Genomic DNA, 54170 nt, shown 5'->3' with positions numbered 1-54170 from the left:
GAGACGACTTGAATCTCCCTGGGAGAAAAAAGAAAAACGGGCTACAGCCGCTTGCTGTAGCCCGTCTTGTCTTAAACCCAGCTCCCTATGAGACTACATGGGACGCTATGGGACGATCTGGCGGAGTGGACGGGACTCGAACCCGCGACCCCCGGCGTGACAGGCCGGTATTCTAACCAACTGAACTACCACTCCGCGTGGCGCCGCTTTCTGCCCTCGCGGGCACAAGTGCGGCCACTTGTTCCTGCCAATTTCTTGGCGACCCTACGGGGATTCGAACCCCGGTACTCACCGTGAAAGGGTGATGTCCTAGGCCTCTAGACGATAGGGTCGTGTCCTGGACTTACTCGACTTCCCTGGTGGAGGTAAGCGGGATCGAACCGCTGACCTCTTGCATGCCATGCAAGCGCTCTCCCAGCTGAGCTATACCCCCGTCGGTGTCGAGCCTCGAATTATAGCCCGAAATTTTTCAAGCTCTTCAGCCGATCTTCAGGCGATCCAGCACCTGCTCGCGCGTGCAAAGCGCCAGCACCGCATCCAGCGACGGCGTCTGCGCCGTCCCCATCACCAGCACCCGCACCGGCATCGCAAGCTGCGGCATCTTCAGGCCCGTCGCGCGCAACGTCTCCTTGATCGACTCGTTGATCGCTTCCCTCGTCCAGGGCGAACCCTCCAGCATCTTCGCGAGCATCCCAATCGCGGGCCACACATGCTCGGTCAGGTGCTTCGCCGCATCCTCCGCATTGCGCTCGGGCACCGCATAGAACTTCCGCGCCCATTCAGCCAACATCACCGTCGTCTCGCAACGGTCCTTGAAAAGGCCGCAGATCGCCGCCAGCCGCGCATCGGGCTTGATGCCGCGAGCGAGGAGTAGCGGCTCCACCAGCAGCGCAAGCGCCTCGTCGGCCGTGCGCTTCATGTGCTGCGAATTCACCCACCGCAGTTTCGCCTCGTCGAACTGCGCGGCGCTTCGGCCCAGATGATCCAGGTCGAACCACTGCAGGAACTGCTCGCGCGAAAAAATTTCGTCGTCGCCGTGCGACCACCCGAGGCGCGCGAGGTAGTTCACCATCGCATCCGGCAGATAACCCGCGTCGCGATACCACGTCACGGCCTTCGCGCCGTGACGCTTGCTCATCTTCTCGCCCGCCTCGTTGAGCACCGTGGGCAGATGCGCATACACCGGCGGCTCCTTGCCGAGCGCGCGAAAGATGTTGATCTGCCGCGGCGTGTTGTTCACGTGATCGTCGCCGCGGATCACGTGCGTGATCGCCATGTCGATGTCGTCCACCACCACGCAGAAGTTGTACGTGGGCGTGCCGTCCGGCCGCGCGATGACGAGGTCGTCGAGTTCGTCGTTGCCGATCTCGATTCGCCCCTTCACCTTGTCGTCCCACGCGACCACGCCACCGATCGGATTGCGAAAGCGATACACCGGCTGCACGCCTTCGGGCACGGCCGGCAAGGTCTTGCCCGGCTCGGGACGCCACGTGCCGTCATAACGCGGCTTTTCCTTGTTCAGCATCTGCCGCTCGCGCAAGGCATCGAGCTCGGCCACGCTCATGTAGCACGGGTAGACGAGGCCCGCGGACTTCATCTGCTCGATCACCGCGCGATAGCGGTCCATGCGCTGCATCTGGTAGATCGGGCCCTCGTCGGCGTCGAGGCCGAGCCACTGCATGCTCTCGAGGATCACGTCCACCGCGGCCTGCGTCGAGCGTTCGAGGTCGGTGTCTTCGATGCGCAGGATGAAGTCGCCGCCCTGCGAACGCGCGAACGCCCACGGGTAAAGCGCCGAGCGGATGTTGCCGAGATGGATGAAGCCGGTCGGCGAAGGAGCGAAACGGGTGCGGACTTTCATCGGCCGGATTTTACCGCTACACTGCGCCCCTGTCTTACTTGGTAAGAAATGCCTCGCCCATGAGCATCGTCACCGTATCCGACAAGGGTCAGGTCGTGATCCCGGCAGCGATCCGGCGCGACCTCGGCATCAAGCCCGGCACCGAGCTCGAATTCGAACTCGAAGGTTCGTCCATCCGCGTGAGTCTGAAGCACAGCGTGGAAGCCGCTCAGCTCGAAAGCGGATACGGGATGCTCAAGGCAAAGCCTGCTCGAAGAAAACCGCGGCGCCTGTCTTCTTTCGATGCGGCAGCCGAGCTGCGCAAGAGCGCCAAGGAATGATCGCCCTCGACACGAACGTCGTTGCGCGGTTCTATGTCGACGATCCCGCCGATCCCGATGCCGAGAAGCAACGCCCCGCGGCAAGGCGAGTCTTCGAGGAATCCAAGGCACTCTTCATTCCACTCACTGTCGTGATCGAACTGGAGTGGGTCATGCGCGCGTTCTACGAATTCACGCCCGCTCAGTTCGCGAAAGTGATTCGGCATCTCGCGGGTTTGCCGCATTTGACGATGGAAGGCGCAACTGTCGTGCTGGCGGCGCTGCAGGATCACCTCGATGGTCTGGATTTCACCGACGCGCTCCACCTGAGATCGAGCGCGCGATGCGAATCGCTGGCGAGCTTCGACGAACGGAAGTTCGCGCGGCGCGCGAAGCGGAAGGGGTTGAAGCCGCCTGTTGTGACTCCATGATGCGGATGGGCGGGAGGGCGACCTTCGGGCTCAGATCTCCTGCGCATTCGGCAACGCAAGCCGCGAAGACGACTCCTCCAGCGGATCCTCCTGGCCGATCCGCGCTTCGTTGATCTTCGCGATGTCGTCGGCGTTCACGTCGCCCGTCACGTACACGCCGTCGAAGCACGACGCATCGAAGCCGTCCAGCTTCGGATTGAGCGACCCGATCGCCCGCTTCATGCCGTCCACGTCCTGATAGATCAACGCATCGGCGCCGATTAGCTCGCGCACTTCATCGACCGTGCGACCCGCGGCGACGAGTTCCGAAGCCGTGGGCATGTCGATCCCGTAGACGTTGGGAAACCGCACGGGCGGCGCCGCGCTCGCCATGTAGACCTTGCGCGCGCCCGCCTCGCGAGCCATCTGCACGATCTCGCGGCTCGTCGTGCCGCGCACGATCGAATCGTCCACGAGCAGCACGTTGCGACCCTTGAATTCGCTTCCGATCACATTCAGCTTCTGCCGCACCGACTTCTTGCGCACGGCCTGCCCCGGCATGATGAAGGTGCGGCCCACGTAGCGGTTCTTCACGAAGCCCTCGCGATACGGCAGCCCCAGCAGCTGCGCGAGCTGCATCGCGCTCGGCCGGCTCGACTCCGGAATCGGGATCACGACGTCGATCTGGTTCGGCGGCACGGTGGAGATCACGCGCTTGGCCAGCGTCTCGCCCAGGTTCAGCCGCGCCTGATACACCGAGATCTCGTCGAGCACGGAGTCGGGCCGCGCGAGATACACGTATTCGAAGATGCAGGGATAGAGCTTCGGATTGTCCGCGCACTGCTTCGCGCTCACCGCGCCTTGCAGGTCGACGAACACGGCCTCGCCGGGCTGCAGATTGCGCTCGAGATGATGGCCCGTGCCTTCGAGCGTCACCGATTCGCTCGCGACCATCACGGTGCCGTCCGCGCCGCGCCCGATGGAGAGCGGCCGGATGCCGTAGGGATCACGGAATGCGAGCAGCCCGTACCCGGCGATCAGCGCGACCACGGCATAGGAGCCGCGCACCCGCCTGTGCACGCTCGCCACGGCGGCAAACACGGTCTCGGGGCCGAGCGTTCCTCCGCGCGTCGCGCGTTCCAGCTCGTGCGCAAGCACGTTCAGCAGCACCTCCGTGTCGCTCTCGGTGTTGATGTGCCGATGGTCGGTGGAAAAAAGCTCGGCCTTCAGCGCCTGCGCGTTCGTGAGGTTGCCGTTGTGCGCGAGCGTGATGCCGAAGGGCGCGTTCACGTAGAACGGCTGCGCCTCCTCTTCGCTGTACGCGTTGCCCGCCGTCGGATAGCGCACCTGGCCCATGCCGACATTGCCCGGCAGCGCGCGCATGTTGCGCGTGCGAAAGACGTCGCGCACCATGCCCTTCGCCTTGTGCATGTAGACCTTGCGGCCCTGCTGGGTCACGATGCCCGCGGCGTCCTGCCCGCGATGCTGCAGGAGCAGCAGCGCGTCGTAGATCAGCTGGTTGACCGGCCCCTGCCCGACGACGCCGACGATTCCACACATGTTTCAGACCTCAGATTGAATCCGGAATGTACCTGCCGAACTGCTCCGGCAGGACGGGCTGCAATCCGCGCAAGGCCGCCTGCGCGACCTCCGCCGATTTCGATTCGTTCCACCACTCGCCGTCCTTCAGCGGCGTGAGGCTCACGACCACCGCGAACACGAGCACCAGCACCACGCCGCGCGCAAGCCCGAAGATCGCACCCAGCGCGCGGTCGATGGGCTTCAGCCCCACGGCCTCGACCATCTTCTTCACGAGCCAGGCGACGAGCCCGCCCGCGAAGAGGGCCAGCACGAACACGAGCACGAACGCGGCCGCATACCGGATCGACGCGCCGGAACTGCCCATCGGCAGCATCTGCGACACGTCCGGCGCGAGCCACTGCGCGAGCACGAAAGCGGCGATCCAGCTCAGCACCGAGATCACTTCGTAGACGAGCCCGCGCAGCAAGCCCAGCAGGACGGAAACCGCCAGCACCCCGACGATCACCCAGTCGAGCGCAGCCATTGCCTACAAGGTGAGGATCTTGGCCTGCAAATCCAGGCCCTTGATCTTCTCGGCCGCCTTGTCCGCCTCGGCGCGCGTCGCGAACGGCCCCACGCGCACCCGGATCAATTTTCCTTCTTTCGTCTCGGCCACGTGCGTGTAGGTCTTCAGGCCCGCGCGTTCCACCTTCAGGCGCGTCTCGCGGGCTTTCGCGGCGTCGGCGAAGGCGCCGATCTGCACAATGAAGCGGCCCGCCTCGCTCGCGGCCGCCGCGGCGCCCGGCAGGGGCCTGCCTTCGAGCAGCGCCCGCGCCCGCGCGCCGTCGTCGGGCATCGGTGCCTCCACGGCTTTGGGCTGCGGCTTCGCTTCGGCCGCGGGTTGCGGCTTCGGCGGCTGCGCCTTCGCGACCGCCGACGGGGCGGGCGGCTCGGCGGGAGCGGCGGCGGCCTGCGGCTTCTCTTCGGCCCGGGACGCAGTCGCCGTGGCCGACGAAGCCGCGCCGATCGACCCCGTCACCGCGGCGCCCGAAGACGGCACGGGCTGCAGCTCGCGCTGCATAGCGGTCGCGGCCGCGGGCGCGGTGGCGGCCGAGGACGCGGTGGCGCCCGAGGGCGCGGGCATGGGCAGCGGCTTGACCTTGTTGCGGTCGGGGATCTCGATGGGGATGTCCACCGGGATGGGTCTTGGCTGCGTGTCGAAGAGCAGCGGGAACCCGACGATGCCGATCAGCACCAGCACGCTCGCGCCGATCAGGCGGTGTCGCGCGCGGCGGCGCATCGCATCGATGCTTTCGGGCTGCGGTGCGCGAGCCTCGCGGTCGGGTGCGGCTTTGCGCAACTTGAACAGGGCCATGAAGTCTCAGGCGGCCAGATGCCTGCCGCGAAGCCGGGGCACTCCGTCTTTCAGGACACCCCCCACCGTGTAGAACGATCCGAAGACGAGGATTCTATCAGCGGGGTCCGCCGCGGCCACCGCCGCGCGCAGCGCCTCCTCGGGGGACGCATGCTTGCTCGCGGTGGCTTCGCGGCGCGTCGATGTCGCCTGCCACGTCGCGTGCAATGCTTCGGCCGTCGCGGCGCGCGGCGTCGGCAGGTCCGTGAAGTACCAGCGGTCCACGAGCGGCATCAGCTTCGCGAACATCGGGGCCACGTCCTTGTCCGCCATCGCGCCGAAGACGGCATGCGTGACGGGATGAAAGCCCATCGCGTCGAGGTTCAGCGCGAGCGCCGCCACCGCGTGCGGGTTGTGCGCGACGTCCAGCACCAGCGTCGGCTCGCCCGGCACGATCTGGAAGCGGCCGGGCAGTTCCACGAGCGCGAGCCCGTTGCGCACGGCCTGCGCCGTCACGGGAACGCGGTCGCGCAGCGCTTCGAGCGCGGCAAGCACGCCGGAGGCGTTCACGAGCTGATTCGCCCCGCGCAGCGCCGGATACGCGAGTCCTGTGTAGCGCCGCCCCCGCCCGGCCCAGGCCCACTGCTGCTTGTCGCCGCTGAAGTTGAAGTCGCGCCCCTGCAGCCACAAGTCGGCGCCGAGCGCGGCCGCGTACTGGACGACGCTGTGAGGCGGCATCGGATCGCTCACGATCGCGGGCTTGCCTTCGCGCATGATGCCGGCCTTCTCGCGCCCGATGCTTTCGCGGTCCGGCCCGAGGAACTCCATGTGGTCGAGGTCGATGCTCGTGATGACGGCGCAGTCGGTGTCGATCGCGTTCACGGCATCGAGCCGACCGCCCAGGCCCACTTCGAGGATCGCGACGTCGGGGCGGCGCGCGTCGATCGCGATCAGTGCGGCGAGCGTGTCGAGCTCGAAGAGCGTGAGGTCGTGCGCCTGCGCGAGCGAATGCGCGACGGCGTACGCGCGATCCAGCTCCGCGTCCGACACTTCCTCGCCGCCGAACCGCACACGCTCGCGATAGGTGACGAGGTGCGGTGAGGTGTACAGAGCCGTTCGCCAGCCCGCGTGGCGCAGGATGCACTCGGCCATCGCGCAGGTCGAGCCCTTGCCGTTGGTGCCGGCCACGGTGATGACCACGCTCTCCTCGAGCGGCCTTGCGGGCAGATCGGCCAGCGCGCGGGCGAGTCGTTCCAGCCCCGGCTTGATCAGCCGCGGGTCATAGCCCGCGCGAATGCGTTCCCACGCATGTTCTTCAGGTTCGTTCACGCCGGCTTCTCCACTCGCGCCATAGATATCTGCCTCTGTAGCCCTGGCTCATGAGCAGCCAGGTCGCGATGCCGGCCCCCACGACCACGCCGATCACCCACCAGAAGACGGGCCGTGCGAGCGCGTTCGTTGCCGCGGAATCGTAGAAGGGCGGCATCTGTATCGCATTCAGGGCCACCGCGAGGCCGAGCACCGTGCTCGCGAAGACGATGACCTGGATGCCGCGCAGCGTGCGCGCCGCCACGAAGAGACTTTGCGCTTCCAGCACCTTCGCGGTTTCTTCGGCGAGGTGGCCGAGGTGTTCGATCTGCTCCTGCAGCCGAAACGCGCCGAACGCGATGCGAAACGTCTCGATCAACGCGGAGCCGGGATAGGCGCGGTTTTTCAGCAGCGCGCATTTTCTGAGCGCCACGAGTTTCTTGCGCACCAGCAGCAGCTTGCGAAACTCCTCGTCCCATTCACCATTGACGCGCACGTCGAGCATGAGCCTTTCCGACCGCTGGCACGCGAGATAGCACCGGAAGAGGTATGCGACCGCCCCGCTCTCAGCCGCCCACGCGAGCCCGTTGGCGGGCGCATCGACCAGGTAGAAGCCGCACCGGTACCGCTCGCTCACGGCATGCTCGCCTTCGATCACGCCCGAGGAACGCAGCAGCATCAAGGCCGAGCCCACGGAAGTTGGGCGCTCCAGCAGCGCGGGTTCGTCCGGCGCCTCGTCGCAAGCCGCCTCGAGTTCGATCACGACGATCAGGTCGTCGCCTTCGGTGCCTTCGAGCGAGCCCGGCGCACTGCGCCACGCGGCCCAGCGTCCCATGCGAAAGACGCCTTGCAGGCCGTCGGCGCTCGCCCGCCAATGGGCGGGCTGCGCGGCGCGGCCAGTCACGAGCCAGGAGAACATGTCCGCCACCTGCTTGCCGAACACACCGGTGGCGCGACTGCCGGCCAACTGCTTTTCGAGCTCCGAGGGGCCGATCGCTCCGGGGCTCGCCTGGATGCGCCGGCAAAGATGCTCGAACCCCTCGTCGAGCGGCGACAGCCTGTCCAGCGCCGTGCCATGCAGCGTGGGCTCGCACGCACAGCCGCGCAGCGAGATGCAGACGAGCTTGCGGCTTGCCGGACTGTCCGCCGCGGCCCGCGCTTCAACATCGTGCTCGTGGGTGCGACCCGACATCTCATGAGACTCCATCGTCCTGCCCGATCTCCAATGCGCCCCGGGCACGAAACGCCTGGCGGACGCTGCGCACGAACACCTGGATGCCCGCCACGTAGAGTCCGGGTGCCCGGTCGGCCTGGGCTTCCAGGCAAGCGGCCAGCCAACGCAGGTCCGGCCGCACCACGTCGAGCGTGCCCAAGTCCGCCACCGGCGGATGGTGCCGAATCCAGTTGGACGTGACGTGGCCCGCGGGGCTGTGCAGCGCGATGGCGGCATGCCGCTCCAAGCCGCTGCGCGCAAGCCGCCCGAGGATCGCCGCGCAATCCTTCTCGTCGCTCAGGCCCAGCACGCAAAGCGAATCTCGCGGCAGCCGCGCGCGCAGGATCGCGCCATCGATCGACTCGTGACTCACGAGCGCCTCGCACACGACGGGCTTGCCCGCGAGCCGCGCGCCAAAGAACGACGGCGTGGGGATCGCCTGCAGATCGGCGTGCGGCTGCACGACGCCGAGCGCCCCGCGCGCCACCGCAAGCAGTTCGCCGTACCAGCGCGGCATGGCTGCGTGCTCGGCGTGCTCGGCGTGCTCAGCGTGCTCGGCGTGCTCGGCGTGCTCGATGGCGGGCGAAGCGACCACGCGCACGTTGGCCGCGAGGGGCCAGGCGGCCGCGCTCGGGCCGGCCACGACGATGTCCGCCTGCGACGCGATGGAAAGCTTGTCCTGCGCGACAGCCTCGAACGAGCCGCCGAGCGCGCGAACGTGCTCCGGAAGCACCGATGTGACGACCCCCAGCGCCGCGCGCAACTGCCCGATCTCGTCCGCGCGCACGCCGCGCCCGCCTTCGATCACGATCCAGCCGGGCGAACGCTCGGCGAACCACTGCAGCGCCACCGTGAGAAAGATGCCGGTGGGAGAGAGATAGCGCTCGGGCGCGAGTTCCCGCAGCGCATCCTCCAGCAGCGGCAACGAGCGCGAGAGGAGACGTTCGAAGTCCGCCGGTGAAATCGCGACACCGTCCACGCGAATGCGGTCGTAGTGGTCGAATTCCTCCGGCGACACCAGCAGGCCGATGCGCGCGCCGCTTCGCCCGAGGTTCCACGCGAGAAGGCGCGCCACCGTTCCCTTGCCCTTGCTGCCGGTGACGAGGATCGTGCGCGCGGGGTCGGGCCGGCAGCCGAGCGCGTCCCACACCTTCGAGAAGACCCAGGGCGCGCGCGCATCGCGGTCGGTGCGGCCCGCAAGGCGCGCGCGCGACTGCACGTACGAAGCAAATACCGGGTCGAAGGGGTCGGCCGCCACCATCGGTCTATCATGCCTCATGGCCATCACCCTCTACGGCATCACCAATTGCGACACCGTGAAGAAGGCTCGCGCCTTCCTGTCGGACAATGGCGTCGAGTACGCCTTCCACGACTTCAGGAAGCAGGGCCTGCCCGAAAAACACCTCGACGCGTGGTTGAAGGCGATCGGCTGGGAAAAGCTTCTGAACCGCAAGGGCACCATGTGGCGCAAGCTGGACCCCGCCGAGCAGGCGTCCGTCGGCGATGCCGCGAGCGCGCGCAAGGTCATGCTCGCCGAGCCGCGCGTGATCAAGCGGCCCGTGGTGGAATGGGGGCCGGAGACGACCGTGGGATTCGACGCCGACGCATGGGCGAAACGCCTGCGGTTGTGACCGAAGCTTGCATTGCGGCGATTTTTACCGCATCTTTACGGCAGGTCAGCAAAAAGCGGCTCGGCCGTGCCTACCATTTCAGCATCCACATAGCAGTTCGGGGGATGAACATGAGAAAGCTCCTTCTCACCACGCTGGCGCTCGCATCGGTCGGTGCATACGCCCAGGAAACCGGCCGAGTGATCTCGAGCACGCCGGTCGTTCAACAAGTCGCAGTGCAGCGCCAGGTGTGCAGTCAGCAGCCGGTTGCGGTGCAGCAGCAGCCTTCCGGCGCGGGCGCCCTGCTCGGCGCGATCGCCGGTGCGGGCCTCGGCAACGTGATCGGCGCGGGCAGCGGCCATGCGGTCGCCATCGGCCTCGGCACGGTGCTCGGCGCGGCGGTGGGCAACAGCGTCGAATCGCGCGGCGCGTCGATGCAGAACGTGCAAAGCTGCGCGCCCCAGACGTCCTACGAAAACCGGACGGTCGGCTACAACGTCACGTACGAGTACAACGGAAAGCAGTACACGGTGCAGATGCCCAACGACCCGGGCCCGACCGTGCGCCTGCAGGTCACGCCCGTGGGCAGCGCCGCGGCCGCGCAGCAGCCGCTCGTCACCGCGCCGCCGATCGCGGCCGACGGCACGGCAACTACGACGACCGCTCCGGCCGTTGTCGTCCAGGAATCCGTGCCGAGCGTCGTGTACCCGAGCTACACGGTGTACCAGCCGTACTATTCGTATTACCCGTACTACGGATACGCGCCCATTTCCCTCAGTTTCGGCTACGTGTGGCACGGCGGCGGCCGCCACGGCCACTGGAGATAACCCCTTCAGATCGGCGAGCGCGGCACCGCGCCCTTGACGAGCACCGGCCCCGTGGGGCCGGTTTCGCTTGGCGGCGTGGATTCAGCGAAGTGAAAGGTCACGGGCGACGGTGGCGGCATCGGCGGTGCGTCACGCGTGACCGAAGGGCGACGCGGCGCGGTGGGCCGCATCACCTGCCGCGCGAGCGTCGCGAGCATCGGGCCTTGCGTCGTGCCGCCGGCGAACGTGCCGCCCACGACGAGCCGCTCGGGCGACGTGCGTTCGAAAAGGGATATGCCGTCGGTCGTCGCGGGACGCGCGCATTCGATCAGGTCGAGCGCGCCTTCCACCGCCGCGAACGACCTCGGGAAATGCGTTTGCACCGCGCGCAGGAATCGCGCGAGGATCTCCTGCTTCTGTTCGGCAGTCGCGTTCGGCGGCACCTGGCCGCCCGAGATCACGATCAGGTCGCCGTCGCGGCTGCAGTTCATCACGCCCACCGGCAGGTCGTGCAGGAGTTTCAGCCCCTGGAGACCGTCCCCTTCCCCTTCGGTGGCCGGGAATTTCACGAACCAGCCCGACACGGGCACGACGCCCGGCTCCTCGACGCCTCGGGCCGAGACCTCGATCACCCCATCACCCTGCGGCAGAGTCGCCGCATCGGAGCCGAGAAGCTCCTCGACGAATTCGACGCCTTCGTCCTGCAGCATCCTCGTGAGCTGCGCCATGAATGCGCGAAACTGGATCGCGTACCCGGGCACGACCAGGGCGCACTCGACGTTGCGCACGCCGAACTGTTGCTCCGCCGCGCTGCCAGTCATTGCCTCCACATCTTCGGAAGCCTCGGGCCAAAGCCGTCGCAACGCGTCGCGCTGGAAGTCGAACGCCTTCTGCGCGCTCCCGTGGTCCCGTGGAAATGCGCGAACGAGCGGCGCCTGCACGAACGGGCGAAGTTCCGGGTTGTCTTCGAGCAGTCGCGCAAAGAGCGCGATGCTGCCGACGTTCATCGCCATCACGAAGTCGTTCGCGATGGGGTAGAGCGACCGATTCGCGTACACCGGTTTGGCCGTGGTCTCCGTGAGGGACAGATGCCGCATGTCCACGGGCTTGTGGCTCGCGCCTGCGCCCGCGTCGCTGCGGCCCCACACGGTCACGCGGTCGCCTGCGAGAAGGAACTGCAAAGCATTCATGACGCCATTGATCCCGCAGCCCGCGACGTGCGTTTGCGGAGCATCCTCTCCATCGCGTCTCGTTCGCGACCCGCAGCCACGAATGGCGAACGAGGCCCCGGCGTGCGACTCGGTCAACCGCGTCGATTGCCGCGTCGCAAGCCGCATCGTGTACGCGAAGTCGAGGTCGCGCAGACATTCCTCGCTTGCGGCGGCCCGCGTGGTGAGCTGCGGCGGCGTGCGCCACGTGTCCAGCGGAATGCCCAGGCGCACGGCGCGAGCACGAAACTCCGCGAGCGTGCTCGGGCCGTAGTCGATGAGCAGGGTTCTCCTCCCCGTGGCCAGTTCGCGCAGCGCGTCGTCGCTGAAGACGTCGGGTTTGGAAACGCACACGATGTCGGCAAAGTCACGCATGCTCATGATGTGCCGGCGTGTGATCCGCCCGGTCGTCTCCTCGTTCAGCGCGACGCACACGACGAGGGACTGCGCGCGGTGGCAAGCGAGGTCCCAGCAGTCGGTGACCCTGACGCGTTGCGCAGGCGCGCCTTGTCCAAGAGCGTCGCGGGATGCGCCCGCACGCGCGAGGACCAGGGGCCGGGCGTCGGGGCGCGCGGCCTGCGCGGCATCCAGGAACCGGCGTCCCACCTCGCCCGCGCCAAGCACGCGCACGTCGTCGAGCACACCGTCGCCTCCGCGGCACACCTCGTCCAGCATGAATCTCGCGACGTGGTGCGCATTGACGCCGGGCGTGCTGATGAGTTCGATGCCGAGCGATTCGCAGACGTCCAGGCGAATCCTGTCGAGACTCGTGCCCCGCCGCACGAGGACCAGTTCGCCTTCCGGGCAGACGCGGCGCCATGCCTCGAGCACTTCCCTGGTCACCGGATGATCGGCGACGACGAGAACGCGCGGTTTCTCGCGCTCGATCGCCTCGATGAGTTCGCCCGCGGTCCTGGCGGCGCCGAACGTCACGTTGTCCGGCGCCTGCGACTCCCACCGTGACGAGCGAGGCGCGACGTGCAGGATGCGCCCGCATTGGCCGAGCATCTGGCCGGCGATGGGCGGCACTGGCGGCCCCGAGACGGTTTCGCCCCAGGAAGGCCGCCGCTCGGGCGGCGGCGTCGAGCTACGCTCTGGGACTCGCGGCTGGGCGGCGCCGCCCGAGTGAAAATGAAAGCGAGGGACGAAGACCAGCGGCAAGGCACGCTGAAGCAGCGCGCAAGTGCGTGTCGAGACGGAAGGATTCATGCGCCTGTCGCGGATGGAAAACCTTGCAGTATCGAAGCGGCCTTCGTCGCCCGGCAATAGACGAACGTCTCTCGGCTCCGGCTCACGACAAAGCGGCCCGGTAAAATCTTCGCCACGCCCTCTTCGCCTATTCATGACCACCATCCTCGAACATCTGCCGCTGCACGAGAAAGTCGGCATCGCCTTCTCCGGCGGCCTCGATACGTCGGCCGCGCTGCACTGGATGCGCAAGAAAGGCGCCGTCCCCTACGCCTACACCGCCAACCTCGGCCAGCCCGACGAGCCCGATTACGACGCGATCCCGCGCAAGGCGCTCGAATACGGCGCGGAGAAGGCGCGCCTCGTCGACTGCAGGAAGCAGCTCGCGCACGAGGGGCTCGCCGCATTGCAGTGCGGCGCCTTCCACATCACCACGGCCGGTGCGACGTACTTCAACACCACGCCGCTCGGCCGCGCGGTGACGGGCACGATGCTCGTGGCCGCGATGAAGGAAGACGACGTCCACATCTGGGGCGACGGCAGCACCTTCAAGGGCAACGACATCGAACGCTTCTACCGCTACGGTCTCCTCACCAATCCGTCGCTGAAGATCTACAAGCCCTGGCTCGACCAGCAGTTCATCGACGAGCTCGGCGGCCGCGCGGAGATGTCGGCCTTCATGAGCGCTTCGGGCTTCGCTTACAAGATGTCCGCCGAGAAAGCGTATTCGACCGACTCCAACATGCTCGGCGCGACGCACGAGGCGAAGGACCTGGAGCATCTGAGTTCCGGCATCCGCATCGTGAACCCGATCATGGGCGTGGCATTCTGGAAGGACGACGTCGCCGTGAAGGCCGAGGAAGTGCGCGTGCGTTTCGAGGAAGGGCGGCCCGTCGCGTTGAACGGCAGGACCTTCGACGATGCGGTGGAACTGTTCCTCGAAGCCAACCGCATCGGCGGCCGCCACGGCCTGGGCATGAGCGACCAGATCGAAAACCGCATCATCGAAGCGAAGAGCCGCGGCATCTACGAAGCCCCGGGGATGGCCCTTCTTTTCATCGCGTACGAGCGACTCGTGACGGGCATCCACAACGAGGACACGATCGAGCAGTACCGCGACAACGGCCGCAGGCTCGGGCGGCTGCTCTATCAGGGCCGCTGGTTCGATCCGCAGGCGATCATGCTGCGCGAGACGGCGCAGCGCTGGGTCGCGCGGGCGATCACGGGCGAAGTGACGGTCGAACTGCGGCGCGGCAACGACTATTCGATCCTCAACACCGAGTCGCCCAACCTCACCTACGCGCCCGAGCGCCTCAGCATGGAGAAGGTGGAAAACGCGCCCTTCACGCCGAAGGATCGCATCGGGCAATTGACGATGCGCAATCTCGACATCACGGACACGCGAGGCAAGCTCGCCGTGTATTCGAGTGCCGGGCTGCTCGCGAAGCGCGGGGACGATCCGCTGCCGTCGCTCGAGTGATCACTGCGCGGGCGGGTGCTTCCTGAACCACTCGCCCATCGAAGCCGCCATGCGCTGCAGCACGTCGTTCGCGGCCGCCGCATACGCCTGATCGTTCACGACCGCCACGGCCGTCGTGCTGCTCTGCGCGGCGCCACCCGCATTGAGCATGCCCATGCTCTTGCCGAGCAGGTCGAAGGCCGATTTCGTGGCGGCATTGTCCTGGTGAGCGGTCTCCCGCATCGTGCCGAAGTCGCTGCCGCCGAGGATGGGAGCCTCGAGACGGAAGCTCCCCTGGTCGCCGCCCATCTGCATGCCGTTGCGAAACTCCGTTCCGCGCGTGTAGAAGACTTGCATGTACGGCACCGACATCGTGAGCTCGGCTCCCGTTTCGGCCGCGCCCGCGGTGAGCGCCGAGCGATTGCCGCTCGAACGCATCTTCGCGAAATTCACGAGGATCACGGGCGCGATCACGGCCGCGCCCGTCTTCACCGAAATTTCCTCCAGCTTGCGGTAGTTCGTGAGGTCGAAGCCGCCGCTGCCCCACGGGCCATCGTGCAGCATGAAGACGAGCGGCATGCCGCTCGGCGAGAAGAACGCCACCTTCTGTCCGCCGTTTTCCTTCAGCATGCCCTGCGGCGACACCTGAAAGCCCGCGAAGAGTTCCTTCAATTCCGACAGCGGCACGACTTCGCGCCCCGAAGCCGCCAGCTCCTTCAGGAACGCCGCGTACGCCTGGTCGGTGATGGCGCGAAGCGTGGGCTCGGTCACGCCCTGCAGCGTGAGGTGGAACGACGAACGCGCGCCGCTGTGGTCGATGCCACCGGGCAGGTACACCCCGCGAACCTGGGCGGACACGTGGTTTTCGGTCACGAACGCGACGCGGAACGCCGGCACCGCGACGCGCTTCGCATTGGGCATGACGTCGACGATGTCCTTGCCGAAGCTGCCGCCCATGCGGCCCTTGAACATCTTGTCGACGTCGGCGTCGCCCTGGGCGAAGGCGAGATGCGCGAAGCAGGCGAGCGCGGCTGCGGCGAGGAAACGCGGAAGACTCATGAGGCTACTCCGTCAGGTGTCGATCTCCAGCAGCACGGGTTGATGATCCGAATACTGCGTGGCCGGATTCACTTCGACCCGCTTCACCCGGTCCGCGAGGTCCGCCGACACGAAGAAGAAGTCGAAGCTCTGCGGCCCGTCGGGCCACTGCTGCCGATCGTACAGGCCCAGCGTCATCGGGTGCGGCTCGCCTGGATGCGCAATCGCCCACGCGTCGCGCCATGCGGGCGCGTCGCCCAGCGGCTGCTGCAGCCGCGCGATCATCGGGTCGGCCGAGCCGCAGTTGAAATCGCCGCACACGATGGCGCGGCTGCCGCGCTGGCGCGTTTCGAACGGCTTGCCCATCTGGTCCTCGTACCGGGGCAGGTCGCGATGCCTGCTCGCCTCGGCCTGCAGCTCGCGCAGGAACTCGATCTGCGCGGCGCGCTGCCCCGCGGCGTAGTACTCCAGGTGCGTCGTCATGACGCGCACCGGGCCGCCCGGCGAAGGCAGCACCGCTTCGGTCAGCTGGCGCGGCATGCTCGGCTCGGTCGCGTCCGCGGGCCACGGGAGCTGGTGGCGCAGCACCTGGATCGGTGCTTCGCGGGTGAACATCATGTTGCCGAAGCGCTGGTGGCCGATGCCGGGCGTGTAGCGGTCCACCGCCACGCCTTCGATCGCGCAGTGCAGGGGCAGGAGTTTCGCGAGCTCGGCGTACTGGCACGAAGTGCCCGCGCCTTCGAGGCCGGGGTAGTTGTCCGCGACCTCCTGCAGGCACAGCACGTCGAAGTCGGCCATCTCACGTGCGGTGTCGACGATGCGCTCGAGGTCGACGCGGCCGTCCGCGCCGCGGCCCCACTGGATGTTCCAGGTGATGACGACCATGCGCCACTATAGGGGCGCTCCGGGCGGAAAGTCGAATGGTCGCGGCGAATGCCGCTGCGCGCGGACCCTGCGTGCAACGAGGATTTGCATCCCGAAGCCGATCGGCGGATCATGTCCTCCAAGGAGAAAGGAGGTCCCCATGGCCTACGGCACACTCCCCGTCCTCGGCAGCATCGGCGCGATCCGCGTCTGCCGCCCCGAGCAGGGCCAGGTCGGCGTCACGCTCGACTCGCCCGCAGCCCTCGTGATGACCGACTTGACGAAGGTGGCCGCCGCGGTGGTCTCGCCCCAGGACACCATGGACCAGGCGCACGCCTTCATGATCAAGCGCGGAGTCCGCATGCTCCTCGCGGTGGACGACGAACAGAGCCTCGCGGGCATCATCACCACGAACGACATCCTCGGCGAGAAGCCCGTTGCGGTCGCGCAGGAACTGCGCATCCGCCACTGCGACATCCTGGTGGCCGACGTGATGACGCCCGCCCACCGGCTGGAGGCATTCGACATGCAGTCGGTGAAGACCTCGCGCGTCGGCCAGGTGGTCGCAAGCCTGCAGCATGCGCGCCGCCATCACGCGCTCGTGGTGCAGGAAAGCGGCGACGGGCAGCGCGAAGTCCGCGGGCTCTTCTCGCTGTCGCAGATCGCGCGCCAGCTGGGCATGCCGCTTGCGCTGCCGGCGCAGGCGCAGTCGTTCGCGGAGATCGAAGCGGCGCTCGTGTAAGGTCGCGTCACCGAAGGACATCCGCCCGGGAGCGCGCGGCGCAGTGCGCTCCGGTCGCCCCCGCCCCTACAATCGGCGCACGATCACGAACCCGCCCATCCCATGTCGGACACCCGCCACATCGTCTTCCACGACCCCGGCCCGGCCTGGGTCGCGGGCAAACCGTTTCCCGAGCAGACGGGCGTGCGGGAGCACGTCGAGCATTACCGCCGATTCCACGCCGAAGGCAAGCTCGCGATGGGCGGGCCCTTCCTCGACGGCGCGGGCGGCGGCATGATGGTCACCGAGCCCGGCCTCGATGCGGGCGAGCTCTTCGCGTTCGCGCAGTCGGACCCGGCCGTCGCGAGCGGGCTGCTCGTGGTGCGCATCCGCCCCTGGCTCGCGGGCATGAAGAAGTAGGCCCCCTGCCGGCCAGCCGTAGAATCGGAGCAGAAAGGCTTCCCATGTCCCTGCGCTCCCTGCTCCAGCGCCTCTTCCGGCGTCCCGACTACAAGTCCGACGTCACCCAGCTCATCGACCGCATGAAGTCCCAGCAGCCGGACCTCGAATCGCGCCAGCGCGCGGGCCGCGCCATCTGGTGGGACAAGAATCTCGACCGGCAGGCGCTCGCGGAATGGCGCGACGCCAAGGTGCCGCAGAAGCCCTACGTGTACGGGACGGAGCCGGCGAAGCAGTGAGCGACGCCGTCGACACGGCGCTGCCGGAACCCCCGGCGGCTGAAATTCCGGGCATCCCCGAAGTGGTGGACCAGGTCGCGCTCGCGCGCCTTTACGGCGAGCCCCTCTTCGCCATGCCGCAGGACCTCTACATCCCGCCGGATGCGCTGGAGGTCTTCCTCGAAGCCTTCGAGGGGCCGCTCGACCTGCTGCTCTACCTCATCCGCAAGCAGAACTTCAACATCCTCGACATTCCGATGGCGGCCGTGACCCGCCAGTACCTCGTATACGTCGACGAAATCCGCTCGCGCAACCTGGAACTCGCCGCCGAATACCTCCTCATGGCGGCCATGCTGATCGAGATCAAGTCGCGCATGCTGCTGCCGCCGAGGAAGACGGCCGAAGGCAGCGAAGCCGAGGACCCGCGCGCCGAACTCGTGCGGCGCCTGCTCGAATACGAGCAGATGAAGCTCGCCGCCGCGCACCTGAACGCCATTGCGCAGCTCGGCCGCGACGTGCTGCGCGCGCAGGTCTACATCGAGCAGTCGCTCGAGCCGCGCTTTCCCGACGTGAACGTGGTCGACCTGCAGGAAGCCTGGCGCGACATCCTGAAGCGCGCGAAGCTCGTGCAGCATCACAGGATCTCGCGCGAGGAGCTTTCCGTGCGCGAGCACATGTCGATGGTGCTGAAGAAGCTGCAGGGCCGCAAGTTCGTCGAGTTCGAGCACCTCTTCGACACCACGCGCGGGATGGGCGTGCTGATCGTGACGTTCATCGCCATGCTGGAGCTCGCGAAGGAGTCGCTGATCGAGGTGACGCAGGCCGAGGCCTACGCGCCGATCTACGTGCGGCTCGCCTACCAGCCCGCCTGATGCCGACGATGGACAACGACAGCAGCAAGACCATTCCTCGCGACTTCGACGTCGTCATCGTCGGCAGCGGCCTCGCCGGTCTCTCGGCCGCGATGCACCTCGCCCCCACGCATCGCGTGGCGGTGCTCACCAAGCGCTCGATGAGCGACGGCTCCTCCGGCTGGGCGCAGGGCGGCATCGCCGCGGTGCTCGGCGAGCACGACACGTTCGCCTCGCACGTGGACGACACGCTCGTCGCGGGCGCGGGGCTGTCCGACCCCACGGCGACGCGCTTCGTCGTCGAACACGCGCCCGAAAGCGTCGAGTGGCTGCGCACGCTCGGCGTGCCGTTCTCGCTCGAAAACGGCCACCTGCACCTCACGCGCGAAGGCGGCCACAGCGCGCGGCGCATCGTCCACGTGACCGACGCCACCGGTGCGGCCGTGCAGCAGACGCTCATCGAGCACGTGCGGCGCACGCCGAACGTCACCCTGTTCGAGCACCACGTGCTCGTGGACCTGATCCGCGCGGGCAAGCTGGGCTACCCGGGGCAGGACCGGTGCCTGGGCCTTTACGCGCTCGACGAAACGACGGATGAAGTCGTGACTTTCCGCGCGCCGCACACGATCCTCGCCACGGGCGGCGCGGGCAAGGTGTACCTCTACACGACGAATCCCGACACGGCCACCGGCGACGGCATCGCGGCCGCGTGGCGCGCGGGCTGCCGCGTGACGAACATGGAGTTCATCCAGTTCCACCCGACCTGCCTTTATCACCCGCACGTCAAGAACTTCCTCATCACGGAGGCCGTGCGGGGCGAAGGCGGGCGGCTGCTGCTGCCCGACGGCACGCGCTTCATGCCGAATCACGACAAGCGCGCCGAACTCGCGCCGCGCGACGTCGTGGCGCGCGCCATCGACTTCGAGATGAAGAAGCACGGCCTCGACTGCGTGTACCTCGACATCTCGCATCAGCCGCCGGAATTCGTGAAGGAGCATTTTCCGAACATCCATGCGCGGTGCCTGGAACTGGGCATCGACATCACGAGGCAGCCGATTCCCGTGGTGCCCGCCGCGCATTACACCTGCGGCGGCGTCCACACCGACCTGCAGGGCCGCACCGACCTGCTCGGGCTGCACGCGATCGGCGAGACGGCGTACACCGGGCTGCACGGCGCCAATCGCCTCGCGAGCAACTCGCTCGTGGAATGCATGGTGTTCGCGCGCTCTTCGACGCAGGACATCGTCGCGACCTCCCTGCCCGCGCCGCCCGAGGTGCCGCCGTGGGACGACAGCCGCGTGACCGACGCCGACGAAGCGGTCGTGATCTCGCACAACTGGGACGAGCTGCGCCGCTTCATGTGGGACTACGTGGGCATCGTGCGCACGAACAAGCGGCTCGAACGCGCGGCGCACCGCATCACGCTCTTGCAGCAGGAGATCCAGGAGTTCTACAGCGCGTTCCACGTGACGCGCGACCTGCTCGAGCTGCGCAACCTCGTCACCGTGGCCGACCTGATCGTGAAGTCGGCGCAGTCGCGCCACGAAAGCCGCGGCCTGCATTTCTCGCGCGACTATCCTTCGATGGCGCCGCTCGCGATGCCCACGACGCTCGCGCCGCGCTGAGGCGGCGCGGTGCCTGCTCCCGGGAGGAGGCCCAACCCAAGCCTCTCCCGGAGGGAGCAGTCATGAAAACCTTCTGCCGCGCAAGAGGCTACACCTTCGCCATCCGCCCCTGCAGGAACACCCGCACGTCTTCGTCGCGCTCCAGCCCGATCGCCATGGCATAAGCCTCGCGGGCCTCGTCGCGCCGTCCGCAGCGCGCAAGCAGCTCCGCGCGCGCGGCCCAGTACGGCTGGTATTGCGCAAGCCGCGCATCGGATTCGAGTTCGGCGAGCGCCGCGAGCGCCACGCCGGCGTCTTCGGCCTGCGCGAGCGCCACGGCGCGGTTGAGCGCGGCGACCGGCGAGCCGGTGATCGCCTGCAATGCGTCGTACAGCGAGACGATCGCGCGCCAGTCGACCGCGCCCGCGTATCGGCGCACGTTGTGCGCGGACTGGATGGCGGCTTCGAGCTGATAGCGCCCGGCGCGTCCGAAGCGGCTCGCGTGCTGAAGCAGGCGTTCGGCCTCGTCGATCAGCTCGCCGTCCCAGAGCGCCTCGTCCTGCTCGGCGAGCGGAACGTAGCCGCCCTGCGCGTTGCGTCGCGCGCGGCGTCGTGCATGTGAATGCAGCATGAGCGCGACCAGGCCGAGCGCCTCGGGCTCGTCCGGCAGCAGCCGCGAGACGAGCATCCCGAGCCAGATCGCCTCGTCGGCGAGATTGCGGCGGCGCGGGTCCGCGCCGAGCGCGTCGGACCAGCCTTCGGCGTAGCACGCGTAGATCGCTTCCAGCACGGAGTCGAGCCGCTCCGCGAGGCGCGAACGCGGCGGCACTTCGAAGGCGATGCCCGCCATGCGGATCTTGGTCTTCGCTCGCACGAGCCGCTGGCTCATCGCCGCAGGCGCGACGAGGAAGGCGGAGGCGATCGCCGCCGCATCGAAGCCGAGCACCGTCTGCAGCATGAGGGGCGCACGCACGCCCGCGTCGATGCCCGGATGCGCGCAGGCAAAGAGCAGTTCGAGCCGGCGGTCGGGCAAGGCGCCCTCTTCCTGGACTTCGTCCTGCAGTTCGCAGAGCCAGAGCAGGTGGGCGGCCGCTTCTTCGCCGTGGATGCGTTCGCGCACCGCATCGACCATGCGGCGGCGGGCCACGGTGAGCAGCCATGCCTCGGGGTTGTCGGGGACGCCGCGGGCGGGCCAGTCGGCGAGCGCGGTGGCGAACGCTTCGGACAGCGCGTCCTCGGCGCCCGCGACGTCGCGCGTGCGCGCGGCGAGGAAGGCGACCAGTTTGCCGTAGCTGTGACGCGCCGCGCGTTCGGCCGCTTCGGCGGGATTCACCGCGGCGAGCCGGTCGATTTCACATTCCCCAGACCGGACGCACTTCCACGGCGCCGTGGCTCGCGCCCGGGCAACGCGCGGCCCACGAGAGCGCCTCGTCGAGGTTGGGCACGTCGATGAGGAAGTAGCCGCCGAGCTGTTCGCGGGTATCGGCGAACGGGCCGTTCAGCACTTCGGTCTTGCCGTCGCGCACGCGCACGGTGGTGGCGGCATCGGCCGGGCGCAGGCGGTTGCTGGAGCGCACGACGCCCGCTTGCGAGAGCGCCTGCGCATAGGCCGTGTACGCGGCCATGGCCTGCGCGCTCTGGGTTTCGGTCATCTTCTCGAACGCGGTGGGGTCCGAGTGGATCAGCAGCATGTATTCCATGTGGAAAGCTCCTTGGGTCGGCGCGGCGCGACGTGCGCCGGCGGAGTATGTCGGCCGGGGCGGGGGGATTTCGACATCGTAGGTTCGGAATTTGCGCTGGGGAGGTGGCCGGCTGAAAAGATCGGTGGGGCCAGCCTGTTGACGAGGTAGGGCCAGCACAGTTCATCGCGGAACAACGCGATCACGCGTTCGGGCTGTCGACGAGGGTCATGAGGTCCTGCGCCTCCTGAGCAGCTTGGCTTTCAGTGATTCGCCGGCGCGTGTCAGGCGGTAGCGTTGTCGGCTGCTTCGTGGTTTGTCGGGAAGCGTCATTGTCACCCAGCCGTCGGCGAGAGCCGGCAGCAGATAGACCGAGCGGAAGTGTTTGGTGTCTTTCAGACCGATGGCTCGCTGCAATTGCTCGCGAGTCATCTCGCCTTCCAACGCGAGGACGAGCTGGACTTTCCGGGGTGACTTCCCCGGTCACTTGCCCGGTGACTTCCCCGGTGACTTGGGGGGTGACTTGGGGGGTGACTTGGGGGGTGCCCTCGTCCCCCAACTCGCCTCGCAGGCGCTTCACATAGCTGTCGCTGAAAGCAAATTCCATCCCCCAGCCGCCGCCGGACTGCGTGGTGCGCGGCTCGGGAGTGTGAGCGGCGGGATTTCTCGAGGGCCATGTCGTCGTCGGGGCGTCAGGCTCCGGAGCATACACACGGTCGCGCCGGTCTTGTCTCGCATCGCGCCCGGGGAACACGGGTCCGCGCGCGCCCTCACCCCAGCCTTCTCCCAAAGGGAGAGGGAGCATCAGCCCCTACGCCGCCCCGATGTTCGGCACCAGCGAGCCCGCCGGCTTGCCGCTCTTCAGCGCCGCCGTGAACGCCAGCATCCGCTCGATCGGCACGCGCGCGCGATCGATCACCTTCGCATCCACGAACACTTCGTTCGCCCCCGTCTCCAGCACACGCGCCGCGGCGGCTAAGCCATTCATCGCCATCCACGGGCAATGCGCGCAGCTCTTGCACGTCGCGCTGTTGCCGGCCGTCGGCGCCTCGATGAACACCTTGCCCGGATTGAGCGTCCGCAGCTTGTGCATCATCCCGTTGTCGGTGGCGACGATGAACTCCTTCGCCTCCATCTCGCGCGCCGCCTTCAGGATGCCGGAGGTCGAGCCCACCGCATCCGCCAGCGCCACCACGTCGGGCGGCGACTCCGGATGCACCAGCACTTTCGCATCCGGATACTGGCGCTTCAGGTCCGCGAGCTCGAACGCCTTGAACTCGTCGTGCACGATGCACGAGCCGTTCCAGAACACCATGTCCGCACCCGTCTCGCGCTGGATGTAAGAACCCAGGTGCTTGTCCGGCGCCCACAGGATCTTGTGCCCGTTTTCCTTCAGCGCGCGCACGATGTCCAGCGCGCAGCTCGACGTCACCAGCCAGTCGGCCCGCGCCTTCACGGCCGCACTCGTGTTCGCATAGACGACGACCGTGCGGTCCGGATGCCGGTCGCAGAACGCGGCGAACTCGTCGATCGGGCAGCCGAGGTCCAGCGAGCAGGTCGCATCCAGGTCCGGCATCAGCACGCGCTTTTCGGGGGAGAGGATCTTCGAGGTCTCGCCCATGAACCGCACGCCGGAGACGACGAGCGTCGTCGCCGGGTGGTCGCGCCCGAAGCGCGCCATCTCGAGCGAGTCGCTCACGATGCCGCCGGTCTCCTCGGCGAGGTCCTGCAGGTCCGGATGCACGTAGTAATGCGACACCATTGCCGCATTGCGTTCCTTCAGCAGGCGGCGAATCTTCGCCTTCAGCGCGGCGCGCTCTTCCTGCGAAGGCTCGAGGGGCACGCGCGCCCACGCATGCCGGGTGTCGCAAGCGTTGCCCGGCAGCGGGTGTTCGTATTCGACGTCGAAAACGGGGATGACTGCGCTCATGGCTTCATGGCTCGGAACCGACTTCCTTCAGGCGCATCGAGAAGTCGATCGCCTTCACGTCCTTGGTCAACGTACCGATGGAGATGCGGTCGACGCCCGTTTCGGCAAGCGTTCGCACGCTTTGCAGGGTCACGCCCCCCGAGATTTCGAGGATCGCGCGCGCGTTGTTGATGCGCACCGCCTCGCGCAGCGTCGCGAGGTCCATGTTGTCCAGCAGGATCATCGTGGCGCCGGCGGCGAGCGCCTCCTGCAACTGCGCGAGCGTCTCGACTTCGATCTCGATGAACTGCGCCCCGACCGCGAACTTCTGCGCCGTACGCAGCACGGGCGCGACGCCGCCCGCCGCGGCGATGTGGTTTTCCTTCACCAGCACCGCATCGAAGAGACCGATGCGATGATTGGTGCCGCCTCCGGTCTTCACCGCGTACTTCTGCGCGAGTCTGAGGCCCGGCAACGTCTTGCGCGTGTCGACGATCTGCGCGCGCGTGCCCTGCACCGCTTGCACGTATTGCGCCGTCTTCGTCGCGACGGCGCTCAGAAGCTGCAGGAAGTTGAGCACCGTGCGCTCCGCCGTCAGCAGCACGCGCGCCGAGCCTTCGATCTCGAGCACGACCTGGTCGGCCAGGCAGCGCATGCCTTCGCGCACGAGCCAGTGCACCTCGGCCGACGGGTCCAGCTGCTTCACGACCGCTTCGGCCCAGGGCGCGCCGCAGATCACGGCCTCCTCGCGGGCAAGGACGCGTGCCCGCGCGCGGCGTGCCGGATCGACCAGTGCCGCCGTGAGATCGCCCGGACCCACGTCTTCCTCCAGGGCGCGCCTCGCATCCTGTCGGGCGAGCTCGGAAATCGCGGCGGGCGAGAAGTCGAATGTCATGCGGCAAGGATAGCCGGATCGGGTGCGCGCCGCGCCGGCGGGGCGTTGCAACCCTGCCGTCAGCGCGGCCCGAGGCCGAGCTTGCGGATCAACTCGCCATAGCGTTCGCTGCTGCGCCTGAGCGTGTCGGCGTACACCGACGGCGGGCCGCCCACGATGTCCTGACCGCTTTCGTGCAGGAGGGCGATCACCTCGGGGTCTCCCAGGACGCGATCGATGTCGCGATTCAGCTCGCGCACGCGCGCCGCGGGTGTGGCCGCGGGCACGAGCACACCGTAGAAACCTTCGAGCACGAACCCGGGCCAGACCTGGTCCAATGCAGGCACGCCGTAGGGCGCACCCCGCGTCTGCGCGAGGGCACGCAGCTTGCCCGACTCCACGAGCTTCTGCACGGGCTCCACATTCACGAACATCAGGTCGGCGTGGCCGCCCAGAAGCGAATTCATCGCGGGGGCGATGCCCGCATACGGAATCACCGTGACGCGGCCGCCGAGCTTCGCTTTCAACTGCTCGCAGGCGATCGTCGAATTGCCGGGATAGGCGACGCAGTTGAGCCCGTCGGGCCGGGCCGAGGCGACGCGCGCCACGTCATCCGCGCTCGCGACACCGCTCGCGGGCGACGCGACCAGCACGTACTGCTCGGTATCGATCTGGATGACGGGCGCCAAATCCGCAAGCGGCGAGAAGCTCACCTTCTGCATCAGCGTCATGTACGTGATGCCCGTGCCCGCGAGCAGCAGCGTGCGCCCGTCGGGCGGCGAACGCATCACGTGCTCCGTGCCGATCTGCGTGTTCGCGCCGGGCCGGTTGTCGACGACGTGGGGCTCGCCCGTGATCGCGCTCAGCTTGTGCGCGAGCAGGCGCCCCATGGCGTCGAGCGCGCCGCCCGGCGGCGCGGGCACGACGATGCGCACGAGCTTCGCTTCGCCCTGGGCGTGGGCCGGGCCGAGCACCGTCAGCGCCGCCGCGAGCAGGAGCAGCGACCGAGCGAGGTCGCAAAGGATGAGCATGATCCATTATCCCGTACACGCTGGCGTGCGGCAGGCCTACGGCAAGGTCTTGCGACGCGCATCACAATGGCGCCATGGATCAGGACTACGCGACCGTCGAGCCTACCCGCGAGGAAGTCGATGCCATCGAAGCGCCGCTGATGCTCGAGTTCGGCACGGCCTGGTGCGGCTGGTGCCGCGGTGCCCAGCCTTTCATCCGGCAGGCGCTCCAAGCGCATCCGGACGTGCGGCACATGAAGGTGGAAGACGGACCGGGACGGCCGCTCGGCCGGTCGTTTCGCGTGAAGCTCTGGCCGACGCTCGTGTTCCTGAAGCAGGGCAAGGAGATCGCGCGCGTGACGCGGCCAGGCAGCGCGCGGGAGATCGGCGAAGCCTTGCGCAAGATCGACGACGACGCATAGGCTCGACGCAACCTCGGCCAAGAGGCTGCAAGTGTGCGCAATGCCTAGGCGGGTCGTCCCCGCGGCTGCCCGAGCTACGATCCTCGATCCCGATCTGGCGTCGAATGCGGATTCGACACGGTTTCGTCGGCCGGATCGCGCCCCATCAACTCGGCAACCGCCGCGCGTGGCGCCACCCGGCCATCCAGCAGGTCGACCACGGCACGAGCGATCGGCATCCGCACGTCGAGCGCCGCCGCGCGCTGCACCACCGTGCGCGCCGACGTCACGCCCTCGGCCACGTGGCCGAGCGAGTCCACCGCCTCGGCAAGCGTGGCCCCGCCCGCGAGCTGCAAGCCCACACGACGATTGCGGCTCAGGTCTCCCGTGGCGGTGAGCACGAGGTCGCCCAGCCCCGACAGCCCCATGAAGGTTTCGGCGCGCGCGCCGAGCGCCACACCCAGGCGGGTCATTTCCGCGAGGCCGCGCGTGACGAGCGCCGCGCGCGCGTTCATGCCGAGCGCGAGCCCGTCGCAAAGCCCCGTGGCGATGGCCAGCACATTCTTCACGGCGCCCCCTACCTCGACACCGGCCAGGTCGTCGTTGGCGTAGATCCGCATGGCGGGTCCGTGAAAAGCGGCGACCAGCAGATCGCGAAGGGATGCGTGTTCGCTGGCCGCCACGAGTGCCGTCGGCTGCCCGCGCGCCACTTCCTGCGCGAAGCTCGGGCCGCTCAACGCCCCGGCGACGAGCGCAGGCGCCACCTGCGCGAGGATTTCGTGTCCGAGCAGGCCGCCGGATGCATCGCGCGCCGGCTCGAACCCCTTGCAAAGCCACGCGACGGGGCGCTCGCTGCCGCTCACGGCTTGCAGCATGTCCCGCAGCCCCGCCATGGGCGTGGCGATGACGATGAGATCGAAGGATCGCGCGAGCAAACCCAGCGCCTCCACGCCCTCGGCATGCACCGCGACGTTGGCGGGGAGAGGACATCCCGGCAGGTACCGCCGGTTCTCGCGGGCCGCGTCGATCTCGCGGGCCTGCGCCGCATCGCGTGCCCAGAGCCCCACTTCATGCCGCGGCGCCGCGCTCGCTGCGAGCGCCGTGCCCCATGCGCCGGCACCGAGCACGAGGATCTTCATGGCGCCGCGCCCCTCGGGCGGCTCAGGTGGTGACGATGCGGGACGGCTCGTTGGCCGCCTGCTTCACCTGCGCCTGCTGCTGCTCGAACATGGCCTGGAAGTTGATCTCGGCCATGTGCACCGGCGGGAAGCCGGCGCGCGTCACGATGTCCGCGACATTCGCGCGCAGGTAGGGGTAGACGATCTGCGGGCACGCGATGCCCAGCACCGGCTGCATCTGGTCGGCGGGGAGGTTGCGGATTTCGAAGATGCCGGCCTGCTTCGCCTCCACGAGGAAGACGGTCTTGTCCTTGATCTTCGTCGTGATGGTGGACGTGACCGCGATCTCGAACATGCCTTCGCTCACCTGCTGGGCTTCGACGCCGAGCTGGATGTCGACCGTGGGCTGCTCCTGCTCCAGCAGGATGGCGGGCGAATTGGGCTGCTCGAGCGACGCTTCCTTGAGGTAGACGCGCTGAATCTGGAACACGGGTTCGTTGTTGTCGGCCATGACGAATGCCTTGGGGAAGAAGGCAGAAGGGGAAACGGAAGATTATGTCAGGCCGCGCGGCTCGCGCCCGCGAGCAGCGGGTCGAGCCTGCCCGCACGCTCGAGCGCCATGAGGTCGTCGCAGCCGCCCACGTGCGTGTCGCCGATGAAGATCTGCGGGACGGTGCGGCGGCCCGTGATCTGCATCATCTCCAGGCGCTGGTCGGGCTGCATGTCCACGCGGATTTCCTCGATGGCGTCGACGCCCTTGGCTTTGAGGATCTGCTTGGCGCGGATGCAGTACGGGCACACCGCGGTCGTGTACATCTTGACGGTTGGCATGGAACTTTCTCTTTCGTCGACCGGGAACGGCCCTCAGCCCTTCTCGACCGGAAGATTGGCCTCTTTCCAGGCATTGAGCCCGCCGGCCAGGGCCTGTACCCGTTCATAGCCCAGTTTCTGCGCGACACCCACGGCACGGTTGGCGCGAGCGCCTGTAGGACAGACGAAGATGAGCGGCAGCGACTTGTTCTTCGCCACCTCGGGCAGGCGCTGCTCCAGCTGGCCCACCGGCACGTTGCGGGCGCCTGCCACGTGGCCCGAGGCGAATTCCTCCGCCTCGGAGACGTCGATCACGATCGCCTTTTCGCGGTTCATGAGCTGCACGGCGAGCGTCGAGCCCACCGAGCTGCCCCGCGCTCCGCTCATGACGACGGGCCACAGCAGCATGCCCCCCGAGGTGAGCGCCACCACGATCAGCAGCCAGTTGTCGATGACGAACTTCATTCGGTCTCCGGTCCTCGTTCGCGCCTTGCAAAGCCTGCGATTCTAAAATGCCGGGCATCTCCCTCGCTTTTCGTCCTCTTTCTGCCGCCCTTGCCCCCATGCACAAGCTTGTCCTCATCCGCCACGGCGAATCGACCTGGAACCTGGAAAACCGCTTCACCGGCTGGACCGACGTGGACCTCACGCCGCTTGGCATCGAACAGGCCGTGCAGGCCGGACGCCTCCTGAAGGCCGAGGGCTACGATTTCGACCTCTGCCACTGCAGCGTGCTCAAGCGCGCTACGCGCACGCTCTGGCACGTGCTGGACGAGATGGACCGCACGTGGCTGCCGGTTGTGCATTCGTGGCGGCTGAACGAGCGCCACTACGGTGCGTTGCAGGGGCTCAACAAGGCCGACATGGCGCGGCAGTACGGCAACGAGCAGGTGCTGGTCTGGCGCCGCAGCTACGACACGCCGCCGCCGCCGCTCGATGCGAACGATCCGCGCGGCGAACGCGGCGACCGGCGCTACTCGGGGCTGGAGGAGGTCCCGCTCACCGAATGCCTGAAGGACACGGTGGCGCGGGTGCTGCCTTTCTGGAACGACGCGATGGCGCCGGCGATCCGGTCGGGCAAGCGCGTGCTGGTTTCAGCGCACGGCAACTCGATCCGGGCGCTCGTGAAGTACCTCGACGGCGTCTCCGATACGGACATCGTGGGCCTGAACATCCCGAACGGCATCCCGCTCGTGTACGAGCTCGATGCGGACCTGAAGCCCTTGAAGCATTACTACCTCGGCGACGCCGAAGCGATCGCGAAGGCCGCCGCGGCCGTGGCCAACCAGGGCAAGGCCGGCTGACCGCGGCCGTGGGCGCTTGCCCCTTATTTGGAGCCGATGAGCTTGTCGATCTGATCTGTGTCCAGGGCGTACAGGAGCTCGTTACGCAGGAGCTTCATGTAAACGCCGACCGGATGCTGGGCAATGGCCGCGTACAAACCGTCGGGCTCTCCCGGTTTGACGATGTCTCTTGCCATTGCGTTCAATGCAGGCCCCGCCTCCGGATGTGCCTTCCTGGCAGCGCGGAGGGCCGCCAGCAGGCCGTTGACCAGCTGGCTGAAGGCCATCATGCGATCGTCATCCGGAAGCTTTCCGATTTGGAACTTGACGACTTCGCAGGCACTGCTTAGCGCGACGGCGTACTGATCGGGGTCCACGAACCTGATCGCGGCGAGCTTCACGGCGGTCGCAGCGACGGCCTGCAGGGTTACCGGCTCGTTTTGCGGGACTTGCACGGGGCGCGCCCTCGGCACTTGCATTTGCTGCGGCATCGGATCATCAGGTATGCGCACCACGGACTCGGGCGGCCGATAGGGCGCCGCGGGTTGCGCATCCGCCGGCACAAGCACGACACCGGCGAACCTGCCCTCCGCCTTCATGGCATCCCACTGCCTCAGGAGCTGAGGAGACAGGGTGAACGTCACGCTCACTTGACGGTCCAGCAAGCTCTGGGTGATTGCAGTCCGCAGCTTGCTGATCTCGGCCTTGTCGTTGAGAGGGGCGTCCCTGAACCACTCGTTCATTTGGGCATCCACCTGGTTGATCTGGGGCTCCACGGCGGCAGCTGCTGCGCCGGGTGGCGGGGTTGCCTCCATCACACTGTCAATCGCGGGGCCTCCCGGAGGACCCGCCATTTGCAGGCCTTGCGGCGCATTTTGCCCCGGCAGCTGACCGGGTGGTAGGGGAAGGTCGGAGCCGCGCGCGGCCCTCGGGCGTGTGGAATACATGGCGTGTGATCCTGGTGAGAAGGGTGGGTCGATCTCCCCAGCCTCCTTCCGCCCGGCGCTCCGGTGCCTTTATCTCCAGGGAGCCAGTGCACGATGACGCTGGTGGGAATTGGGTAACCCCGTAGGCGCCCGCGGTTCCCGCCGGACCCGGCTCGCATCCGTTCGTCTCGCGGGACCCCCGAAGGAGCGACGGCGCCGACCGCCGGCCGCAAATTTCCGGTAAACGGTCCCGGCTCGTCCTTCCGCCGTCCGCCGATCCGGCGGACAATGGTCTTCCCCCGACACGAGGAAGCGGCGCGCGCCTACCCGCAAGGCTTTCCTTGGCGACTAGGGAAATCCGAGCTTTTTTCACGCGGCTCGAGGCCGCGCGAAGGAACCCGGATGCAACTGGCGCGTCATAGAAGTTTCTGGGGTGTATATTGAATGTCGAGAGGACTTGGACGTTGTCTATGAGCCATAAACTCAAGATTGCCGGCTGGATTTCCGTAGGCGCATTGGCCGGTGCGCTCACGACGGTTTCGCTGCAGACCGTCGCGCGCGGCCAGATGGCGCCGCTGCCGCTCGAGGAGCTGCAGCAGCTCGCCGCGGTCTTCAGCATGATCAAGACCGATTACGTCGAGCCCGTGGACGAGCACAAGCTCATCCAGGACGCGATCGCGGGCATGGTCTCCAGCCTCGATCCGCACTCCCAGTACTTCGACAAGAAGTCGTTCAAGGAATTCCGGGAAGGCACGACCGGCCGCTTCGTCGGCGTCGGCATCGAAATCTCGCAGGAAGACGGCCTCGTGAAGATCGTCTCCCCGATCGAGGGCTCGCCCGCCTTCCGCGCCGGCCTGAAGTCCGGCGACCTGATCACGAAGATCGACGACACCGCCGTGAAGGGCCTGTCGCTCTCCGAAGCCGTGAAGCGCATGCGCGGCGAGCCGAACACGAAGGTGAGCCTCACCATCTACCGCAAGGACGAGAACCGCTCCTTCCCGGTCACGATCACCCGCGAGGAAATCAAGACCCAGTCCGTGAAGGGCAAGGTGATCGAGCCCGGCTACGCGTGGATTCGCCTGTCGCAATTCCAGGAACGCACCGTCGAGGACTTCGCGAACAAGGTGCAGGAACTGTTCAAGCAGGAACCCAACATGCGCGGCATCGTGCTCGACCTGCGCAACGACCCGGGCGGCCTGCTCGACTCCGCGGTCGCGATTTCCGCGGCGTTCCTGCCGGAGAACGTGACGGTGGTGTCGACCAATGGGCAACTGCCGGAAAGCAAGTTCGTCTACAAGGCGGCGCCCGAGTTCTACCAGCGCCGCGCCGGGGCCGATCCGCTGCGCAAGCTGCCCGCCGCGCTCAAGTCGCTGCCGATGGTCGTGCTCGTGAACGAAGGCTCGGCCTCCGCGAGCGAAATCGTGGCCGGCGCCTTGCAGGACCACCACCGCGCGACGCTCCTGGGCAGCCAGACGTTCGGCAAGGGTTCGGTGCAGACGGTGCGTCCGCTCGGCTCCGACACGGGGCTGAAGCTCACCACGGCGCGGTACTACACGCCGAGCGGCCGTTCGATCCAGGCCAAGGGGATCGTTCCGGACGTGATGGTGGACGAAACCGCCGAGGGCAATCTCTTTGCGGCACTGCGTACGCGTGAAGCCGATCTGGAGCATCACCTGACGAGCGGCCAGAACGATCCGCAGAAGGATGCCGCGCGCGAGAAGGCCCGCGAGGATGCCCGCAAGGCCGCCGAAGAGGAAGCCAAGAAGAGCCCGGCCGACCGCAAGCTGCCCGAATTCGGCTCCGACAAGGACTTCCAGCTCGTGCAGGCGCTGAACCAGCTGAAGGGCCGGCCGGTACTCGTGAGCAAGACGCAGGTCGTCGAGAGCAAGAACGAGAAGAAGGACAACTGACCTGCGTCGCGGCGCCACGCGCCGCATCGCAGCTCATCCCCGCCTTTTTGCGCGCCGTCCCCGCCTCTCCTCGTCATCCCCGCCTCTCCTCGTCATCCCCGCGCAAGCGGGGATCCAGGGAAGCCCGCGCCAGCGGGCTCTTTCCTTTCTGGCCGACAATTCCCCCATGACCGACGAGCAGCTCCTGCGCTACTCCCGCCACATCCTTCTGGATGAAATCGGCGTCGAGGGTCAGGAACGCCTGCTCGCCTCGCACGCCGTCGTAATCGGTGCGGGCGGACTCGGCTCACCCGTGGCACTCTATCTCGGCACGGCGGGCGTCGGCCGCATCACGCTCGTGGATCACGACAAGGTCGACCTCACGAACCTGCAGCGGCAGATCGCGCACAACCTCGAACGCGTGGGCGAACCGAAGGCGGAGTCCGCGCGCACGGCCATCCTCGCGATCAATCCGGAAGTGAGGGTGCGCACGCTCGCCAGGCGCGCCGACGACGCCCTGCTGGACGACCTCGCGCGCGACGCCGACGTCATGATCGACTGCAGCGACAACTTCGCCACGCGCCACGCCGTCAACGCCGCGTGCGTGAAGCATCGCAAGCCGCTCGTCTCGGGCGCGGCGATCCGCTTCGACGGGCAGCTCTCGGTCTTCGACCTGCGCGACGAGAAGTCGCCCTGCTACGCCTGCGTCTTTCCGCCGGACGAGGCTTTCGAGGAGACGCGCTGCGCGGTGATGGGCGTGTTCGCGCCGCTCGTGGGAATCATCGGGGCGATGCAGGCGGCAGAGGCACTGAAGCTGCTGTCCGGGGCCGGACTGTCGCTCGCGGGGCGGCTGCAGATGCTCGATGGGCGCGGCATGGAATGGACGGAAGTCCGGGTGAGTCGGGATGGGTCATGCGCCGTGTGCGCGACATCCCGCAAGACCATCCCGTGAGCCGCATGCGAAAGGTTCGAACCGGTGTCGCTAGCCTTTGTCGGTGCACTTGTGCGATGCCGATGGATTCATCTCCAGCGTCAGGCAGTGCAGTCCGACATACTGGGGCGCCAACTCCCTCGTCACACTGTTGGGCCGCCGCGGCTGGATGACGGTGAAGCCGAGCGCTTCCAGCCGCCCCTTCAATTCGTTGATCGGCATCGTGAATGCAAGCTTGCCCCGCTCGGGACTGATGAAGTTCGCGGCGAGATCCTGCACGTCGTGGTCGCCGATCTCGATGGGCTCGATGCCGGCCTCCTTCAATGCCAGGAGAAATGCCTGCCGGCCAATGGCACCCGGCGAAGCGGGATACTCCTTGATGCAGTCCGGGTACACGAGCGCATAGCGCTTGCCCTTGGCATCGGTGACCGGCTGATAGTAGATATCCAGGTCATAGCAACCCGCTCCAGCCGGCTCGATGTGCAAGGTGACGCTCCTGTCGCCGAATCTTCTGGCCAGATGCCTGAGCTGATTGTCGCAACCCACGGCCGGCTGCGCGGCCGATTCGCAAGCGAACCCATGCCTGTCGGCCGTCGCAAGAACGAGGACCCCGTCGTCGTACGCTATGTTGGCCGCGTTGATTGTGTAGGGCAGCATGGCGGTCGCGACGCCATGGCTTCTGTAGTACTGCTCCAGCACGGCCGTGGAGTTCCCCTTGCCGTCCCTGTGAAGCGCCTCGAGCTTCGCCCTGTTGCCCAGCAGCACCGCGGAGCCGTTCCACAGGCCAAGGTTGCGAGGGAACATGTACCCGTTCCCGGGCACCACGAGGGTTTCGATGTCGCACGTCACGTCGGCGGAGCGCAGCTGGTTCGCGATGACATCGCCATAGCCTCGCGTGCTTTCTCCCTCTCGCTCGAACACGACGTAGCCGCAGGAAGACTCGGCGGCCAGCGCGCAGTTCATCGCCATCAACGGCACCAGCCATCTCGGAACGTGCCATTGGACCTCCGGCGCACGCGGGGACAGGGGTGTCTCCACCGCTGCGTTCGAAAGCCTGCCCTCGCGGGTGCCGGAACATTCCGGCTCCCAGGCGGGCGAAGGGTCGGAAACGGCGAGGTGGCATGACAGCATGGCAGCGGGGATATGTGGAAGGTGCGAAGACCCTGAGTAGCGGCACTCGACCGGAAGTTCCACGGCTCAGACCAAAGTCTCCCCAGGTCAGGCGCCCTGGAGGCCCCACTCCACTCCGTAGCGCAGGGCCTCGCGCTCGAGTGCCATGCGTCTTGCGCCCGCGAGCCGCACGCCGTCATCGGCAAGCATCTCGGCAATCAGCGCTTCGATGCGCTCGTCATAGACTTCACGCCCGGCGAGTGCCCGCGGATCGATCAGCAGGAATGCCTGGCCGATGCGAGGACGGTTTCCCGCTTCCTCGAAGAACGAATCCGCCTCCGAGCCGATGCGCGCGCCCGTGAGCGCGGTGACGAGCACCTCCACGACCAGCGCGAGCATCGCTCCCTTCGCGCCGCCCAGCGGCAGCATCGAACCTTGCATCGCCGCCTTCGCATCCGTCGTGGGGTTGCCTGCCGCGTCCAGCGCCCAGCCCGGCGGAATCGGCTCGCCCTTCTTCGCCGCCGCCGCGATCTTGCCGCGCGCCGTCTGCGACAGCGCGAGATCGATCATGATCGGCTCCGCGTCCCTGCGCGGAAAGATCGCCGCGACCGGGTTCGTTCCGAAGATCGCGTGCCGGCCGCCCGCGGCCGGCATCGCGGCGGGGGAATTCGCGAAGCCGAGCCCGATGAGCCCCTCCCGCGCCGCGGGCCGCAGATGATCCACGAGCACGCCCGCGTGATGACTGTTCGTGACGCCGACGAAGGAGACGCCGAAATTCCTCGCGAGCTGCATGGCGCGCTCCACCGCGAGCTCGCATGCGGGAAAGCAGAATCCGTCGCAAGCATCGACCAGCAGCGCCGCGCCGTGTTCGCGCGCGATGCGCGGCACAGCGCGTCCATCGACACGCCCATGCCGCAGGTGGCTTGCGTACTGCGCCACGCGGGACAGGCCGTGGGACCCGAGCCCCTGCGCTTGCGCGCGCACGAGTGCCGCGGCCGTGCTCGCGGCCTGCGCCTCGCTCGCGCCGGCTGCCGTGAGCGCCAGCGCCACGCGGCGCACGGCTTCGTCGAACGCGATCTTCACGCCGACTCGTACAACCGCGTGAGCACGAACTCGCGATGCCCGAGCGCTTCGGCCGCCGTGAGCCGGCCGTTGGCCGTGCGCAGCATCGATTCGAGGAGCCGATCGCCCGCCTGGTCCAGGTTGATCTCGCGCTGCAGGAGTCCGCTCACGTCCACGTCGACGTGCTCGCTCATGAGGCGCACCGTCCTCGGATTCGCGCAGATCTTGATCACGGGCAGGATCGGGTTGCCGATCACGTTGCCCTGCCCCGTCGGGAAGAAGTGCACCGCGTACCCCGCAGCCGCGCAGAGCGTCACCATCTCGGCCGCCGCGCTCGACGAATCCATGAACCACAGGCCCGGGTGCGAAGGCGTCTCGGCCTTGTCGATCACGCCGTCCACCGTGCAGCGCTTGCCGATCTTCTGGATGTTGCCAAGCGCCTTCTCCTCGATCGTGGTCAAGCCGCCCGCGATGTTGCCCTTGGTCGGCTGCGACTCGGAGAGGTCCGACGTCTTGTGCCGTTCCACCACGCGCTGGTAGCGGTCGAACATGAACATGAACCGCTCGCGCACGGCGTCGTTCGCGCAGCGCGCCGCGACGATCTGCTCGCCGCCCGTGAGCTCCGTCGTCTCGCCGAAGCAGAGGTAGTTGCCAAGCGCATGCAGCTTGTCGAAGGCGTTGCCGACCGCCGGGTTCGCGCCGCAGCCGGAAGTCGTGTCCGACTCGCCGCACTTGGTGGAGACCCAGAGTTCGGCGACAGGGCATGGCTCGCGCTGCTTCTCGCTCGCCCACTGCACGTATTCGCGCGCGGTGCGGCTCGCGCGCAGGATGGTTTCGTGGTCGCCGTGCCCCTCGATGCCGAAGCCCGCGACGGGCTTGCCCGTGGCGGCGATGCCGTCCACCACCTTCTTCGTCCAGCCGTCCTCGATGCCGATCACCACCACCGCCGCGACGTTGGGATTGCAGCCCGTGCCGATGAGCGTGCGGAAGTGCAGTTCCAGGTCCGCGCCGAACTGCAGCCGCCCGTAGGGGTGCGGAATCGCGAGCGCGCCCTTGATGTTGTTCGCTACCGCTTCGGCCGCAGCGTTGGAGAGGTCGTCGAGCGGCAGCACGATCACGTGGTTGCGCACGCCCACGCGGCCGTTCTCGCGGCGGTAGCCGAGGAAGGTGGTCTCCCGGTCGATCGGCAAGCTCATGCTTCCTTCCTTGCCGGCGCTACCAGCGCCGGGTCTTGATGTTGTGCACGTGCGCGTGCTCCCCGGTGGCGATGGGCCGCACCACGCGGCCGATCGCCACCCCGTACTTCACGGCCGAGTCGCCCGGCGCCATGTCGCGCAGCGCGATCTTGTGGCCGATGGGGATGGGCTCGCGCGCCTGCAGGGTCATCGTTCGGTCGTCGTCCATGATCCAGCCGGTCAGTTCGTCGCCGGCCTTCACGCCTTCCACGACGACGACGGCCACCGTATCGTGCGCGTCGTGCAGTACGAAGTGGATCATCTCTCCCGGCTCCTCGATTCGGCGGTGCGTGGTTGTGCGGGAAGTCTCGCGTGAGGACGCGGGTGCTGTCAAACAGGTCATCTAGATGACAGGGGGCGGCGCACCCTACACTTCGCGCCATGGAAGCGGATTCGCTGTTTGCCGGCGCGCGGCTTGCCGCCAGCGGCTCGGGGCCTCTCTACCGGCAGGTCAAGCGGGAACTGCAGGGGCTCATCGAACGCGGCCGCTACGCGCCGGGCGACACGCTGCCGAGCGAGTCGGTGATCTCGCGTGCGCTCGGCGTGAGCGTCGGCACGCTCCGCCGGGCGGTGGACGAACTCGTGCACGAGAACATCCTCGTGCGGCGCCAGGGCCGCGGGACTTTCGTGGCGCTGCATGGTCACGAGCGCTTTCTCTTCCAGTTCTTCCATGTCGAGCCGCGCCTGGACGCACCGCACGTGCCGCGGCGCGAGCGCGAATTTCCGGTGGTGGAATGCATCGGCTTCGCTCGCGGCCGGGCCGACGAGACCGAAGCCGCGGCGCTCCTCGTGCATGCGGGCGAACCCGTCTGGCGCATCGACAACCGGCTTTCCCTCGGCGGCCAGCCGGTGGTGCACGATCGCATCGTGATCCCGGCGGCAAGCTTCAAGGGGATCGCCGAGAAGCGCTTTCGCGAACGACCGAGCACGGTCTACAGCTTCTACCAGACCGAATTCGGCATCACCGTGCTGCGCGTGCAGGAGCGCGCTCGGGCCGTGAGCGCTTCGGTGGGACCGGCGCGCATCCTGCGGCTGGATGCGGGCGCGCCGATCCTCGAGGTGCACCGCATCGCGCTCACGTTCAACGACAAGCCGGTGGAGTACCGCGTGTCGAGCATCCACACCGCGGCGCACGACTACGTGAGCGTGCTGTCGACGCATTAGGCGCCGGAAGAGGAGTCTGCCCCTATTCCTTCCTGATGCCGCGCGTCTTCACGAGCGCCGCCATGCGCTCCCGCTCGGCGGCGAGGAAGTCGGCGAATTCGCGCTGCGCGAGGGCGGCCGGGTCCATGCCCGTGGCTTCGAGGCGTTTGCGCATCGCGGGGTCCTGCACGGTGCGCACGACAAGCTCGGAAAGCTGCCGGCTCACCGCGGGCGGCGTCCCGGCCGGCACGAACACGCCATACCACTGCGCGTTGTCCGCGCCGCGCACACCCAGCTCGGCGAACGTCGGCACGTCGGGCAACGCCGCGACACGCGAGGGCGCGGCCACGCCGAGCGCGAATACCTTTCCGGTCGCGACCGCGCCCGGCACCACGCCCGCCGGCACGAACATGAGCTGCACCTCCCCGCCTTCCACCGCGCGCACGGCCGGCCCGGTGCCGCGGTAGGGAACGTGCAGCCAGCGCGCGCCGGTCTTCGCCATGAAGAGTTCCGCCGCGATGTGCGAGCTGTTGCCGTGGCCCGCGGTCGCAAAGGCGAGGCTGCCCGCGGGCTTCGCGAGCAGCTGCTCGAGCGTCTTGCCGCGCAGCGCCGCGTTCGCGATCAGCACGTTGGGCGCGACCGCGAGACGCGCGACCGGATCGAAATCGCGCATCGGGTCGTAGGCGGCATCCGGGTTCAGCAGCGGATTCATCAGGAACGAGCTTCCCGTGAGCAGCACGGTGCGGCCGTCCGGTTCGGCACGCGCAGCGTACGACGTGCCGATGTTGCCGTCGGCGCCGCTTCTGTACACGACGATGGCGCGTTGCGGCAGCGCAGGCGTCATCATGTCGGCCAGCAGATTCGCGAGCATCGCCATGTTGCCGCCGGGCTCGAACGGGACCAGAAGCTGCAGCTCGCGTGGCGGCCACGCCGCAAGTGGCTGCGCGTGGAGCGCGAATGGCGCGAGCAGGCCGGCGCCGAGCCAGTGCAGGAAACGCCGCCTCACGGCTTCGGCCCCGTCACCACGACGATGCCCTTCTTCGCCGTCACGCTGATGCGGCCGTCCTTCATGAATTCCGACGCATCCCCGACCGGAAGGACCCGTTCGACTTCGAAGCCCACGGCCCGCAGGTCTTCTTTCAGCACGTCTTCCTCCTCGTGCGGCACGACCTGGAACTTGTCGCTCGCGACCCACAGGCGGATCATGGCGTCGAGTTCCTCGTCGCTGCACGGCAGCGGCACGCCCCGCTCGCGCATCCTGGCCTGCACGCTCTCGAAGAGCGCCGCGGCCCATTGCCCCGGATGCCGGGTGTGCTCCTCGCGGTCGCGGTCGGCCGGGGCCACGCGCGCACTGAGCACCACGCGCCCACCGCGCGCAAGACCCTCGCGCAGGCTCGCGAGCGCACGGCGCCGGTCCTCGATCGGCAGGAAAGGCAGCACCGAATGGCCCACGATGATGTCGGCCTGCAGTTCGCGCGGAAACTGCCGCAGGTCCGCCTGCAGCGTGTCGAGCCGGATGCCGTGCCGCTCGGCATGGAAGCGGCAAGCATCGAAGGGTGTCGTGCAGCGGTCGACCACCGTGAAGCGGTGCGCCGCCCCGCCCGCGAGCGACGCGCGGTGCACGAGCGCGAGCACGCCGCTGTCGGCCGAGCCCGCGAGCACGATGTGCCTCGGCGTGGAGCCGATCAGCTGCGCGAGCAGCGGACCGAGGAACGGCTCGTCCGCCTCCACGCCGCCCACCTGCCGCGCGACACGCACGATCGGCCAGAGCGCGTGATAGACGCGGCACGTGCCGCACTGCCGCGCGGCGCTCGCGTACTGCCGTTGGGCGAGCGTGTCCAATTCTTCGACCGGCAGCGTCATGCGGCATGCGCGGACGCGACGTCCATGCCCCCCGGCGAGCGCAGCATCGCGGCCACGGCGGCGAGCCGCTCCCGCTCGGCCGGATCGAAGCTCGACGCATCGGCCCATATGACGCGATCGAACCGGTCCACCGGCAGCCCGAACCGGAAGATCTCTTCGGGCGTCATCACGCACGCGCCGCTCGCGGTGTCCGAACGCATCAGCAACGCGCGAGCCGCCGCGAAGCCATCCGAAAAGCGGCCGGTCACGCGTCGACCGCTGGCGAAGATGCCACCCGCGTCCGACACCGCGTCGAACCGCGCCTCGGCGACGAGCTTCTTGCGGCACTCGGGGCGCCCCGCCGCGGCACAGACGACGAGCGTCACGGGAATGCGCGTCTCGGGCCCCATCAGCTGCGGCAAGAGGCTGTCGTAGAAGCGCGGCGCGCCGACTTGCGGCTGCGCGTTCACCTCGCACACGAGCCCGCCCACTTCGAGCCAGGACCGCGAGATGTCCGTGGTGATCAGGTCCACGCCCGCGAAATCGAGCCGCAGCACGCGCGCGGCCTCGATCGCGAGCTCGATGTTGTCCGGATGCACGGCGTTCGCATCCGCCGGATCGAGTTCGACGTTCGTGCCGCCCGCGCTCACGTTGTCGCGCCGGCGCAGGCGCACTTCCTCGCCGGCGGCCGGCACGTAGCCGGCGTCGCGCCCGTCCTGCCGCAGCATGCCCAGCGCCTCGTCGTCCAGCGTGAGGAGCGGCCCGCCCCGATGCCGCGCGATGCGCTGCTGGAACTCGCCCGTCTGCTGCGCCTTCACGAGCGCCGACACGTCGCGCACGCCGTCGCCGATCACGCCGCCCGCGATGCGCTGCGTGACGCGCAGCACCTTGCCCTGGAACACAGTGAGCCGGTGCGTCCGCCCGGGCACCCACTTTTCCACGAGGATGCGTTCCGAGTGCTTCATCGCTTCGTCGTAGGCCTCACCCACGGCCGCTTCGTCGCGCAGGTCGGCCGCGACGCCCGCGCCCTGGTCGCGGTCCGCGGGCTTCACGACCACCGGATAGCCGAGCCGCGCCGCGGCTTCGATCGCCGCCGCACGCGAGGGCACCATCGCGTGCTCGCCGCCGGGCAGGCCCGCCATGCGCAGCAGGCGCGCGGTGTCCTGCTTCAGCTTGGCGAAGGTCACCGCGATGCTCGGCGTGCGATCGGTGATCGTGCTGTGCATCCAGCGGCTGTGGCGCCCGGTGCCCAGCAAAAGCACGCTGCTCACGAGCGGCTGCACGGGAATCTCGAGCCGCATCGCGGCGCTCATGATGAGAAAGCGGTTGAGGCGCGGATCGGCATGCGGCTTGAACGCCCTCTCGGCCCATTCGCGCACGCGCTTCAGGTGATCGGGCGTGAGCGGGCCGGCCATGGCGTGGTTCACGAATCCCTGCGCCCAGCGCCGGGCCACTTCTCCCGCGCGCGCGACCGGCGAGGGCAGCGCGACGAGGAATTGTTGCCGCCCCTCGGGCACCTCGACCCGCTCGATGTGGAACCGTTCGCTGACGGGGATGCGCCATTCGCGCTGGATGGCGCCGGCCAGCCATGCGAAGAGATGCGCGAGCCGCTCGCCCGTCAGGAGTTCGTCGCCCGCGCGCGGCGGCGTCTCGCTCACGACGAGACGGGCCTGCCGCAGCACGGACTGGACGACCGATTCGCCTTCGGCGGGCGCGACCGGGGCCACCGCGAGCTCGCCGATCAAGGCGGACTGCTGCAATCCGTATGCGGGCCCGCGGAGTTGCCGCCATTCGCCGGCGGGGCACAGATGCTCGATGATCAAGGCAGAATGTCTCCCTCTCGTGGTTGGACCCGTCTTCGGTCCCGCCCGAGTGTAGTGCCCAATCGCACGAGGTAGGAAGCGTCCTACGCAACCGGAGAGGGGCCGCTGGCACAATGCCCGAGCGAGAGGGCCGTGGAACTCAGAACCTACATCGTCGAAGACAACGTCACGATCCGCGAGAACCTGATCGGCACGCTGGAGGAACTGGCGTCGATCCGATCGATGGGCTGGGCCGATGCGGAGAACGACGCGAAGGCCTGGCTTGCCGGACACGACGGGCAGTGGGACCTCGCGATCGTCGACCTGTTCCTGAAGCAAGGCAGCGGCCTGGGCGTGCTGGAAGCGTGCCGCGGCCGCGCCACCGCTCAGCGCGTGGTCGTGCTCAGCAACTACGCGACGCCCGACATGAGAAAGCGCTGCGCGCAACTCGGGGCCGACGCCGTCTTCGACAAGTCCAATGAAATCGACGCGCTCGTGGACTACTGCCTGCAACTGTCGCAAGGCACCGCGCCTGCGCCCTGAAAGCATGTCCTCAGTCGATCAGCCTGTTCTTGAGCGCGTAGTACGTGAGGTCGCTGTTGGAGGAGAGATTCATCTTCTCCATGAGGCGGGTGCGGTACGTGCTCACCGTCTTCACGGAAAGCGAGAGCGCTTTGGCGATGTCCCCGGCCGTCTCACCCTTGGCGAGCTTCAGGAACACCTGGAACTCGCGCTCGGAGAGCTGCTCGTGCGGGGCGCCGCCTTCCTTGCGGTTGAGCTGCTGCGCGAGCAGTTCGGCCACGGTGGGCGAGATGTACCGCCGCCCGAGCGCGATGGTGCGAATCGCGTTCACGATCTCGGCGGGCTCGCACTCCTTGTTGAGGTAGCCGCTCGCGCCCTGCCGGATCAGGTTCATCGCGTAGTGTTCCTCGGGATAGCCCGAGAGGATGAGGATGCCGACGTCCGGCGCCTTGGCGCGGATCATGCCGAGGGCATCGATGCCGCTTTGGCCCGGCATCGAGAGGTCCATCACGAGCACGTCCATTTCGGTCGTGCGCGCGAGATCGATCGCTTCGCGGCCGCTCGCGGCTTCGCCCACCACGCGCAGATCGACCTGCTCGGCGAAGAACTGCTTCAATCCCGAGCGGACAATCGCGTGGTCATCGACAATGCCGACTCTGATCATGATCGCCCCCTGCCTTGGCGCGACCATTCTAGTTCAGCCGTGGCGGCGCCATGCCATTCGTGACCATGAAATTCCTGCCGGCATTGCACCTTCCGCGCATGGCGATCGGCCTGCTGCTGGCGGCGCTGGCCGCCTGCGTGCTCATCGGCATCAACGAGACGGGCTACAACCGCTCGCGCGAGGCGCTCGGGGAAATCGCCGAGCACACGCGCACCCGCAGCGCCCTGAACACCCTTCTCGTGCACATGCTCGACGCCGAAACCGGCTCGCGCGGCTACCTGCTCACCGGCGACCCGCGCTACCTCGAGCCGTACAACGTGGCCGCGGCGCAGATCACCGCCGACACCGACGGCCTGCGCAACCTGTACCTGCCCACGGCAGAGGAATTCAACACGCTTGCCCAGCTCACGCGCAACGTGCACCGCAAGCTCGCCGAGATGGAGCTTTCGGTGCGCATGAGAAAGCAAGGCAACGAGGACGCCTGGAAGTTCGTGCTCATGACCGACGTGGGCAAGGAGCACATGGATGCGATCCGCGAGGAAGTGGGCAAGCTCGTCGGCTCGGCCACGCGCAAGATGGACGTCGCGCAAGGCGAAGTGGAACGGTCGCTGCTGCTCTCGCGCATCGGGATCGCGGCCGTGACGATGGCCGGCCTGCTCGCCTTCTATCTGTACCTGCGCCAGACCACGGCGCTCAAGCTCGCGGGCGAGCAGCAGCAGCACGTGCTGCAGCAAGAACGCGACCTGCTCGAGAGCCAGGTGCGCGAGCGCACGGCGACGCTCGCCGAACTCGCGACGCACCTGCAGCAGGTGCGCGAGGACGAACGCGGGCACCTCGCGCGCGAACTGCACGACGAGCTGGGCGCGCTTCTCACGGCTGCCAAGCTGGACGTCGCGCGGCTGCGGTCGCGCCTGGGGGGCAACGCCATCGCGCCCGAACTCGAGGAGCGGCTGCAGCACCTCACGCAGACGCTCAATAGCGGCATCGCGCTCAAGCGCCGGATCATCGAGGACCTGAGGCCTTCGTCGCTCACCAACCTCGGCCTCACCGCGTCGCTCGACATCCTCGCGCGCGAATTCTCGGAGCGCTCCGGCATCGAAGTCGCCACGAGCCTGGAGACCGTCGACCTCGACGAGTCGTCCCAGCTCACGGTCTACCGGGTCGTGCAGGAGTCGGTCACCAACGTCGGCAAGTACGCGCAGGCGAAGCAGGTGGACATCAGCGTGCGCGACTACAGCAACCACGTCGAAGTGGAAATCCGCGACGACGGCCACGGCTTCGACACGACCCGCGTGCGGCCATCCACGCACGGCCTGGCGGGCATGCGGCACCGGGTCGAGGCCGCGGGCGGCCGGCTCACCGTGACCTCGCGCCCGGGTGCCGGCACGCGCGTGACGGCGGTGCTGCCCAAGAACACGCGCGCGGCAGAACGCGCGGCCGCGACGGCGCTCGGTGCCACCTGATCCGCCCGTAGTCGGCCTCCTACAGGCAAGCCCAGCGGGCACCGACAAGCACACACGCCCCGAGCCGAGCGGCTCACGGCCGAGGCACGCCTACTCTTGCGCGAGGCGCGGTGACCACCGCGCCCAAGTTGCCGGGATGACCCCGCAGGGAGAGCTGGAGATGCTGCACTACGCCGTCGTGTTCCTCGTCATCGCGCTGATCGCCGCCTTCTTCGGTTTCGGCGGCATCGCCGCCGGCGCGGTCGAAATCGCCAAGCTGCTGTTCTTCATCTTCGTCGTCCTTGCGGCCGTCGCGTTCCTGGCGAGCCTCATGCGGCGCTAGCCGCGCCCCTCCATCAACCCGAGGATTGAAGACATGACGACCCCGAACCTCTCCGCCGATGCGGCACTCGACAGCTCGCGCCGCCTCGCGAGCCAGGCCATCGACCGCGCCGGCGACAAGATGCGCGAGCTCTCGAGCGGCATGAAGGACCTCGCCGGCCGAGGCATGAACACCATGAGCGAGAGCGCGCAGCTCGCGCAGCGCCGTCTCGGGCAGTACGCCGACGCCACCGGCCGCTACGTGACCGAGCAGCCGCTCAAGTCGGCGCTCATCGCCGCGGCGATCGGCGCCGTGGTGGCGGGCCTCATCATCGCGCTGCGCCACAGCGACTCGCGCGCCTTCCGTTCGCGCGGCGACTACTGAGCACGCGGCCTGCCATGGCGATGGTCCACCCGATCTTCTCGGTGCTCGTGAGCCGGCCCGAGCTGCTCGTCGAACACTTCGCGGGCTACGCCTCGCTCGCGCGCGAGGAAGCCTCGAGCGTGGGCAGCGAGGTCGCGAAACGCGCGATCGCCTGGGCGCTCGCGATCCTCGCGTGCACGGTGTTCCTCGTGCTCGCCGGCGTGGCGGTGATGCTCGGCGCGATGCAGGGCGACTTCCATCCCGCCCTCGTCGTCGTGCCCGGCGTGGCGCTCGCGATCGCGGCCGCGGCCGCCTGGGTGGCACGCAAGCCCCTTCCCGAGAAGGCCTTCAGCGAGCTGAAGGCCCAGCTCGAAGCCGACGCGCAGGCACTGCGCTCGATCGGCACGCGCTCATGAATACGTCGATGCTCGAAGCGAGCCAGCGCCTCGCGCAAAGCCGCCGCGTGCTCATGGAGCAGATGGCGCGGCGCGAGCGCCGGCACGATCCGCGCGAGACGCCGCCGCGAGCGGAATTCGCGGGCGAGCATTTCGATTCGCGTGCGCGCGCGCCCGCGCGCGGCGCCGGGTGGATCGCCCGCGCGAGGCACGCGGCGAGCGTTTGGTGGCGCCATCATCCGGCCCACATGGCCGTGGAAGTGGCCACGCCGCTGCTGGCCGCCTACGGCCGGCGCAAGCCCGCGCAGCTCGTGGGCTTGTGCGCGCTCGCGGGCGCCGCGCTCATGTTCGCGCGCCCGTGGCGCCTCGTCTCGCTCACCACCGTGGCGTTCGCGCTGCTGAAGTCCACCCATCTGCCGGGCATCGTGATGTCCGCGCTGTCGGCGGCGGACTTCGAGCGCGACCACGCCGGCCCCGAGTAGTCCCCGCAGTTTTCTTTTCACTCAACCCCAAAAGGAGAAGCCCATGAAAGTACAACCCAGCATCCTCGCGCTCGCCATCCTCACCGGCGTGTCGCTCTTCACCGCGGGCTGCACCGTGATGCGCGGCCAGGAGACGGTCGGCTCGTACGTCGACGACAAGACGATCACCGCGGCGATCAAGGCCAAGATGATCGAGGACAAGTCGGTCGATGCCGCGGTCATCAACGTGCAGACGCTCAACGGCGAAGTGTCGCTCTCGGGCTTCGCGAAGTCGCCCCTCGAGAAGCAGCGCGCCGAGTCCATCGCCCGCGAGACCAAGGGCGTGCGCATGGTGCACAACAACCTCATCATCCGTCGCTGACCGGCGGAATTGAAGACCTTCCACTGCCAGTACTGCGGGCACCCGATCTTCTTCGAGAACGTCGGGTGCCTGAAGTGCGGCAGCGCACTCGCCTTTCTGCCCGACCGCATGGCGATGTCGGCCATCGAGCCGGCCGGAGAGCGGCAGGGCGACCGGGAGCTCGTGCGCCCGCGCCTGCGCGGGCGCCGCCCGTCCGAGGCGCGCTACCGCCTGTGCCTGAACCACGACCTGTACCAGGCCTGCAACTTCGCGGTGCCCGCGAACGACCCGAACCCGCTGTGCGTGTCGTGCCGCCAGACGCGCGTGCTGCCCGACCTTTCGGTCGCGGACAACCAGGCGAAGTGGTACCGCATCGAAGTCGCGAAGCGCCGCCTCTTCTACACGCTCGCGAAGCTGGGCCTCGCGTCCCCGACGCCTGCCGACGGCGAACGCGACGGCCCCGTGTTCGAGTTTCTCGCCGACCAGCCGGGGCGGCCCGTCCTCACCGGCCACGCCAACGGCGTGATCACGCTCAACGTCGCCGAGGCCGACGACGCCGAACGCGTGCGGCGGCGCATCGAGCTGCGCGAGCCGTACCGAACGCTTCTCGGCCACCTGCGCCACGAGTCGGGTCACTTCTACTGGGACCGCCTCATCGAAGCGGGCGGGCGCATCGACTCCTTTCGCGAACTGTTCGGCGACGAGCGCGAAGACTATGGCGAGGCGCTGAAGAGGCACTACGCGAGCGGGGGCGGCCCCCCCGATTGGCAGGCTCGGTTCGTGAGCGCCTATGCCACCGCGCATCCGTGGGAGGACTGGGCCGAGACTTGGGCGCACTACCTGCACATGGTCGACCTGCTCGAAAGCGCGGCGTCGTACAACACGTGGCTCGCCGTGCCCGGCAACGAGGAGGAAGTGGAGGAAGTCGTGAACCCGTTCGAGACGGGCACGCCCGACTTCGACTCGCTCGTGGAGCAGTGGATTCCCGTCACGCTGCTCGTGAACAGCCTCAACCGCAGCCTGGGGCAGGACGATGCGTATCCGTTCGCGCTCTCGGCCGGCGCGCTGGCGAAGCTGCGTTATGTGCACGACACCATCGCAGCCTGCGGGGCCGGGTAGAAAAGGTCTCTACCCCGCCTTCACCTCCAGCTCGTTGTTGACCGACGTCACGTCCCGCAGCGACCGCGCCATCTCGTCGGCGCGCACGCGCGCGTCGCTGTTGGGCACCATGCCGCTCAAGGTCACCATGCCGTCCTTGGCATCGATGTCCACGATCATCGCGCTGATGTCCTGGTCGGCATTGAACTGCGTCCTGAGCGTCTGCACGATCTCGCTGTCGTCCATGCGATCGCGTTTGCCGCGCGATGCGCCCATCACATGCGTGGGGTCGCTTCCATGCAGCTGCGCGAGGTTCGCCGTCGGCATGGCCGACGACGCCGACGCCTGATCGGCCTTGGGCCTTTGCACCTGCGTGCGTTCGCCGCAGGCACCCAGCGCCGCGAGAGCGGCCACGGACGCGAGAACGGCCGCCTGGCGATACATCTTCTGCTTCATGCGCACTCCCGTTCAGCCTTGTCCTCGCCACTCTAGGACGCGACGCGGCGCCCGGCGGTGCGCGCGCGTCCGATCAGGCTGTAGGAGCCCGGGCGTCAGGGGTTGTCGCGTTCCATGTCGCGCAGGATACGGTCGAGCCGCTCGCTCAGCTGTTCGGTGGTGAGCTTCTCGCGGAAGCGCTCGACCATGAGCGGCAGGCTCATCGGGCTCGGGTGCGCGAGCGGCTGGAACACGACCGTCTTCTTCGCCATGGCGCGCAGCGTCGCGGCGAGACGCGAGATTTCCAGTTCCTGCGCGAGCACTTCCTGCTCGGCCTGGGTGAGCAGCAGGTTCTTGCTGTCGTACTTGCGAAAGACTTCGTAGAAGAGCGCGCTGGAGGCCTGCAGTTGCCGCGCGCTCTTCGGCTGGCCCGGATAGCCGGTCTGGATCAGGCCGGCGACGCGCGCAATTTCGCGGAAGCGCCGCTGCGAGAGTTCGCCCGAATTGAGCGACGCGAGCACGTCGTGCAACAGCTCGTGCGTCGTGAAGAGCGACAGATCGAGGACCGATTCGACTTCGAACGGCGCGGCGCTCACGAGCTCGAAGCCGTAGTCGTTGATCGACAGGCTGAAGGTGTTGGGCTGCGCGCGCGCGAGCCGCCACGCGAGAAGCGATGCGAGCCCGAGATGCACGTTGCGCCCCGCGAAGGGGTAGACGTACAGATGCTGACCCTCCCGCGACTGGAACGCTTCCACGAGCAAGGTGGAGGGTGTGGGAATGCGCGAGAGGCGCGCCTGCGTGTCGAGCATCGGCCGCGCGGCCGCGAGCTCCGGCTCGAAGAAGTCGCCCTGCGACGCGCGCTGCATCATCTCGAGCAGGGCATCGCTCATCTCGGTCGTGAACGCCATCTTGCTGCCCTGCCACGTGGGCACGGTGCCCTTGTTGCGCGTCGCCTTGCGCACGTACGCCACCATTTCGCGCAGGCGCACGAATTCCAGCAGCCTTCCCGCGAAGAAGAAATGATCGCCCGCCTTCAGCCGCGCGATGAAGCCTTCTTCCATCGTGCCGAGCGTGGCGCCGCTCAGGAACTTCACCTGCACCGCCGCGTCGCTCACGATGGTGCCCACGCCCAGCCGGTGGCGCTTCGCCACGCCGCGGTCGCGCACGCGGTAGATGCCGTCGTCGCCGAGCACGATGCGGTGGTATTCGGGATACGCGGTGAGGCTTTCGCCGCCGCGCTCGCAAAAGAGCACGACCCAGTCGAACTCGGCCCGCGTGAGTTCGCGATAGGACCACGAGGCGTGCACCTCCTCGTAGAGCTCGTCCGCCCGGAAGCCGCCGCCGAGCGCGATGGTCACGATGTGCTGCACGAGCACGTCGAAGGGCTTGCGCGGCGCTTCGCGCTTTTCCACGTGGCCCGTGCGCACGGCGTAGCGCGCGGCGGCGCCGTCGAGGATCTCGAGCGTGTTCGTCGGCACGATCGTGAGGCGGCTCGCGCGGCCCGGCGCGTGGCCGCTGCGGCCGGCGCGCTGCATCATGCGCGCCACGCCTTTGGCCGAGCCGATCTGCAGGACCCGCTCCACGGGCAGGAAGTCGACGCCCAGATCGAGCGAGGACGTTGCGACGACCGCGCGCAGCGTGCCTTCCTTCAGTCCCTGCTCCACCCATTCGCGCGTTGCCTTGTCGAGCGAGCCGTGATGCAGCGCGATCTGGCCCGCCCATTCGGGGCGCGCTTCCAGCAGGAGCTGATACCAGATCTCGGCCTGCGAGCGGACGTTGGTGAAGACGAGGGTCGTGCCGGAGCGGTCGATCTCCTCGACCACGGGAAGCTGCATGCGGGCTCCGAGGTGGCCTGCCCAGGAATACTTGCCGGGGTCGGGCGGGATCAGCGTGTCGATGACGAGCGCCTTGTCGATGCGGCCCTGGATCAGGGCGGGAGGGAGGCCCTGGATCCCCGCCTGCGCGGGGATGACGGAGGGGGCGGGGATGACGGAGGGGGCGGGGATGACCGGTGCGCACAGGATTCGCATCGCTTCGTCCAGGTTGCCGAGCGTCGCGCTCAATCCCCACACCACGAGAGCAGGATTCAGTTTCGCGAGCCGCGCGATGGCCAGCTGCGCCTGCACGCCGCGCTTGCTGCCGATCAGCTCGTGCCATTCGTCCACGACGACGTATTCCACCGAGGCGAGCTCGGTCCGCGCATGTTCGCGCGTGAGCATGAGGCTCAGCGACTCCGGCGTGGTCACGAGCACCGTGGGAAAGCGGCGGTCCTGCCGTGCGCGCTCGGCGCTCGTCGTGTCGCCCGTGCGCAGCCCGATGGTCCAGTTCGGCGCGAGATCGCGCAGGGGCTCGCTGATGGCCTTCGTCGTATCCGCCGCAAGGGCGCGCATCGGCGTGAGCCAGATCGCGCGCAGCGGCTCGGCCTCCCGCCCATGCGGATGGCGCGCAAGCAGCGACTGCAGGATGCCCAGCCACACCGCATATGTCTTTCCCGAGCCGGTGGTGGCATGCAGCATGCCGCTGCGGCCTTCGGCCACGGCCTGCCACACCTCGCGCTGGAATGCGAAAGCATTCCAGCCGCGGCGCTCGAGCCACGCCTGCGCCAGGCGGGCAGATGCCGGTTCGCCGCCGCTCATCCGGTCTGCGCCCGTGTCCTGCCCCCGCGCCGCCGATTCGCCTTGGGCAGATCGGCGTGCGCGGCCAGGAAGTCGGCACGCGTCTGCATGGAGGCGAGCGCCGCGTCGAGCCCGGCGACCTCGCGCGGCGCAAGCTCGGCGATCAAACCCCGATTGATGTCGCGCACGAGCGGAAAGAGCTCGGAAAACACCTTGCGGCCCGCGGGCGTGAGCGCAAGCCGCGCCTGCCTTCGATCGTCTTGGCCCACCACGCGCAGCGCCAGTTTCTTGCCGACGAGCGAGGTGATCGCGCGAGACGTTCGCGCCCGGTCGAGTCCCGCGCGTTCGGCGAGCTGGGACGACAGCAGGCCGTCCTCGCGCGCGAGGAGAGCGATCAGCCGCCATTCGCGGCGCGTGATGCCGAAGCGGCCCTCGCACAGCCGGATCACCATGCTGCCGGCCACGGAGAAGATCCGTCCCAGACGGTAGAGCAGCAGATCGTCCAGCGAAGCGGGGCGAGCGAGCCGGGCCGCGGAGCGGGATTGCGTCATCGATGATTGATTTGAACAATCAATTGTCGCCGCAATACAGTGGTGCGGTGCGCTGCCTCCCCTGCGCGCATGGAGACAAGGAGACAAGACATGAGACGAAGAACCGCACTCGTGGCCGCGGCATCCGCGGTCTGCGCGCCGCACCTTCACGCGCAAGGCGCATCGGGGCCGCTGCGCATCGTCGTCGGCTACGCGCCCGGCGGCTCCACCGACCGCGTCGCCCGCATCGTCGGCGACAAGCTCGCCACCCGGCTGGGCGTGACGGTCGTGGTGGACAACAAGGCGGGCGCGGGCGGGCGCCTCGCCGCGCAGCAGGTGAAGGCCACGCCCGCCGGGCAGGACGTGCTGATGGTCGGCAATCCCGCCGTGATGGTCGTGGCCCCGCTCGTCTTCAAGGACAACGGCTACGACCCCGAGCGGGACTTCGTCGCGGTAAGCCATGTGAACGACTACGAGTTCGGCGTCGCGGTGGGCGCCGCCGTCCCCGTGCGCGAGCTGTCCCACCTGATCGCGTGGCTGCGCGCGAATCCGGAAAAGGCGAATTTCGGCGTGCCGGCCACGGGCAGCCTGCCGCACTTCTTCGCGCTCATGCTCGGAGACAAGGCGGGGGTGAAGGCCCAGGTCGTGGGTTACCGCGGCTCGGGCCCGCTTCTCACCGACTTGCTGGGCGGACAGGTGCCCGTTGCGATCGACACCTTCGAGACGCAGCTGCCCCAGCACGAGGCGGGCAAGATCCGCGTGCTCGCCGTCTCGAGCGCGAAGCGCGATCCGCTCGCGCCCGACGTGCCGACGTTCCGCGAGTCGGGCATCGATCTCGTCGCGACCGGCTGGAACGCGTTCTTCGCGCCGTCGACCATGCCCGCGCAGCGCGTGGCGCGCTTCGCAACGGCGATACGCGAGGTGATGCAGGACCCGGATACGCAACGCAGGTTCGCCGAACTGAAGATGACGCCGGTGGTCTCGACCCAGGCGCAGACGCAGGCGATGCTCAAGGCCTACCGCGCGCAGTGGGCGCCGGTGGTGCGCAAGTCCGGCTATCAGCCTTGAGGGAGCCGGCATGAAGACGTTGGCAGCAGCCAGGCTTCCCGGCGCTTGCGTCCGGAGGTGCCCCACCGACTCGTCAGCGCATCATGGCAAAGTGATCCGCGCAACGGGAATGCAGGCCGAGTGAAACGCCCCAACTTCATCTTCATCGTGGCCGACGACCTCGGCTATGCCGACCTCGGCTGCTACGGCGGCCGTGACGCCGAGTTCGGCCGCGTCTCGCCCGTCATCGATTCGCTGGCCGCCCGCGGCATCAAGTTCACGCAGGGCTATTCGAATTCGCCCGTATGTTCGCCCACGCGGTTCGCGCTGATGACGGGGCGCTACCAGTACCGGCTGCGGGGCGCGGCGGAAGAACCGATCAGCAGCCGCACCCGCGACAGCACGACGCTCGGCATGCCCGCGGAGCATCCCACGCTGCCTTCGCTGCTGAAGGACGCGGGGTATCGCACCGCTCTCATCGGCAAGTGGCATCTCGGGTATCCGCCCGCGTTCAGCCCGCTCAAGTCCGGCTACGAGGAATTCTTCGGGCCGATGTCGGGCGGCGTCGACTACTTCACGCACTGCGCGACCACCGGCGCGCACGATCTCTACTTCGGCGAGGAAGAGCGCCACGAGCCGGGCTACCTCACGGATCTCATCTCGCGGCACGCGGTGGACTGGATCAGCCGCGTCGCCCGCGAGCCGTTCTTCCTCAGCCTGCACTACACGGCGCCGCACTGGCCGTGGGAGACGCGCGACGACGCGTCGCTCGCGGCCGATGTGAAAGACAACCTCTTTCACCTGCACGGCGGCAACATCCACACCTATCGCCGCATGATCCATCACATGGACGAAGGCATCGGCTGGGTGATGCAGGCGCTCGCGCAACATGGCGTGGCGGACGACACGCTCGTCATCTTCACGAGCGACAACGGCGGCGAACGTTTCTCGGACAACTGGCCGCTCGTGGGCGGCAAGATGGACCTGACCGAAGGCGGCATCCGCGTGCCGTGGGTCGCGCACTGGCCGCGCGTGATCGGCAGCGGCGGCGTGAGCCGCCAGCAATGCATGACGATGGACTGGTCCGCGACCGTCCTCGATGCCGCGGGCGTGGCGCCGCATCCGGCGTACCCGCTCGACGGCGTATCGATGCTGCCGGTGCTCAACGATGCCGCGCACGAGTTCCCGCGGCCGCTGCACTGGCGCATGAACCATCGGGGCCAGCGGGCGCTGCGCGACGAGAACTGGAAATATCTGCGTGTGGACGGCTACGACTATCTCTTCGACATCCCCGCCGACGAGCGCGAGCGCGCGAACCTCGCGGGCCGCGAGACGGCGCGGCTCATGGCGATGCGCGATGCGTGGGAAGCGTGGAACGAAACGATGCCGCCGATTCCGGAGGATGCAACTGTGAGCCTGGGGTATTCGGTGAAGGACATGCCGCAGCGGTGAAGAGACCGGGCCGGGCTGGCCTTGCGGTAGACTCGACGATCTGCGGCTCATGCAAGCTCTGATTCAACGGCTCCCCTTCCTGCGCTGGCCACGCCTCACGCCGGAGCTGCTGCGCAACGAACTGATGGCGAGCCTCACGGTCGCTGTCGTGATGGTTCCGCAATCCGTCGCCTACGCGGGCCTGGCGGGCATGCCGCTCGTGACCGGCCTCTACGCTACCTTTCTCCCCGCACTCGCGGCGGTCCTCTTCGGCAGTTCCACGCGGCTGTCGGTCGGGCCTTCGGCGCTTTCGAGCGTGCTCGTGGGCGCGTCGCTGCTGGGGCTCGCACAACCGCAAACCCCGCAGTGGGTCGCGCTCGCGGTCTGGCTCGCGCTCCTTTCGGGCGGCATGCAGCTCGCCGTCGGGCTCTCGCATGCCGCTTGGGTGCTGAACCTCGTCAGCTCGCCGGTGCTCGCGGGCTTCAGCCAGGCGGCGGCGCTTCTCATCATCGCGTCGCAGCTGCCCTCGCTCGTCGGCGCGCAAGGCAGCGTCTTGCAATGGCTGCAGCATCCCCACGTGGACCTCGCAAGCCTCGCCTTCGGTGTCGTGAGCCTCGCCATCCTGATGGCGGGCAGGAAGCTGCCCAAGAGCATTCCGCTCGTGCTGCTCGTGGTCGCCGTCGCGGGCGGCGTCAGCGTGCTCACTTCCTACCCCGCGCATGGACAGGTGGTGGGAAGCCTTCCGGCGGGCCTGCCGATGCCTTACTGGCCCGGCGTCCCCGGCTGGGAAACGCTCTCCTCGCTCATCGCGCCGGCGCTCGTGATCGCGCTCGTGAGCTCGCTCGAGATGGCCGCGAGCGCGCGCATCGAGTCCCAGCACGACGGCAAGCGCTGGGACGCCGACCAGGATCTCGTCGGGCAGGGCGTGGGCAAGATCGTGTCCGGCCTTTCGGGCGCGTTTCCGACGAGCACCTCGTTCTCGCGCAGCGCGCTCACGCTGTACTCGGGTGCGAAGACAGGCTGGGCGACCGTCGCCGCGACGGCCGTGCTGCTGGTGGTGCTGCTCTTTCTCACGCCGCTGCTTGCGCCCGTGCCGCGCGCGGTGCTCGCGGCGATCGTGATCGCGGCGGTCATCAACCTCTTCAGGCCGCACACGCTCCTCGCGCTGTGGGGCATCGGCAAGGTCGAAGCCGTGACGGCCGGCGTCACCTTCGCGGTCACGATCCTTTCGGCGCCGCGCATCTATTGGGGCGTGCTCACGGGTGTGGTGATGGGGCTCGCGCATTTTCTCTATCACCGCCTGCACCCGCGGATCATCGAAGTCGGCCTGCATCCCGACGGGAGCCTGCGCGACCGGCAGGTGTGGCAGCTGCCGCCCCTCGCGCCCGGGCTCTATGCGCTGCGCATGGACAGTGGCCTCGATTTCGCATCGGCGGGGGAGTTCGAGCGCAACATCGTCGAGCACCTC

General features: G+C 68.1%; 57 protein-coding genes, 3 tRNA genes and 1 pseudogene (1 of these 61 only partly in view). 26 read left to right on the top strand and 35 right to left on the bottom strand.

Going from position 1 to position 54170, the window contains the following annotated elements; translation table 11 throughout:
• Positions 1–118 precede the first annotated feature (118 nt).
• The 4 genes from VHA82_RS01810 to gltX form a co-directional block, all read right to left on the bottom strand.
• Positions 119–195: transfer RNA gene (locus tag VHA82_RS01810), tRNA-Asp, on the bottom strand.
• Positions 196–256: 61 nt separating this feature from the next.
• Positions 257–332: transfer RNA gene (locus tag VHA82_RS01805), tRNA-Glu, on the bottom strand.
• A gap of 25 nt (positions 333–357) precedes the next feature.
• Positions 358–433: transfer RNA gene (locus VHA82_RS01800), tRNA-Ala, on the bottom strand.
• 45 nt (positions 434–478) lie between these two features.
• Positions 479–1861 (bottom strand): glutamate--tRNA ligase, encoded by a 1383-nt coding sequence (gltX, locus tag VHA82_RS01795; protein ID WP_325539641.1) that lies wholly within the window; start codon positions 1859–1861, stop codon positions 479–481.
• A 59-nt stretch (positions 1862–1920) separates the two neighbouring features.
• Here gltX and VHA82_RS01790 point away from each other — a divergent pair, with 59 nt between their 5' ends.
• Together VHA82_RS01790 and VHA82_RS01785 are read left to right on the top strand one after the other, a co-directional pair.
• Positions 1921–2181 (top strand): AbrB/MazE/SpoVT family DNA-binding domain-containing protein, encoded by a 261-nt coding sequence (locus VHA82_RS01790; RefSeq protein ID WP_325539639.1) that lies wholly within the window; start codon positions 1921–1923, stop codon positions 2179–2181.
• Positions 2178–2591, top strand: a complete 414-nt coding sequence (locus VHA82_RS01785; protein ID WP_325539637.1) for a type II toxin-antitoxin system VapC family toxin — start codon at positions 2178–2180, stop codon at positions 2589–2591. The genes VHA82_RS01790 and VHA82_RS01785 overlap by 4 nt, the downstream gene beginning before the upstream one ends.
• Positions 2592–2621: 30 nt before the next feature.
• On the opposite strand, the gene purF is transcribed toward VHA82_RS01785, so the two are convergent.
• The 6 genes from purF to VHA82_RS01755 are packed head-to-tail and all read right to left on the bottom strand — an operon-like array spanning position 2622 to position 9245.
• Positions 2622–4130 (bottom strand): amidophosphoribosyltransferase, encoded by a 1509-nt coding sequence (gene purF / locus VHA82_RS01780; protein ID WP_325539635.1) that lies wholly within the window; start codon positions 4128–4130, stop codon positions 2622–2624.
• 10 nt (positions 4131–4140) lie between these two features.
• Positions 4141–4635: a CvpA family protein gene (locus VHA82_RS01775; RefSeq protein ID WP_325539633.1), complete on the bottom strand. Its 495-nt coding sequence runs from the start codon at positions 4633–4635 to the stop codon at positions 4141–4143.
• Between the two features lie 3 nt (positions 4636–4638).
• Positions 4639–5466 (bottom strand): SPOR domain-containing protein, encoded by an 828-nt coding sequence (locus tag VHA82_RS01770; protein ID WP_325539631.1) that lies wholly within the window; start codon positions 5464–5466, stop codon positions 4639–4641.
• Positions 5467–5472: 6 nt separating this feature from the next.
• Positions 5473–6774, bottom strand: a complete 1302-nt coding sequence (folC, locus tag VHA82_RS01765; protein ID WP_414708611.1) for a bifunctional tetrahydrofolate synthase/dihydrofolate synthase — start codon at positions 6772–6774, stop codon at positions 5473–5475.
• Positions 6761–7945 carry a hypothetical protein gene (locus tag VHA82_RS01760; RefSeq protein ID WP_325539629.1) on the bottom strand — a complete coding sequence of 395 codons (1185 nt, stop codon included), beginning with the start codon at positions 7943–7945 and terminating at the stop codon, positions 6761–6763. The genes folC and VHA82_RS01760 overlap by 14 nt, the downstream gene beginning before the upstream one ends.
• A gap of 1 nt (position 7946) precedes the next feature.
• Positions 7947–9245, bottom strand: a complete 1299-nt coding sequence (locus VHA82_RS01755) for a hypothetical protein (protein ID WP_325539627.1) — start codon at positions 9243–9245, stop codon at positions 7947–7949.
• Between VHA82_RS01755 and VHA82_RS01750 the strand changes: the two genes are divergently transcribed.
• On the top strand, positions 9244–9597 hold the full coding sequence (locus VHA82_RS01750; RefSeq protein ID WP_325539625.1) for an ArsC family reductase: 354 nt from the start codon (positions 9244–9246) through the stop codon (positions 9595–9597). The genes VHA82_RS01755 and VHA82_RS01750 overlap by 2 nt on opposite strands.
• Positions 9598–9707: 110 nt before the next feature.
• Complete coding sequence (locus VHA82_RS01745) at positions 9708–10403, top strand: hypothetical protein (RefSeq protein ID WP_325539623.1); 696 nt, start codon at positions 9708–9710, stop codon at positions 10401–10403.
• Between the two features lie 5 nt (positions 10404–10408).
• On the opposite strand, the gene VHA82_RS01740 is transcribed toward VHA82_RS01745, so the two are convergent.
• Positions 10409–12619, bottom strand: a complete 2211-nt coding sequence (locus tag VHA82_RS01740) for an FAD-binding oxidoreductase (RefSeq protein ID WP_325539621.1) — start codon at positions 12617–12619, stop codon at positions 10409–10411.
• Positions 12620–12932: 313 nt separating this feature from the next.
• Here VHA82_RS01740 and argG point away from each other — a divergent pair, with 313 nt between their 5' ends.
• Positions 12933–14258 (top strand): argininosuccinate synthase, encoded by a 1326-nt coding sequence (gene argG, locus VHA82_RS01735; protein WP_325539619.1) that lies wholly within the window; start codon positions 12933–12935, stop codon positions 14256–14258.
• On the opposite strand, the gene VHA82_RS01730 is transcribed toward argG, so the two are convergent.
• Entirely contained in the window at positions 14259–15296 is a 1038-nt protein-coding gene (locus VHA82_RS01730) for a hypothetical protein (protein ID WP_325539617.1), read from the bottom strand. It abuts the gene before it with no gap.
• A gap of 12 nt (positions 15297–15308) precedes the next feature.
• Positions 15309–16160: an endonuclease/exonuclease/phosphatase family protein gene (locus tag VHA82_RS01725; protein WP_325539615.1), complete on the bottom strand. Its 852-nt coding sequence runs from the start codon at positions 16158–16160 to the stop codon at positions 15309–15311.
• A 139-nt stretch (positions 16161–16299) separates the two neighbouring features.
• Between VHA82_RS01725 and VHA82_RS01720 the strand changes: the two genes are divergently transcribed.
• The 5 genes from VHA82_RS01720 (at position 16300) to nadB (ending at position 20013) form a co-directional block, all read left to right on the top strand.
• A complete protein-coding gene (locus VHA82_RS01720; RefSeq protein WP_325539613.1) occupies positions 16300–16881 on the top strand; it encodes a CBS domain-containing protein in 582 nt (193 codons plus the stop codon).
• A 102-nt stretch (positions 16882–16983) separates the two neighbouring features.
• A complete protein-coding gene (locus tag VHA82_RS01715) occupies positions 16984–17280 on the top strand; it encodes a hypothetical protein (protein WP_325539611.1) in 297 nt (98 codons plus the stop codon).
• A 44-nt stretch (positions 17281–17324) separates the two neighbouring features.
• A complete protein-coding gene (locus tag VHA82_RS01710; RefSeq protein ID WP_325539609.1) occupies positions 17325–17558 on the top strand; it encodes a DUF3460 family protein in 234 nt (77 codons plus the stop codon).
• On the top strand, positions 17495–18409 hold the full coding sequence (locus VHA82_RS01705; RefSeq protein WP_414708610.1) for a segregation and condensation protein A: 915 nt from the start codon (positions 17495–17497) through the stop codon (positions 18407–18409). The genes VHA82_RS01710 and VHA82_RS01705 overlap by 64 nt, the downstream gene beginning before the upstream one ends.
• Positions 18409–20013 carry an L-aspartate oxidase gene (gene nadB / locus VHA82_RS01700; RefSeq protein WP_325539607.1) on the top strand — a complete coding sequence of 535 codons (1605 nt, stop codon included), beginning with the start codon at positions 18409–18411 and terminating at the stop codon, positions 20011–20013. Before VHA82_RS01705 ends, nadB begins: the two co-directional genes overlap by 1 nt.
• 88 nt (positions 20014–20101) lie before the next feature.
• On the opposite strand, the gene VHA82_RS01695 is transcribed toward nadB, so the two are convergent.
• The 6 genes and pseudogenes from VHA82_RS01695 to VHA82_RS01670 all read right to left on the bottom strand — a co-directional run bounded on the left by VHA82_RS01695 (position 20102) and on the right by VHA82_RS01670 (position 25485).
• Entirely contained in the window at positions 20102–21325 is a 1224-nt protein-coding gene (locus VHA82_RS01695) for an RNA polymerase sigma factor (protein WP_325539605.1), read from the bottom strand.
• Positions 21326–21344: 19 nt separating this feature from the next.
• Positions 21345–21692, bottom strand: a complete 348-nt coding sequence (locus tag VHA82_RS01690; RefSeq protein WP_325539603.1) for a YciI family protein — start codon at positions 21690–21692, stop codon at positions 21345–21347.
• A 207-nt stretch (positions 21693–21899) separates the two neighbouring features.
• Positions 21900–22118: pseudogene (locus VHA82_RS01685) on the bottom strand (Fic family protein); the annotation flags it as partial.
• A 364-nt stretch (positions 22119–22482) separates the two neighbouring features.
• Positions 22483–23601: a quinolinate synthase NadA gene (gene nadA, locus VHA82_RS01680; protein ID WP_325539599.1), complete on the bottom strand. Its 1119-nt coding sequence runs from the start codon at positions 23599–23601 to the stop codon at positions 22483–22485.
• 4 nt (positions 23602–23605) lie between these two features.
• Positions 23606–24475, bottom strand: a complete 870-nt coding sequence (gene nadC, locus VHA82_RS01675; protein WP_325539597.1) for a carboxylating nicotinate-nucleotide diphosphorylase — start codon at positions 24473–24475, stop codon at positions 23606–23608.
• Between the two features lie 59 nt (positions 24476–24534).
• Positions 24535–25485 carry a tripartite tricarboxylate transporter substrate binding protein gene (locus VHA82_RS01670; RefSeq protein WP_325539595.1) on the bottom strand — a complete coding sequence of 317 codons (951 nt, stop codon included), beginning with the start codon at positions 25483–25485 and terminating at the stop codon, positions 24535–24537.
• A gap of 74 nt (positions 25486–25559) precedes the next feature.
• Between VHA82_RS01670 and VHA82_RS01665 the strand changes: the two genes are divergently transcribed.
• Positions 25560–25886 (top strand): thioredoxin family protein, encoded by a 327-nt coding sequence (locus VHA82_RS01665; RefSeq protein WP_325539593.1) that lies wholly within the window; start codon positions 25560–25562, stop codon positions 25884–25886.
• Positions 25887–25960: 74 nt separating this feature from the next.
• Here VHA82_RS01665 and VHA82_RS01660 read toward each other — a convergent pair whose 3' ends face one another.
• The 4 genes from VHA82_RS01660 to VHA82_RS01645 are packed head-to-tail and all read right to left on the bottom strand — an operon-like array spanning position 25961 to position 28258.
• Complete coding sequence (locus tag VHA82_RS01660) at positions 25961–27004, bottom strand: NAD(P)H-dependent glycerol-3-phosphate dehydrogenase (RefSeq protein WP_325539591.1); 1044 nt, start codon at positions 27002–27004, stop codon at positions 25961–25963.
• Positions 27005–27026: 22 nt separating this feature from the next.
• Positions 27027–27494 (bottom strand): protein-export chaperone SecB, encoded by a 468-nt coding sequence (secB, locus tag VHA82_RS01655; protein WP_325539589.1) that lies wholly within the window; start codon positions 27492–27494, stop codon positions 27027–27029.
• 47 nt (positions 27495–27541) lie between these two features.
• Positions 27542–27814, bottom strand: a complete 273-nt coding sequence (gene grxC / locus VHA82_RS01650; RefSeq protein WP_325539587.1) for a glutaredoxin 3 — start codon at positions 27812–27814, stop codon at positions 27542–27544.
• A gap of 33 nt (positions 27815–27847) precedes the next feature.
• Positions 27848–28258, bottom strand: coding sequence for a rhodanese-like domain-containing protein (locus VHA82_RS01645; RefSeq protein WP_325539585.1), 411 nt, complete (start codon positions 28256–28258; stop codon positions 27848–27850).
• Between the two features lie 98 nt (positions 28259–28356).
• Here VHA82_RS01645 and gpmA point away from each other — a divergent pair, with 98 nt between their 5' ends.
• Positions 28357–29097 (top strand): 2,3-diphosphoglycerate-dependent phosphoglycerate mutase, encoded by a 741-nt coding sequence (gpmA, locus tag VHA82_RS01640; protein ID WP_325539583.1) that lies wholly within the window; start codon positions 28357–28359, stop codon positions 29095–29097.
• Positions 29098–29120: 23 nt separating this feature from the next.
• Here the strand turns inward: gpmA and VHA82_RS01635 are convergent, their stop codons facing one another.
• Positions 29121–30023, bottom strand: coding sequence for a hypothetical protein (locus VHA82_RS01635; protein WP_325539582.1), 903 nt, complete (start codon positions 30021–30023; stop codon positions 29121–29123).
• Between the two features lie 449 nt (positions 30024–30472).
• On the opposite strand from VHA82_RS01635, the gene VHA82_RS01630 reads away from it, so the two are divergent.
• Entirely contained in the window at positions 30473–31912 is a 1440-nt protein-coding gene (locus tag VHA82_RS01630; protein ID WP_325539580.1) for a S41 family peptidase, read from the top strand.
• A 166-nt stretch (positions 31913–32078) separates the two neighbouring features.
• Entirely contained in the window at positions 32079–32843 is a 765-nt protein-coding gene (locus VHA82_RS01625; protein WP_325539578.1) for a HesA/MoeB/ThiF family protein, read from the top strand.
• 30 nt (positions 32844–32873) lie between these two features.
• Here the strand turns inward: VHA82_RS01625 and VHA82_RS01620 are convergent, their stop codons facing one another.
• From VHA82_RS01620 to VHA82_RS01605, 4 genes are read right to left on the bottom strand one after another with little or no spacing between them, the layout of a single operon-like run.
• Positions 32874–34016, bottom strand: coding sequence for a hypothetical protein (locus VHA82_RS01620; RefSeq protein WP_325539576.1), 1143 nt, complete (start codon positions 34014–34016; stop codon positions 32874–32876).
• A 24-nt stretch (positions 34017–34040) separates the two neighbouring features.
• Positions 34041–35015, bottom strand: coding sequence for an Ldh family oxidoreductase (locus VHA82_RS01615; protein ID WP_325539574.1), 975 nt, complete (start codon positions 35013–35015; stop codon positions 34041–34043).
• The gene (locus tag VHA82_RS01610; protein WP_325539572.1) at positions 35012–36190 is read right to left on the bottom strand and encodes a UxaA family hydrolase; all 1179 of its coding nucleotides are present in this window, start codon (positions 36188–36190) and stop codon (positions 35012–35014) included. Before VHA82_RS01610 ends, VHA82_RS01615 begins: the two co-directional genes overlap by 4 nt.
• A gap of 19 nt (positions 36191–36209) precedes the next feature.
• Positions 36210–36491 (bottom strand): UxaA family hydrolase, encoded by a 282-nt coding sequence (locus tag VHA82_RS01605; protein WP_325539570.1) that lies wholly within the window; start codon positions 36489–36491, stop codon positions 36210–36212.
• A gap of 119 nt (positions 36492–36610) precedes the next feature.
• On the opposite strand from VHA82_RS01605, the gene VHA82_RS01600 reads away from it, so the two are divergent.
• The gene (locus tag VHA82_RS01600; RefSeq protein WP_325539568.1) at positions 36611–37393 is read left to right on the top strand and encodes a GntR family transcriptional regulator; all 783 of its coding nucleotides are present in this window, start codon (positions 36611–36613) and stop codon (positions 37391–37393) included.
• A 22-nt stretch (positions 37394–37415) separates the two neighbouring features.
• On the opposite strand, the gene VHA82_RS01595 is transcribed toward VHA82_RS01600, so the two are convergent.
• The 3 genes from VHA82_RS01595 to VHA82_RS01585 are packed head-to-tail and all read right to left on the bottom strand — an operon-like array spanning position 37416 to position 41037.
• Positions 37416–38378, bottom strand: a complete 963-nt coding sequence (locus VHA82_RS01595; RefSeq protein ID WP_325539566.1) for a Bug family tripartite tricarboxylate transporter substrate binding protein — start codon at positions 38376–38378, stop codon at positions 37416–37418.
• Positions 38375–39235: a class I SAM-dependent methyltransferase gene (locus VHA82_RS01590; RefSeq protein WP_325539564.1), complete on the bottom strand. Its 861-nt coding sequence runs from the start codon at positions 39233–39235 to the stop codon at positions 38375–38377. Before VHA82_RS01590 ends, VHA82_RS01595 begins: the two co-directional genes overlap by 4 nt.
• Entirely contained in the window at positions 39232–41037 is a 1806-nt protein-coding gene (locus tag VHA82_RS01585) for a hypothetical protein (RefSeq protein ID WP_325539562.1), read from the bottom strand. Before VHA82_RS01585 ends, VHA82_RS01590 begins: the two co-directional genes overlap by 4 nt.
• Before the next feature lie 132 nt (positions 41038–41169).
• On the opposite strand from VHA82_RS01585, the gene VHA82_RS01580 reads away from it, so the two are divergent.
• Entirely contained in the window at positions 41170–41559 is a 390-nt protein-coding gene (locus VHA82_RS01580; protein ID WP_325539560.1) for a response regulator, read from the top strand.
• Positions 41560–41569: 10 nt separating this feature from the next.
• On the opposite strand, the gene VHA82_RS01575 is transcribed toward VHA82_RS01580, so the two are convergent.
• The gene (locus tag VHA82_RS01575) at positions 41570–42202 is read right to left on the bottom strand and encodes a response regulator transcription factor (protein WP_325539558.1); all 633 of its coding nucleotides are present in this window, start codon (positions 42200–42202) and stop codon (positions 41570–41572) included.
• Between the two features lie 50 nt (positions 42203–42252).
• Here VHA82_RS01575 and VHA82_RS01570 point away from each other — a divergent pair, with 50 nt between their 5' ends.
• From VHA82_RS01570 to VHA82_RS01540, 7 genes are all read left to right on the top strand, one after another.
• The gene (locus VHA82_RS01570; RefSeq protein ID WP_325539556.1) at positions 42253–43665 is read left to right on the top strand and encodes a CHASE3 domain-containing protein; all 1413 of its coding nucleotides are present in this window, start codon (positions 42253–42255) and stop codon (positions 43663–43665) included.
• 160 nt (positions 43666–43825) lie between these two features.
• Positions 43826–43987 carry a DUF1328 domain-containing protein gene (locus tag VHA82_RS01565; protein ID WP_325539677.1) on the top strand — a complete coding sequence of 54 codons (162 nt, stop codon included), beginning with the start codon at positions 43826–43828 and terminating at the stop codon, positions 43985–43987.
• Positions 43988–44020: 33 nt separating this feature from the next.
• A complete protein-coding gene (locus tag VHA82_RS01560) occupies positions 44021–44350 on the top strand; it encodes a hypothetical protein (RefSeq protein ID WP_325539554.1) in 330 nt (109 codons plus the stop codon).
• A gap of 14 nt (positions 44351–44364) precedes the next feature.
• Positions 44365–44745 carry a hypothetical protein gene (locus VHA82_RS01555; protein WP_325539552.1) on the top strand — a complete coding sequence of 127 codons (381 nt, stop codon included), beginning with the start codon at positions 44365–44367 and terminating at the stop codon, positions 44743–44745.
• Entirely contained in the window at positions 44742–45206 is a 465-nt protein-coding gene (locus VHA82_RS01550; RefSeq protein ID WP_325539550.1) for a hypothetical protein, read from the top strand. The genes VHA82_RS01555 and VHA82_RS01550 overlap by 4 nt, the downstream gene beginning before the upstream one ends.
• Positions 45207–45249: 43 nt before the next feature.
• Complete coding sequence (locus VHA82_RS01545) at positions 45250–45567, top strand: BON domain-containing protein (RefSeq protein WP_325539548.1); 318 nt, start codon at positions 45250–45252, stop codon at positions 45565–45567.
• Positions 45568–45576: 9 nt separating this feature from the next.
• A complete protein-coding gene (locus VHA82_RS01540; protein WP_325539546.1) occupies positions 45577–46665 on the top strand; it encodes a putative zinc-binding peptidase in 1089 nt (362 codons plus the stop codon).
• A 9-nt stretch (positions 46666–46674) separates the two neighbouring features.
• Here VHA82_RS01540 and VHA82_RS01535 read toward each other — a convergent pair whose 3' ends face one another.
• The 3 genes from VHA82_RS01535 to VHA82_RS01525 form a co-directional block, all read right to left on the bottom strand.
• The gene (locus VHA82_RS01535; protein WP_325539544.1) at positions 46675–47100 is read right to left on the bottom strand and encodes a BON domain-containing protein; all 426 of its coding nucleotides are present in this window, start codon (positions 47098–47100) and stop codon (positions 46675–46677) included.
• Positions 47101–47195: 95 nt separating this feature from the next.
• Positions 47196–49715 carry a ligase-associated DNA damage response DEXH box helicase gene (locus tag VHA82_RS01530; RefSeq protein ID WP_325539542.1) on the bottom strand — a complete coding sequence of 840 codons (2520 nt, stop codon included), beginning with the start codon at positions 49713–49715 and terminating at the stop codon, positions 47196–47198.
• Positions 49712–50245 carry a MarR family winged helix-turn-helix transcriptional regulator gene (locus VHA82_RS01525; protein WP_325539540.1) on the bottom strand — a complete coding sequence of 178 codons (534 nt, stop codon included), beginning with the start codon at positions 50243–50245 and terminating at the stop codon, positions 49712–49714. The genes VHA82_RS01530 and VHA82_RS01525 overlap by 4 nt, the downstream gene beginning before the upstream one ends.
• 90 nt (positions 50246–50335) lie before the next feature.
• Here VHA82_RS01525 and VHA82_RS01520 point away from each other — a divergent pair, with 90 nt between their 5' ends.
• The 3 genes from VHA82_RS01520 to VHA82_RS01510 form a co-directional block, all read left to right on the top strand.
• Complete coding sequence (locus tag VHA82_RS01520) at positions 50336–51292, top strand: Bug family tripartite tricarboxylate transporter substrate binding protein (RefSeq protein WP_325539539.1); 957 nt, start codon at positions 50336–50338, stop codon at positions 51290–51292.
• A 120-nt stretch (positions 51293–51412) separates the two neighbouring features.
• Positions 51413–52723 (top strand): sulfatase family protein, encoded by a 1311-nt coding sequence (locus VHA82_RS01515; RefSeq protein ID WP_325539538.1) that lies wholly within the window; start codon positions 51413–51415, stop codon positions 52721–52723.
• A 49-nt stretch (positions 52724–52772) separates the two neighbouring features.
• Positions 52773–54170, top strand: partial view of a SulP family inorganic anion transporter gene (locus tag VHA82_RS01510; protein WP_325539537.1) — the 5' portion only. The gene runs 270 nt beyond the window's last position; the window shows 1398 of its 1668 coding nt (coding positions 1–1398); its start codon is at positions 52773–52775; its stop codon lies beyond the right edge, outside the window.

This window comes from Ramlibacter sp. (assembly GCF_035548915.1).
Classification (GTDB): Bacteria; Pseudomonadota; Gammaproteobacteria; order Burkholderiales; family Burkholderiaceae_C; genus Ramlibacter.
The sequence above is the reverse complement of the archived record's forward strand: the minus strand, read 5'-3'. Positions and strand labels throughout refer to the sequence as shown.

What these genes read in the sequence shown, in the direction of transcription:
- VHA82_RS01730 (WP_325539617.1), bottom strand. Translation starts at nt 15,296, where the DNA reads ATGAGTCTTCCGCGTTTCCTCGCCGCAGCCGCGCTCGCCTGCTTCGCG.
- VHA82_RS01625 (WP_325539578.1), top strand. Translation starts at nt 32,079, where the DNA reads ATGACCGACGAGCAGCTCCTGCGCTACTCCCGCCACATCCTTCTGGAT.
- VHA82_RS01600 (WP_325539568.1), top strand. Translation starts at nt 36,611, where the DNA reads ATGGAAGCGGATTCGCTGTTTGCCGGCGCGCGGCTTGCCGCCAGCGGC.
- VHA82_RS01590 (WP_325539564.1), bottom strand. Translation starts at nt 39,235, where the DNA reads ATGACGCTGCCGGTCGAAGAATTGGACACGCTCGCCCAACGGCAGTAC.
- VHA82_RS01545 (WP_325539548.1), top strand. Translation starts at nt 45,250, where the DNA reads ATGAAAGTACAACCCAGCATCCTCGCGCTCGCCATCCTCACCGGCGTG.
- VHA82_RS01665 (WP_325539593.1), top strand. Translation starts at nt 25,560, where the DNA reads ATGGATCAGGACTACGCGACCGTCGAGCCTACCCGCGAGGAAGTCGAT.
- purF (WP_325539635.1), bottom strand. Translation starts at nt 4,130, where the DNA reads ATGTGTGGAATCGTCGGCGTCGTCGGGCAGGGGCCGGTCAACCAGCTG.
- VHA82_RS01530 (WP_325539542.1), bottom strand. Translation starts at nt 49,715, where the DNA reads ATGAGCGGCGGCGAACCGGCATCTGCCCGCCTGGCGCAGGCGTGGCTC.
- nadC (WP_325539597.1), bottom strand. Translation starts at nt 24,475, where the DNA reads ATGACATTCGACTTCTCGCCCGCCGCGATTTCCGAGCTCGCCCGACAG.
- VHA82_RS01610 (WP_325539572.1), bottom strand. Translation starts at nt 36,190, where the DNA reads ATGAGCTTGCCGATCGACCGGGAGACCACCTTCCTCGGCTACCGCCGC.
- VHA82_RS01535 (WP_325539544.1), bottom strand. Translation starts at nt 47,100, where the DNA reads ATGAAGCAGAAGATGTATCGCCAGGCGGCCGTTCTCGCGTCCGTGGCC.
- VHA82_RS01710 (WP_325539609.1), top strand. Translation starts at nt 17,325, where the DNA reads ATGTCCCTGCGCTCCCTGCTCCAGCGCCTCTTCCGGCGTCCCGACTAC.
- gltX (WP_325539641.1), bottom strand. Translation starts at nt 1,861, where the DNA reads ATGAAAGTCCGCACCCGTTTCGCTCCTTCGCCGACCGGCTTCATCCAT.
- VHA82_RS01775 (WP_325539633.1), bottom strand. Translation starts at nt 4,635, where the DNA reads ATGGCTGCGCTCGACTGGGTGATCGTCGGGGTGCTGGCGGTTTCCGTC.
- VHA82_RS01670 (WP_325539595.1), bottom strand. Translation starts at nt 25,485, where the DNA reads ATGCTCATCCTTTGCGACCTCGCTCGGTCGCTGCTCCTGCTCGCGGCG.
- VHA82_RS01550 (WP_325539550.1), top strand. Translation starts at nt 44,742, where the DNA reads ATGAATACGTCGATGCTCGAAGCGAGCCAGCGCCTCGCGCAAAGCCGC.
- VHA82_RS01570 (WP_325539556.1), top strand. Translation starts at nt 42,253, where the DNA reads ATGCCATTCGTGACCATGAAATTCCTGCCGGCATTGCACCTTCCGCGC.
- grxC (WP_325539587.1), bottom strand. Translation starts at nt 27,814, where the DNA reads ATGCCAACCGTCAAGATGTACACGACCGCGGTGTGCCCGTACTGCATC.
- VHA82_RS01760 (WP_325539629.1), bottom strand. Translation starts at nt 7,945, where the DNA reads ATGTCGGGTCGCACCCACGAGCACGATGTTGAAGCGCGGGCCGCGGCG.
- VHA82_RS01560 (WP_325539554.1), top strand. Translation starts at nt 44,021, where the DNA reads ATGACGACCCCGAACCTCTCCGCCGATGCGGCACTCGACAGCTCGCGC.
- VHA82_RS01630 (WP_325539580.1), top strand. Translation starts at nt 30,473, where the DNA reads ATGAGCCATAAACTCAAGATTGCCGGCTGGATTTCCGTAGGCGCATTG.
- argG (WP_325539619.1), top strand. Translation starts at nt 12,933, where the DNA reads ATGACCACCATCCTCGAACATCTGCCGCTGCACGAGAAAGTCGGCATC.
- VHA82_RS01750 (WP_325539625.1), top strand. Translation starts at nt 9,244, where the DNA reads ATGGCCATCACCCTCTACGGCATCACCAATTGCGACACCGTGAAGAAG.
- VHA82_RS01565 (WP_325539677.1), top strand. Translation starts at nt 43,826, where the DNA reads ATGCTGCACTACGCCGTCGTGTTCCTCGTCATCGCGCTGATCGCCGCC.
- VHA82_RS01745 (WP_325539623.1), top strand. Translation starts at nt 9,708, where the DNA reads ATGAGAAAGCTCCTTCTCACCACGCTGGCGCTCGCATCGGTCGGTGCA.
- VHA82_RS01720 (WP_325539613.1), top strand. Translation starts at nt 16,300, where the DNA reads ATGGCCTACGGCACACTCCCCGTCCTCGGCAGCATCGGCGCGATCCGC.
- gpmA (WP_325539583.1), top strand. Translation starts at nt 28,357, where the DNA reads ATGCACAAGCTTGTCCTCATCCGCCACGGCGAATCGACCTGGAACCTG.
- VHA82_RS01755 (WP_325539627.1), bottom strand. Translation starts at nt 9,245, where the DNA reads ATGAGGCATGATAGACCGATGGTGGCGGCCGACCCCTTCGACCCGGTA.
- nadA (WP_325539599.1), bottom strand. Translation starts at nt 23,601, where the DNA reads ATGAGCGCAGTCATCCCCGTTTTCGACGTCGAATACGAACACCCGCTG.
- VHA82_RS01645 (WP_325539585.1), bottom strand. Translation starts at nt 28,258, where the DNA reads ATGAAGTTCGTCATCGACAACTGGCTGCTGATCGTGGTGGCGCTCACC.
- secB (WP_325539589.1), bottom strand. Translation starts at nt 27,494, where the DNA reads ATGGCCGACAACAACGAACCCGTGTTCCAGATTCAGCGCGTCTACCTC.
- VHA82_RS01715 (WP_325539611.1), top strand. Translation starts at nt 16,984, where the DNA reads ATGTCGGACACCCGCCACATCGTCTTCCACGACCCCGGCCCGGCCTGG.
- VHA82_RS01690 (WP_325539603.1), bottom strand. Translation starts at nt 21,692, where the DNA reads ATGGAATACATGCTGCTGATCCACTCGGACCCCACCGCGTTCGAGAAG.
- nadB (WP_325539607.1), top strand. Translation starts at nt 18,409, where the DNA reads ATGCCGACGATGGACAACGACAGCAGCAAGACCATTCCTCGCGACTTC.
- VHA82_RS01660 (WP_325539591.1), bottom strand. Translation starts at nt 27,004, where the DNA reads ATGAAGATCCTCGTGCTCGGTGCCGGCGCATGGGGCACGGCGCTCGCA.
- VHA82_RS01575 (WP_325539558.1), bottom strand. Translation starts at nt 42,202, where the DNA reads ATGATCAGAGTCGGCATTGTCGATGACCACGCGATTGTCCGCTCGGGA.
- VHA82_RS01605 (WP_325539570.1), bottom strand. Translation starts at nt 36,491, where the DNA reads ATGATCCACTTCGTACTGCACGACGCGCACGATACGGTGGCCGTCGTC.
- VHA82_RS01770 (WP_325539631.1), bottom strand. Translation starts at nt 5,466, where the DNA reads ATGGCCCTGTTCAAGTTGCGCAAAGCCGCACCCGACCGCGAGGCTCGC.
- VHA82_RS01705 (WP_414708610.1), top strand. Translation starts at nt 17,495, where the DNA reads ATGGCGCGACGCCAAGGTGCCGCAGAAGCCCTACGTGTACGGGACGGA.
- VHA82_RS01555 (WP_325539552.1), top strand. Translation starts at nt 44,365, where the DNA reads ATGGCGATGGTCCACCCGATCTTCTCGGTGCTCGTGAGCCGGCCCGAG.
- VHA82_RS01725 (WP_325539615.1), bottom strand. Translation starts at nt 16,160, where the DNA reads ATGGTCGTCATCACCTGGAACATCCAGTGGGGCCGCGGCGCGGACGGC.
- VHA82_RS01525 (WP_325539540.1), bottom strand. Translation starts at nt 50,245, where the DNA reads ATGACGCAATCCCGCTCCGCGGCCCGGCTCGCTCGCCCCGCTTCGCTG.
- VHA82_RS01785 (WP_325539637.1), top strand. Translation starts at nt 2,178, where the DNA reads ATGATCGCCCTCGACACGAACGTCGTTGCGCGGTTCTATGTCGACGAT.
- VHA82_RS01520 (WP_325539539.1), top strand. Translation starts at nt 50,336, where the DNA reads ATGAGACGAAGAACCGCACTCGTGGCCGCGGCATCCGCGGTCTGCGCG.
- VHA82_RS01635 (WP_325539582.1), bottom strand. Translation starts at nt 30,023, where the DNA reads ATGTATTCCACACGCCCGAGGGCCGCGCGCGGCTCCGACCTTCCCCTA.
- VHA82_RS01790 (WP_325539639.1), top strand. Translation starts at nt 1,921, where the DNA reads ATGAGCATCGTCACCGTATCCGACAAGGGTCAGGTCGTGATCCCGGCA.